This window comes from Kocuria sp. JC486 (genome assembly GCF_011602805.1).
Taxonomy (GTDB): Bacteria; Actinomycetota; Actinomycetes; order Actinomycetales; family Micrococcaceae; genus Kocuria; species Kocuria soli.
In genome coordinates this window covers 1-56,781 of the sequence record NZ_JAAOZS010000020.1, presented here as the reverse complement: position 1 = coordinate 56,781, position 56,781 = coordinate 1, and the positions used below count along the sequence as shown (strand labels likewise).

The 56,781-nt window shown below is 67.1% G+C and carries 52 protein-coding genes, 1 pseudogene and 1 riboswitch; of the genes and pseudogenes, 26 read left to right on the top strand and 27 right to left on the bottom strand.

The features are described 5' to 3' along the window. The first annotated feature begins 56 nt into the window (after positions 1–56). Complete coding sequence (locus tag GWK18_RS10415) at positions 57–323, top strand: DUF1540 domain-containing protein (RefSeq protein WP_123824491.1); 267 nt, start codon at positions 57–59, stop codon at positions 321–323. Between the two features lie 115 nt (positions 324–438). Here GWK18_RS10415 and GWK18_RS10410 read toward each other — a convergent pair whose 3' ends face one another. Beyond that, a complete protein-coding gene (locus GWK18_RS10410) occupies positions 439–1,317 on the bottom strand; it encodes a hypothetical protein (protein WP_166835105.1) in 879 nt (292 codons plus the stop codon). 207 nt (positions 1,318–1,524) lie between these two features. Here GWK18_RS10410 and GWK18_RS10405 point away from each other — a divergent pair, with 207 nt between their 5' ends. Beyond that, positions 1,525–2,082 carry a methylated-DNA--[protein]-cysteine S-methyltransferase gene (locus GWK18_RS10405; protein WP_166835103.1) on the top strand — a complete coding sequence of 186 codons (558 nt, stop codon included), beginning with the start codon at positions 1,525–1,527 and terminating at the stop codon, positions 2,080–2,082. A 6-nt stretch (positions 2,083–2,088) separates the two neighbouring features. Here GWK18_RS10405 and GWK18_RS10400 read toward each other — a convergent pair whose 3' ends face one another. Together GWK18_RS10400 and GWK18_RS10395 are read right to left on the bottom strand one after the other, a co-directional pair. Continuing rightward, positions 2,089–2,970 (bottom strand): PhzF family phenazine biosynthesis protein, encoded by an 882-nt coding sequence (locus GWK18_RS10400; protein WP_166835101.1) that lies wholly within the window; start codon positions 2,968–2,970, stop codon positions 2,089–2,091. Between the two features lie 73 nt (positions 2,971–3,043). Beyond that, positions 3,044–4,081, bottom strand: coding sequence for a Gfo/Idh/MocA family oxidoreductase (locus tag GWK18_RS10395; RefSeq protein WP_166835099.1), 1,038 nt, complete (start codon positions 4,079–4,081; stop codon positions 3,044–3,046). 129 nt (positions 4,082–4,210) lie between these two features. Between GWK18_RS10395 and GWK18_RS13195 the strand changes: the two genes are divergently transcribed. Continuing rightward, positions 4,211–4,828 carry a TetR/AcrR family transcriptional regulator gene (locus GWK18_RS13195; RefSeq protein ID WP_233568603.1) on the top strand — a complete coding sequence of 206 codons (618 nt, stop codon included), beginning with the start codon at positions 4,211–4,213 and terminating at the stop codon, positions 4,826–4,828. After that, positions 4,825–6,534, top strand: a complete 1,710-nt coding sequence (locus GWK18_RS10385) for an MDR family MFS transporter (RefSeq protein ID WP_123823672.1) — start codon at positions 4,825–4,827, stop codon at positions 6,532–6,534. The genes GWK18_RS13195 and GWK18_RS10385 overlap by 4 nt, the downstream gene beginning before the upstream one ends. Positions 6,535–6,648: 114 nt before the next feature. On the opposite strand, the gene GWK18_RS10380 is transcribed toward GWK18_RS10385, so the two are convergent. Both GWK18_RS10380 and GWK18_RS10375 read right to left on the bottom strand, forming a co-directional pair. Further along, the gene (locus GWK18_RS10380) at positions 6,649–7,569 is read right to left on the bottom strand and encodes a PhzF family phenazine biosynthesis protein (RefSeq protein WP_158609458.1); all 921 of its coding nucleotides are present in this window, start codon (positions 7,567–7,569) and stop codon (positions 6,649–6,651) included. 58 nt (positions 7,570–7,627) lie between these two features. After that, on the bottom strand, positions 7,628–8,677 hold the full coding sequence (locus tag GWK18_RS10375) for a TOPRIM nucleotidyl transferase/hydrolase domain-containing protein (protein ID WP_123823670.1): 1,050 nt from the start codon (positions 8,675–8,677) through the stop codon (positions 7,628–7,630). Positions 8,678–8,876: 199 nt separating this feature from the next. Between GWK18_RS10375 and GWK18_RS10370 the strand changes: the two genes are divergently transcribed. The 6 genes from GWK18_RS10370 to GWK18_RS10345 all read left to right on the top strand — a co-directional run bounded on the left by GWK18_RS10370 (position 8,877) and on the right by GWK18_RS10345 (position 14,616). After that, positions 8,877–9,716, top strand: a complete 840-nt coding sequence (locus GWK18_RS10370) for an ABC transporter ATP-binding protein (RefSeq protein ID WP_233568591.1) — start codon at positions 8,877–8,879, stop codon at positions 9,714–9,716. Continuing rightward, positions 9,713–10,996 carry an ABC transporter permease gene (locus GWK18_RS10365; protein ID WP_123823669.1) on the top strand — a complete coding sequence of 428 codons (1,284 nt, stop codon included), beginning with the start codon at positions 9,713–9,715 and terminating at the stop codon, positions 10,994–10,996. The genes GWK18_RS10370 and GWK18_RS10365 overlap by 4 nt, the downstream gene beginning before the upstream one ends. A 99-nt stretch (positions 10,997–11,095) precedes the next feature. Continuing rightward, the gene (locus tag GWK18_RS10360; RefSeq protein ID WP_123823668.1) at positions 11,096–11,662 is read left to right on the top strand and encodes a hypothetical protein; all 567 of its coding nucleotides are present in this window, start codon (positions 11,096–11,098) and stop codon (positions 11,660–11,662) included. A gap of 117 nt (positions 11,663–11,779) precedes the next feature. Beyond that, the gene (locus GWK18_RS10355; protein ID WP_123823667.1) at positions 11,780–12,250 is read left to right on the top strand and encodes a hypothetical protein; all 471 of its coding nucleotides are present in this window, start codon (positions 11,780–11,782) and stop codon (positions 12,248–12,250) included. 86 nt (positions 12,251–12,336) lie between these two features. After that, positions 12,337–13,359 carry a hypothetical protein gene (locus GWK18_RS13340; protein ID WP_166835097.1) on the top strand — a complete coding sequence of 341 codons (1,023 nt, stop codon included), beginning with the start codon at positions 12,337–12,339 and terminating at the stop codon, positions 13,357–13,359. A 3-nt stretch (positions 13,360–13,362) separates the two neighbouring features. Continuing rightward, positions 13,363–14,616: a phosphatidylserine/phosphatidylglycerophosphate/cardiolipin synthase family protein gene (locus GWK18_RS10345; RefSeq protein ID WP_166835095.1), complete on the top strand. Its 1,254-nt coding sequence runs from the start codon at positions 13,363–13,365 to the stop codon at positions 14,614–14,616. Between the two features lie 94 nt (positions 14,617–14,710). Here GWK18_RS10345 and GWK18_RS10340 read toward each other — a convergent pair whose 3' ends face one another. Both GWK18_RS10340 and GWK18_RS10335 read right to left on the bottom strand, forming a co-directional pair. Further along, positions 14,711–15,064 carry a hypothetical protein gene (locus tag GWK18_RS10340; RefSeq protein WP_123823665.1) on the bottom strand — a complete coding sequence of 118 codons (354 nt, stop codon included), beginning with the start codon at positions 15,062–15,064 and terminating at the stop codon, positions 14,711–14,713. Between the two features lie 191 nt (positions 15,065–15,255). Continuing rightward, entirely contained in the window at positions 15,256–15,462 is a 207-nt protein-coding gene (locus GWK18_RS10335; protein ID WP_047691429.1) for a cold-shock protein, read from the bottom strand. A gap of 822 nt (positions 15,463–16,284) precedes the next feature. Between GWK18_RS10335 and GWK18_RS10330 the strand changes: the two genes are divergently transcribed. After that, entirely contained in the window at positions 16,285–16,887 is a 603-nt protein-coding gene (locus tag GWK18_RS10330; RefSeq protein ID WP_123823664.1) for a hypothetical protein, read from the top strand. Between the two features lie 14 nt (positions 16,888–16,901). On the opposite strand, the gene GWK18_RS10325 is transcribed toward GWK18_RS10330, so the two are convergent. Together GWK18_RS10325 and GWK18_RS10320 are read right to left on the bottom strand one after the other, a co-directional pair. Beyond that, on the bottom strand, positions 16,902–18,509 hold the full coding sequence (locus GWK18_RS10325; RefSeq protein WP_123823663.1) for a helicase HerA-like domain-containing protein: 1,608 nt from the start codon (positions 18,507–18,509) through the stop codon (positions 16,902–16,904). Positions 18,510–18,538: 29 nt separating this feature from the next. After that, positions 18,539–19,006, bottom strand: coding sequence for a hypothetical protein (locus GWK18_RS10320; protein ID WP_123823662.1), 468 nt, complete (start codon positions 19,004–19,006; stop codon positions 18,539–18,541). A 214-nt stretch (positions 19,007–19,220) separates the two neighbouring features. Between GWK18_RS10320 and GWK18_RS10315 the strand changes: the two genes are divergently transcribed. From GWK18_RS10315 to GWK18_RS10270, 10 genes are all read left to right on the top strand, one after another. After that, positions 19,221–19,880 carry an SDR family oxidoreductase gene (locus GWK18_RS10315; protein ID WP_123823661.1) on the top strand — a complete coding sequence of 220 codons (660 nt, stop codon included), beginning with the start codon at positions 19,221–19,223 and terminating at the stop codon, positions 19,878–19,880. 300 nt (positions 19,881–20,180) lie between these two features. Beyond that, positions 20,181–21,137: a sugar phosphate isomerase/epimerase gene (locus GWK18_RS10310; protein WP_123823660.1), complete on the top strand. Its 957-nt coding sequence runs from the start codon at positions 20,181–20,183 to the stop codon at positions 21,135–21,137. Between the two features lie 51 nt (positions 21,138–21,188). Beyond that, a complete protein-coding gene (gene iolC, locus GWK18_RS10305; protein ID WP_123823659.1) occupies positions 21,189–22,187 on the top strand; it encodes a 5-dehydro-2-deoxygluconokinase in 999 nt (332 codons plus the stop codon). Positions 22,188–22,195: 8 nt separating this feature from the next. Further along, a complete protein-coding gene (locus GWK18_RS10300; RefSeq protein WP_123823658.1) occupies positions 22,196–23,155 on the top strand; it encodes a deoxyribose-phosphate aldolase in 960 nt (319 codons plus the stop codon). Then, positions 23,152–25,134 carry a 3D-(3,5/4)-trihydroxycyclohexane-1,2-dione acylhydrolase (decyclizing) gene (locus tag GWK18_RS10295; protein WP_245193191.1) on the top strand — a complete coding sequence of 661 codons (1,983 nt, stop codon included), beginning with the start codon at positions 23,152–23,154 and terminating at the stop codon, positions 25,132–25,134. The genes GWK18_RS10300 and GWK18_RS10295 overlap by 4 nt, the downstream gene beginning before the upstream one ends. A 174-nt stretch (positions 25,135–25,308) precedes the next feature. Further along, positions 25,309–26,814, top strand: a complete 1,506-nt coding sequence (locus GWK18_RS10290) for a CoA-acylating methylmalonate-semialdehyde dehydrogenase (protein WP_123823657.1) — start codon at positions 25,309–25,311, stop codon at positions 26,812–26,814. A gap of 188 nt (positions 26,815–27,002) precedes the next feature. Continuing rightward, the gene (locus tag GWK18_RS10285; protein WP_123823656.1) at positions 27,003–28,025 is read left to right on the top strand and encodes a Gfo/Idh/MocA family oxidoreductase; all 1,023 of its coding nucleotides are present in this window, start codon (positions 27,003–27,005) and stop codon (positions 28,023–28,025) included. Between the two features lie 51 nt (positions 28,026–28,076). After that, positions 28,077–28,952, top strand: a complete 876-nt coding sequence (locus GWK18_RS10280; protein WP_166835093.1) for a sugar phosphate isomerase/epimerase family protein — start codon at positions 28,077–28,079, stop codon at positions 28,950–28,952. 160 nt (positions 28,953–29,112) lie between these two features. Beyond that, positions 29,113–30,570, top strand: coding sequence for a sugar porter family MFS transporter (locus GWK18_RS10275; RefSeq protein WP_166835091.1), 1,458 nt, complete (start codon positions 29,113–29,115; stop codon positions 30,568–30,570). A gap of 60 nt (positions 30,571–30,630) precedes the next feature. Then, positions 30,631–31,665 (top strand): Gfo/Idh/MocA family oxidoreductase, encoded by a 1,035-nt coding sequence (locus GWK18_RS10270; protein ID WP_166835089.1) that lies wholly within the window; start codon positions 30,631–30,633, stop codon positions 31,663–31,665. Here GWK18_RS10270 and GWK18_RS10265 read toward each other — a convergent pair. The 11 genes from GWK18_RS10265 to GWK18_RS10215 form a co-directional block, all read right to left on the bottom strand. After that, positions 31,652–32,554 (bottom strand): ATP-binding protein, encoded by a 903-nt coding sequence (locus GWK18_RS10265; protein WP_166835087.1) that lies wholly within the window; start codon positions 32,552–32,554, stop codon positions 31,652–31,654. The genes GWK18_RS10270 and GWK18_RS10265 overlap by 14 nt on opposite strands. Next, entirely contained in the window at positions 32,541–33,992 is a 1,452-nt protein-coding gene (locus GWK18_RS10260; protein ID WP_166835085.1) for a Mu transposase C-terminal domain-containing protein, read from the bottom strand. Before GWK18_RS10260 ends, GWK18_RS10265 begins: the two co-directional genes overlap by 14 nt. An 11-nt stretch (positions 33,993–34,003) precedes the next feature. Beyond that, positions 34,004–34,570: a recombinase family protein gene (locus GWK18_RS10255; protein ID WP_056131862.1), complete on the bottom strand. Its 567-nt coding sequence runs from the start codon at positions 34,568–34,570 to the stop codon at positions 34,004–34,006. Positions 34,571–34,797: 227 nt separating this feature from the next. After that, the gene (locus GWK18_RS10250) at positions 34,798–35,322 is read right to left on the bottom strand and encodes a signal peptidase II (RefSeq protein ID WP_047692497.1); all 525 of its coding nucleotides are present in this window, start codon (positions 35,320–35,322) and stop codon (positions 34,798–34,800) included. Then, positions 35,319–35,879, bottom strand: a complete 561-nt coding sequence (locus tag GWK18_RS10245; RefSeq protein ID WP_260849468.1) for a cadmium resistance transporter — start codon at positions 35,877–35,879, stop codon at positions 35,319–35,321. Before GWK18_RS10245 ends, GWK18_RS10250 begins: the two co-directional genes overlap by 4 nt. A gap of 58 nt (positions 35,880–35,937) precedes the next feature. Continuing rightward, positions 35,938–37,325, bottom strand: a protein-coding gene (locus tag GWK18_RS10240; protein ID WP_094067111.1) for an IS3 family transposase whose coding sequence is annotated in 2 segments (ribosomal slippage) — positions 35,938–36,983 and positions 36,983–37,325 — 1,389 coding nt in all. Because the reading frame shifts where the segments join, the coding sequence is not laid out codon by codon here. Positions 37,326–37,422: 97 nt separating this feature from the next. Further along, positions 37,423–37,662, bottom strand: a complete 240-nt coding sequence (locus tag GWK18_RS10235; protein WP_143467411.1) for a hypothetical protein — start codon at positions 37,660–37,662, stop codon at positions 37,423–37,425. 957 nt (positions 37,663–38,619) lie between these two features. Continuing rightward, complete coding sequence (locus tag GWK18_RS10230; RefSeq protein WP_018023089.1) at positions 38,620–39,159, bottom strand: chlorite dismutase family protein; 540 nt, start codon at positions 39,157–39,159, stop codon at positions 38,620–38,622. A 58-nt stretch (positions 39,160–39,217) separates the two neighbouring features. Beyond that, a protein-coding gene (locus tag GWK18_RS10225) for an IS3 family transposase (RefSeq protein ID WP_094067111.1) occupies positions 39,218–40,605 on the bottom strand; the annotation gives its coding sequence in 2 pieces (ribosomal slippage) (positions 39,218–40,263 and positions 40,263–40,605; 1,389 coding nt in all). 146 nt (positions 40,606–40,751) lie between these two features. Continuing rightward, positions 40,752–42,668 carry a cation-translocating P-type ATPase gene (locus GWK18_RS10220; RefSeq protein WP_094067112.1) on the bottom strand — a complete coding sequence of 639 codons (1,917 nt, stop codon included), beginning with the start codon at positions 42,666–42,668 and terminating at the stop codon, positions 40,752–40,754. Further along, positions 42,665–43,024: a metalloregulator ArsR/SmtB family transcription factor gene (locus GWK18_RS10215; RefSeq protein WP_047692694.1), complete on the bottom strand. Its 360-nt coding sequence runs from the start codon at positions 43,022–43,024 to the stop codon at positions 42,665–42,667. The genes GWK18_RS10220 and GWK18_RS10215 overlap by 4 nt, the downstream gene beginning before the upstream one ends. 173 nt (positions 43,025–43,197) lie before the next feature. Here GWK18_RS10215 and GWK18_RS13480 point away from each other — a divergent pair. The 4 genes and pseudogenes from GWK18_RS13480 to GWK18_RS10195 all read left to right on the top strand — a co-directional run. Next, a pseudogene (locus GWK18_RS13480) lies at positions 43,198–43,632 on the top strand (hypothetical protein); the annotation flags it as partial. Positions 43,633–43,735: 103 nt separating this feature from the next. Further along, positions 43,736–43,984 (top strand): hypothetical protein, encoded by a 249-nt coding sequence (locus GWK18_RS10205; protein WP_206051969.1) that lies wholly within the window; start codon positions 43,736–43,738, stop codon positions 43,982–43,984. A gap of 202 nt (positions 43,985–44,186) precedes the next feature. Continuing rightward, on the top strand, positions 44,187–44,393 hold the full coding sequence (locus GWK18_RS10200) for a hypothetical protein (RefSeq protein ID WP_166835083.1): 207 nt from the start codon (positions 44,187–44,189) through the stop codon (positions 44,391–44,393). Further along, positions 44,390–45,628 (top strand): MFS transporter, encoded by a 1,239-nt coding sequence (locus tag GWK18_RS10195; RefSeq protein ID WP_166835081.1) that lies wholly within the window; start codon positions 44,390–44,392, stop codon positions 45,626–45,628. Before GWK18_RS10200 ends, GWK18_RS10195 begins: the two co-directional genes overlap by 4 nt. 58 nt (positions 45,629–45,686) lie before the next feature. Here GWK18_RS10195 and GWK18_RS10190 read toward each other — a convergent pair whose 3' ends face one another. From GWK18_RS10190 to GWK18_RS10165, 6 genes are all read right to left on the bottom strand, one after another. Further along, positions 45,687–46,685: a sugar phosphate isomerase/epimerase gene (locus GWK18_RS10190; RefSeq protein WP_166835079.1), complete on the bottom strand. Its 999-nt coding sequence runs from the start codon at positions 46,683–46,685 to the stop codon at positions 45,687–45,689. Positions 46,686–46,699: 14 nt separating this feature from the next. Continuing rightward, positions 46,700–47,725, bottom strand: coding sequence for a Gfo/Idh/MocA family oxidoreductase (locus tag GWK18_RS10185; protein WP_166835077.1), 1,026 nt, complete (start codon positions 47,723–47,725; stop codon positions 46,700–46,702). A gap of 54 nt (positions 47,726–47,779) precedes the next feature. After that, positions 47,780–48,724 carry a 5-deoxy-glucuronate isomerase gene (gene iolB, locus GWK18_RS10180; protein ID WP_166835075.1) on the bottom strand — a complete coding sequence of 315 codons (945 nt, stop codon included), beginning with the start codon at positions 48,722–48,724 and terminating at the stop codon, positions 47,780–47,782. 25 nt (positions 48,725–48,749) lie between these two features. After that, positions 48,750–49,487 carry a GntR family transcriptional regulator gene (locus tag GWK18_RS10175; RefSeq protein WP_166835073.1) on the bottom strand — a complete coding sequence of 246 codons (738 nt, stop codon included), beginning with the start codon at positions 49,485–49,487 and terminating at the stop codon, positions 48,750–48,752. 146 nt (positions 49,488–49,633) lie between these two features. Next, a complete protein-coding gene (locus tag GWK18_RS10170; RefSeq protein ID WP_166835071.1) occupies positions 49,634–51,028 on the bottom strand; it encodes a galactokinase family protein in 1,395 nt (464 codons plus the stop codon). A gap of 56 nt (positions 51,029–51,084) precedes the next feature. Then, positions 51,085–52,332 carry an FUSC family protein gene (locus GWK18_RS10165; RefSeq protein WP_166835070.1) on the bottom strand — a complete coding sequence of 416 codons (1,248 nt, stop codon included), beginning with the start codon at positions 52,330–52,332 and terminating at the stop codon, positions 51,085–51,087. 233 nt (positions 52,333–52,565) lie between these two features. On the opposite strand from GWK18_RS10165, the gene GWK18_RS10160 reads away from it, so the two are divergent. After that, the gene (locus GWK18_RS10160) at positions 52,566–52,985 is read left to right on the top strand and encodes a DUF3151 domain-containing protein (protein ID WP_166835068.1); all 420 of its coding nucleotides are present in this window, start codon (positions 52,566–52,568) and stop codon (positions 52,983–52,985) included. On the opposite strand, the gene metE is transcribed toward GWK18_RS10160, so the two are convergent. Beyond that, entirely contained in the window at positions 52,959–56,420 is a 3,462-nt protein-coding gene (gene metE, locus GWK18_RS10155; protein WP_348535924.1) for a 5-methyltetrahydropteroyltriglutamate--homocysteine S-methyltransferase, read from the bottom strand. The genes GWK18_RS10160 and metE overlap by 27 nt on opposite strands. Positions 56,421–56,526: 106 nt before the next feature. Beyond that, a riboswitch (SAM riboswitch) is annotated at positions 56,527–56,619 on the bottom strand. Positions 56,620–56,781: the final 162 nt, after the last annotated feature.

Here is a 56,781-nt window from a genome sequence, read left to right as displayed (position 1 = left end):
CCATGCTGTACGGGGCCTCGTGAACCGCTCCGCGGCAACCGATCAAGGAGACCGCAATGGCTACCGTCACCGACGTCAAGACCTGCACCGTCACCGCGTGCGCCTACAACAACGAAGGCTGTACCGCAGAAGCTGTGACCATCACGGATTCCGGTTGCGCCACCTTCATCTCCCTGGACGCTCACGGCGGCCTGCCCACCGCGGAAGCACACGTGGGTGCCTGCCAGCGCGCGAACTGCAAGTTCAACCAGGATCTGCTGTGCACCGCATCCGCGATCACCGTCGGTGATTCGGAGGCCTGCATGACCTTCGAGGCTCGCTGAGCCCGACCCGCGATCGTTCGCGGTCGGTGACCTGATCGCCGACCGTGACGCGAGCCCCCGTACGCACATGTCGGTGCGTACGGGGGCTCACGTCATGGTGACGGACAAGGAGCGCTCAGATGGCCCTTGAAGCGCTCGCGACCACCTCGTGCAGACCCTCGACCAGGTCCTCGACCGAGCGAGCAGGGCGCTCGAGGGGCACGACGACCGTTTCGCGCCCGGTGCCGTCTGTCACCAGGAACGAAAGGTCGCGGTCCGTCACCGCCACCGGGTAGGCGCGCCCCGTGGCGCAGTGCGCGTCACCCGGCGCGTCTGGGAACGCGGCGGTCAGTGATGACGCCGCGCGAAGTGCAGGCACGATCTCCGTGAGGTGAGTTCCCCATCGGCACCGCAGGGCTTCAATGGCCTCGAGCTCCTCGGCCGGGCTCGGCCAGGCCGCACGGGGTCGGAGTGCCTCGTGGTCCAGCGAGTGGGATCCGTGGACGTGATGCACGGTCATCTTGAGCGGCTCCACGTGCCACAGCTGGGCATCCGGCCAGCAGGCCAGTGCTCGCGCGATCTCCGTGGGGAGCGGCCCTTCGGCCAGAACGGCGAGTTCCTCGTCCTCCGAGCATCGGGTGAGCATGACGTGGCCGGACAGCTGGGAGGTGTTCATCCGAACCTCGGGCAACGGTGCATCGGCCTTGATGGTCATCGCCACCCGCTGCGGCCTGCCCACGGGCATTTCCGGCCAGGCATCCTCCGTGGGGGCCGCCACCAGATAGCGACTGCCGTCCGCCGCCGCTCCGTGCAGTGCGGTGTCCAAGGTGTAGCCGCGTTCGCCGTCGTGGCAGACCACGACGGCGCTGCCGGCGCCGTTGAGGAGTCGGGCCGCGGCTGCAGTCGCGGCCATGTCCAAGTGACAGGGCGCGGACGTGGGGCGAGCTGTCGTGCGCTCGCGATTCGAATGCGCGCTGCTGATCCGAGTGCTCGCGCCTTCGCTCGAGGTGGTCATCCGGTCTCCAGGTGGTTCTCGTGGGCACGTCCCGGCAGTCTCTTGAGCCCGGGCGATGCGTGCCGACGGTGTGTCCTGCTGCACGCAGTGAGGTGAACCTAACCTGCGGGTCCGGGTGGTCGTCAAGGCTTCCGCACCTATTACGCAACACGTCCGTGTGCTAATTACGTCGCCTGTTCAGGTTCCCGACGTGCCACGATGGACACCATGCTTCTGCCCACGTATCCGGCCTGGACCTGGATCGACACCCCCATGGGGTGGATGCTCGTCGTCACCACCCGGCGGGGAGTCGTGCGCACGGAGTTCTCCGCGCCCGACGGCAGCCAACTGCCACGCGAGGGTGACGTCCTGCCGGCGGTCACCGCCGCGTTGGAGGTGGAGCCGGAGCGGGATGCCGGGGGGTTGTCCGATCTGACCTCACGAATGGAGGCATGGTTCGCCGGGGACCGGACGGATTTCGGCGTGGACGTGGACCTGAGCCTGTGTCACGGGTTCATGCGGCGGGTGTGTGAGGCCATCCAGGAGATCCCGTTCGGGGAGACCGTGAGCTACGGGGAGGTCGCTGCGATGGTCGGTTCACCGTTGGCCGCCCGCGCGGTTGGAACCGCCTGCAAGAACGTGCCGGTGGCCCTGTTCCTGCCGGTGCACAGGGTGGTTCGCGCTGACGGGACTACGGGGGAATCCCCGGATTCCCCATGCCACCGGCGCAATCTTCTGATGCACGAACGGGCCGTTCTCGGTCGCGGCAGGTCGCCCTGGAACTGAGTTCCCTCAGAACTCCACGGTGCCGTGAATCGTGACCCGTGCCGGCCCTCCGACCCAGATGTCCTCGCCATCGCTGCGCACCTGCACCCGTCCCTCGCGGCCCAGGACGGTTCCCTGAGCGGCAACGTACCCCTCGGGTGCGCGTCCGGCCGGGATGAGCCAGGTGGCAAAGCCGGCGTTGAGACTGCCGGTCACCGGATCCTCGCGCACGGTGCCTCCCATGCTGATCAGGGCCCGCACTTCGACGTCGGCCCGCGCGGCGCCGCCGGCTGCTTCCTGACCCGGTCGTGCGTCGGACGTGTGCGCTCCCAGTAGTCCGATCCGGAGATCCTCACGGGTGAACAAGGCGCTGTCCGGGGTCACGTCCAGCACGGTCTGTGCGTCCTGGAGGACCAGGCCCAGCCATCCCGGTCCGTTGTCCACCCACTGGGCGGCCTGGATCTGACCAGGAGCCAGTCCGAGGGCGGCCCGTGCCGTGGCCAGGGTGGCCGAGTCAACCTCACCCGAGCGGATCAGTGCCGGTGCCGCGAAGGCCAGGTCGCCGTCGTCGTCGATCAGGAGGGTGACCAGGCCGATCTCGCATTCCTGGACCAGCTCGCCTGCGGTGCGGGGCTGTCCGCCCGCGTCGAGCCACGCGCGGGCGGAGCCCAGCGTGGGGTGTCCGGCGAAGGGGAGTTCCTCGTCCGGGGTGAAGATCTGCAGCTTGTAATCCGCGGCCGGGTCCGTCGGCGCCTGCAGGAACGTGGTCTCTGAGAGATTGGTCCAGTTGGCGAACCGGGACTTCTGCTCCTGGGTCAGGCTGTCTGCGTCATGGACGACCGCCACAGGGTTGCCGCGGTGCGGCGTGGCCGAGAAGACGTCCACCTGGGAAAACTTGAAAGTGGTCACTCGGAGAGTATGCCCCGGTCGTGCCCATGGTTGTCATCTGACTTGGTATCCGACCCGCCGGCCCATGCGGTGCTCAAGCCTGGTCGGAGGGGAACCGAACACCGATCTGCGCCCGGACCGCGTCCAGGACGGCAAGGGTTCCCAGGGACGCTGCCTGGTGCCGCGCCAGCGCCTCGTCGTCCCGCTGGCCTCGGGGTGCGTCGGCCAGGCGGAGGAACTCGAGGAGTTCGTAGCGCATGTTCTCGGGTGCCCCGGACCCACCGCCGTCGCCGTCGACGGTGACGACGTCCGTCGACCCGTCCGTCCCGTGAAGGACCAAGTTGCGTGGGGTGGTGACCGAGTCGATCTCGAGCGTGGCCCGCTCACCTTCGATGGTGCTGGACAGGGGAGACGTCGTGATCTTGGAGTAGTGGAGGCTCACGGAGAATCCGGCGGGGGAGTCGAAACCACACAGCACGGTGCCGGCGCCGTCGGCACCGGATCGCAAGATGGTCGCCGCCGCGTGAATGCGCTCCGGCACTCCCCACAGCGCGACCATGGGGTGGGTGCAGTACGTTCCGATGTCCATGAGCGCCCCTGCGCCCAGCGAGGGATCGAAGATGGCGGGAGTCTCACCGGCCAGGAACTTCCCGTACCTGCTCGAATACTGGCACAGGCGTAGCTCGGCGCGACGCAACGGGCCGAGCTGCGGCAGGAGCTCCCGGATTCGGGCGAACCCCGGATCGTGGACCGAGCGCATGGCCTCCAGGACGACCACCCCCGTGGACTCGGCGGTGTCCACCAGTTCTTGGAACTGCCGCCGGTCACATGCTGCGGACTTCTCCAGCAGGACGTGCTTGCCCGCTCGGAGAAGGGTGTTGGCCTGCGGGAAGTGCAAGGCGTTCGGGCTGGCGATGTACACCGCGTCGACGTCGCTCGCGTTGGCCAGCTCTTCGAGCGAGGTGACCACCCGCGCCCGGTCTCCCGTCAAACGGTTCGTCTCAGCCGCAAACGCTTCCCCGCGGGAGCGGTCTCGTGACATGACCGCCACGTGTTCCACACCGTCCACCGCCCCGATGGCCCGGGCGAACGTGGAGCCGATGGAGCTGGTCCCGATGGTCGCGATGCGCATGGCACCAGATTAGGCCCGGTGCCCGGTCGCAGGTGTCCGCAGCTGCGCCTGTGCGGGATGTGTCACGAATCATCCTAATTGCAGTTGTGCAAAAAATCTGGCCCTGCAAAAATTGCACGAGTGCAAGAAATGACATTGCGGGAGCGCAAGAAGGCCCAGACCTGGGAGGCGATCCACCACGCCGCCGCCCGTGCCGTGCTGGCACGTGGCCTGGGCGCGGTCACCGTGGAGCAGATTGCCGCAGCGGTCGGTATCTCGCCGCGGACGTTCTTCAACTACTTCCCCACCAAGGATCATGCCGTCCTGGGGCTGCGTGAACCGGTGATCGACGAGGGTGCGCTGGCGGAACTGACTGCGGGCCCGGACCTGTTGGCCCAGGTGGTCGACGTCCTGAACCGGACGCTGCGGTCATCGGTGCCGGCCAAGGACCGCAGCCTGCGTCTGAGCGTCCTGCGGGAACACCGTGAACTGGTCGGTCTGCACAAACACAACCTCGCTGTAGCCGAGGACAAGGTTCGCGTCGCTTTGCTGGACCGTGTGGCGGACCGGGCCAGAGGCGGGACCTTGGTCGAGGACGCGGAACACCCGATCGCTGAACGTGTCCGACTGCTGGTCATGATCGCCAGCGCCATCTTGCGTTACGTCTGGACGGATCCTCACCGGGAACCGGGCACAGAACCTACGGAAGACGACGTCGAACGCGCCGTCGCCCTTTACAAACACTTGAACAGAACGGACTTTGCGTGAACTCTTCAACCTCTCCGGTCCGAGAGCCTCAGCCGGAGACCGGTGCCCACACCCTGGTGGGTTCGGCGACTTCGGCCTCCGGGGCATCACCCTGGACCCACGAAACGGAGATCGTCACTCCCTCGGCTGCCCGTCCGCGGGACTCCGAGAAGCCTCAGCAGCGACTGCTGCCGATCTTTGCGGGTCTGATGCTGGCCATGCTGTTGGCCGCGCTGAACCAGACGGTGCTGTCCACGGCTCTGCCCACCATCGTGGGTGAACTCGATGGTGTGCACCAGATGCAGTGGGTCATCACGGGTTACATCCTGGCCTCGACCGTCATGATGCCCGTTTACGGCAAGCTCGGAGACCTCTTGGGCCGAAAGAACCTGCTCCTGGGCGCGATCGTCGTGTTCGTGGCCGGTTCCGTGGTGGGTGCTCTGGCACCTGACATCACCTGGCTCATCGTGGCCCGCGTGATTCAAGGCATCGGCGGTGGTGGCCTGATGATCCTGTCGCAGACGGTGATCGCCGACGTGGTGCCCCCGCGTCAGCGTGGCCGGTACATGGGCATCATGGGTGGCGTCTTCGCGCTGGCCTCCGTCGCGGGGCCCTTGCTCGGTGGATGGATCACGGAAGGACCGGGATGGCGCTGGGCTTTCTGGATGAGCCTTCCGCTCGGTTTGCTCGCCTTCGCCGGTGTTGCTGGCTTCCTGAAACTCCCGCGCCATCGGGGGCCCGTCAAGATCGACGTGCTCGGCATGATGCTGTTGGCCGCGGCCACGGTGGCCGTGATTCTGGTCGCCACCTGGGGTGGTCACCAGTACGCCTGGGATTCACCTCGGATCCTGGGCCTGATCGGCGCCGCCGTCGTACTGGTCGCCATCTTCGTGGTGGTCGAGCGCAAGGTGGAGGAACCCGTTCTCCCGCCGGCCTTGTTCGCCAACCGGACCTTCGTCCTGAGCACCGTCGCCGGGTTGTTCGTCGGCGTCGCCATGTTCGGTGCCCTGGGCTACATGCCCACCTACCTCCAGATGGTGCACGGCGCCAGTGCAACGGCCTCCGGCTTGCTCATGATCCCCATGATGGGTGCCATGCTGATCACCTCGACAGTTTCTGGTCAGGCCGTGACCAAGTCCGGGAAGTACAAGAAGTACCCCATCGTGGGCATGACGCTGATCGCCGTGGCCATGGTCATGCTCTCCCTGCTCAAGGTCTCAACGCCACTCTGGTTCGTGTGCACCTCCTTGGGCGTCCTCGGGGTGGGCCTCGGCCTGAGCATGCAGATCCTGGTGCTGGCCGTCCAGAACGTGTTCCCCACGTCCATGGTGGGAACGGCCACGGCCGGCAACAACTTCTTCCGCCAGGTCGGTGCCACGTTGGGCTCGGCCGTGGTCGGTGGAGTGTTCGCCACCCGGTTGGTGGACCTGCTGACGGAGCGCATGCCACCGCAGGCGATGGCCGGAGCCGGAAACTCGGACATGTCCGCGAGCCTCACGCCCGCCGTCGTGGGTGATCTGCCGGAGCAGATCCGAACGGTGGTCCTGGGGGCCTACAACGACGCCCTGGTTCCGATCTACCTGTGGTTGGTGCCGTTGGTGGTCATCGGTGCGATCCTGATGTTCTTCGTGCCGGAGACCCCGCTGCGCACCTCCAACATCCCCAAGGTGGAGGCCAAACCGCAGGCGAAGTCCGAGGCCGCGTCCCGGACCGCGTCGAAGTCCTGACGGCCACGGTTCTGACGCCTCTTCTGACACGCAGAACGCCGCGCTCCTGGATGGAGCGCGGCGTTCGCATTTGTCTTGCTGTGCAGCCAGGGCCAAAGTCCGGGCCCGGTTCGCTCAGGCGCTGAGCGTGAGTTCCCCGCGAACCCTGGTGGTCACCGGGCCGCCCACCCAGACCTCGTCCCCATGCATCTGGACGTGGACCTTGGCCGACCGGCCGAGCACCGTTCCCTGGGAGACGGTGTAGGAGGCGGGTGCGATGTCGTTGGGTACCAGCCACGTGGCAAAGCTTGCGCTGAGGGCAGCTGCGGCGGGGTATTCCGCGACGCCCATGGAAGGAGCGAAGGAGCGCATCTCGAAGTCGGCAGGACCACCCTCCGGGTAGGCACCCATGACCCCCACACACAGCTGGCCGAGCTCGGGGATGTTCGGGTCCATGGCGATGACGGTGTCGGCATCGGAGACCAGGAGGCCCAGAAAGCCGGGCCCGTTGTCCAGCCATGTGGTGGCCTTGATCTGATCGGCGTCCAGCCCGAGGACCTCGCGGGCGATTTCCACGGTCAGGTGGTCAGGGCCGCCGCGGTCGTAGATGGGCGGAGCGGTGAACTGCAGGTGGTCCTCCGCGGCCACGGAGATCTGTACGGTTCCGGCCCCACACTCCTGCAAAACCTGGGTGGGGACTTTCGGTTGGTGGCCATGGTCCAGCCAGGCCCGGCACGCGGCCAAGGTGGACAGCCCGGCGAAGCGGACTTCCGTGGACGGGCTGAACACGCGGATTCGGTAGTCGGACTCCGGATCCTGGGGGGAGAGCACGAAGGCGACTTCGGTGAAGTCTGACCACGCGGCGATCGCCGTCATCTCCTCGGTCTCGAGGGAGTCGGCATCCAGCACGACGGCGATGGGGCTTCCCCTGAACGGCCCGTCGGCAAAGACGTCGACGACGACGTGGGGGAGGACGTTCGGGAGATCGGCAGCGTGGCCGACGGCGAGATCGGGCGCACGGTCCGGCGCGAGATCGACGTGGGGGAGATCAGTCATGACCATGAGGTTAGGGCCTATGGTCTGCGAGAACGGCCTTGGATCCCGGCTCGAGCAGTCATGACCCTTCAAAAGCGGACGACTCGATGCGTAGACGTGGAATCACTGTGCCCGGGGGGAAGTCCACCAGACGGTGCAGCAGACGACGGAAGGAGTTCGGAAGGTCCTCCAGATCAGCACGGCGCGTGGCGTCGCGCAGGAATGCTCCGTTCTTGGGGAGTGGGTCCTCGGGCAGAGGTCCCGTGCCAGGAGATTCCGCCACACGGCGCCACGCAGCAGAGATGAAGCCGCCCCAGGCGGAGAGCTCCGCCTCCAGCGTCGTTCCCCACGCGCACCAGTACGGTCCGACGACCGTGGGGTCCCCGAACTTCCAGTCGACGGCGGGAGTGAAGACGGCGAGGGTACGGAGTAGGGCCTCGGTCTGCTGTTGTCGGGAACGTTGCATCCGATGGGCCTTCGAGGTGGCGGTGGGCGGGGTGCCGCCGTCGCCGTCGAAGACCACGTACGTGGGGATCCCCAACTGCCGGGCCAGTGCGGCCATGCCTGCCAAACGGACCTTGCTGCCCGCGGGGACGACGGTGAGGTCGCCGATGCCCCATCGGCCGACGAGAACTTCCAGTACCGCGCGGTCGGTGACACCTTCCACCAGTAGGACCCGCGTCGAGCGAAGGAGTTCGGCAAGAGCGGCAGGGTTGGTGGAGCTGAGCTCACGGAAGACTCCGTTGCGGGACCGACCGAGCGTGGTGGCGAGCTCCACGAGGTCAACCTGGAAGCGGCCCTGAGGCGTGACGCGAGCCAGATGTGGCAGCCACTGCCCGGGGACGGGGTCCCGCGGCCCCGGAACATAAAGGACGTGGTCGACAAGACCGTCGGCACCCGCGCGCCGGGCACTGTCCAACTCCGCCCTGAGTTCTCTGGCGGTTGCACCGCGGCCAGGGTCATCGTCCGTTGCCGTGCGATCAACTGTCCTGCGATCAACGACGACGGTCCCGTGGTCGCCGATCGCTCGCACCGTGCGGTCCTGGGCCGCGCGGGCGGCCGCCTCGGAGGGCCAGCCCGCATACACCGCCACCGTGAAGGGAGGCGGCGCTGCTGGGTGCTGTGACACGTGATCAGCCTAGGAGCCCTGCCTTCCCGAGCGGTGACGGTGCGCCCATCGGGTGTCGGCATCGTCCATAAGTCTGAGCAAGGTCCGGGGCGAAACCGAGGAAACATCCGGTGAAGTTCGGCGATTCATTCTCTCGGTGGATGTCCTGCCCACCGTGATCGGACAACATGGGGACAGAGGCTCAGAAAGGGCCTGACCCATGACGCAGGAGGAAAAGACGATGGAACCGGCGGTCCTCGAGACCGAAAATCTGGTCAAAGTCTACGGACGCGGAGCCAACAGATTCGATGCATTGAAGGGGCTGACCCTTGACATCAAACGCGGCGAGTCCGTTGCGGTGATCGGGAAGTCGGGTTCTGGCAAGTCCACGCTCATGCACCTCATGGCGCTGCTGGATCGCCCCAGCCAGGGAGTGGTCGCCCTCAACGGGCGCCCGGTCTCCGAGCTCAAGAACAAGGAAATACACAAGCTGCGCAACGAAAGTTTCGGTTTCGTTTTCCAGCAGTTCTTCCTGAACCCGAACCAGACAGTGTTGGAAAACGTGGTGCTCCCGCTCAAGATCGCCGGTCTCTCCAAGCGTGAGCGCAATCGTCGTGGATTGGAGGCCCTGGAACTGTTGGAAATGGCCGACAAGGCCAAGAACAAGGCGACTGATCTTTCCGGTGGTCAGAAACAGCGCGCGTGTATTGCCCGCGCCCTGGTGACCAACCCGTCGGTGATCTTCGCGGACGAACCGACGGGCAACCTGGACTCCAAGACCTCCGAGGTCGTCGAGAACATCCTCTTCGGCCTGCAGCGCGATCGTGGCATCACGTTGGTCATCGTGACCCACGACGACGACCTGGCGGCCAAGTGCGACCGACAGATCTACCTCAAGGACGGTCTGATCGTGGCCCCCGAGCAGAGCAACACCGCCCGGTCGGAGGCTGCCTCGTCGGGTGAGCCCGCACCTTCCGGGCAGGAAGCCACTGAACCCTGGGCGGGTGGCGGAAGCACCGCGTCCCGCGCATCCGAGCTCGGAAAGGAAGGCAACCGATGAAGGCCGTCGACGTCGTCACCACCGCCCTCGGGAACACGATGCGCTCCAAGGCGCGTACCTTCCTGACCGTCATCGCCATCTTCATCGGCGCCTTCACCCTGACCCTGACCTCGGGTCTCGGGGTGGGGATCAACAGCTACATCGACCGCCTGGTGCAAGGCTTCGGTGACCAGCAACAGCTCTACGTCCAGAAGACAAGCTCGCAGCAATCGGGCAACGCGAACGAACCGCAGGCCTACGACCCGGAGAAGGGCGCTGACAAGCAAGGCCAGTTCGGCATGTCCCTCTTGAGCGAGAAAGACATCGAGCAGATCGGCAACATCGACGGCGTCGAATCCGTCGAACCCGTGGTTGCGGTCTCCCCGTCCTATCTGGAGGGCGAGAACGGTGACCAGTTCCAGGTCCAGTTGGGCTACCCCTCTGACGTGAACAGCTATGAATACGCCGCCGGTGAAGCCCCCGGCCACGACAAGGACGAGATCACCATTCCCACCACGTGGGCCGACTCCCTGGGTTACGACAAGCCGGAAGACGCCGTGGGTGGAAAGGTCAAGATCGCGGTGTCCAATGTCACCGGTGAGGAGAAGACGTTCGAGGCCACGATCAGCGGCGTCACCGAAATCATGCTCTCCAACCAGGGCGCACAACCCACACCGTCCTCGGCGTTCAACGACCGGTTGTACGACTACCAGCAGGAGGGCCTGCCCGAGGGCGCCCAGACCGATGGCTACGCCATGGCCGTGGCCGACGTACCGGACCTGGGCAAGCAGAGTGAGGTCAAGAAGTCCTTGACCGAGGACGGCATGCTGGGCATGACGGTCGAAGACCAGATCGGCACGATCCGCGGCATCATCAACGCCGTCACCTGGATCCTCAATGGGTTCGCGTTGATCGCTCTGTTGGCTGCGGCCTTCGGCATCGTCAACACGCTGTTGATGTCCGTGCAGGAACGAACCCGTGAGATTGGCCTGATGAAGGCCTTGGGCATGTCCCCTGGCAAGATTTTCGGCCTGTTCTCGAGTGAGGCCGTTCTGATCGGTCTGTTGGGATCCGTGATCGGCGTGGGCGTCGGCGTCGTCGTCGGCACGGTGGCCAATGCCTTGCTGACAGGGGAAGGCGGCGCCCTGAGCAACGTCGCGGGCCTGAGCCTCTACGGGATCGCGCCCTTGCAGCTGGTGGGCATCGTCCTGCTGATCATGCTCATCGCCTTCATCGCCGGAACCCTTCCCGCGGCGCGTGCAGCCAGAAAGGATCCGATCGAAGCGTTGCGATACGAATAGCGCGCAGGTGGCCTACTCGGGGGACACTGGAGATGCCCCCTGTAGTCCCATCACAGTCCTGAGACCACACTCGTCATTCATCCACAGGAGGAGATCACCGTGACGAACGCACCGCAGAATCCTCAGTACCCGGAGCCCGGCAACAAGTACGGCACCAGCGGGTACGACCCCAACCAGAACTTCGAGATGTCCAAGCCCCCGCAGGTTGATCGGCTGCGTCAGATGACGCTCGCGTCCATGGCCATCTACCTGCTCTCCGGGGTGCTGGGGATCATCTACATCTTCTCGGGCTCCGGTCGGGAAGACATGCAGCAGCAACTCGAGGGCCAGGACCTGGGTGGCCTGAGCGTTGACGACGCCCTCATGGCCGGCGCCATCAGCGCCACGGTGGTTTCCGTCCTCCTCATGGCAGTGGCCCTTGTGCTCTACATCCTGGTGCTGGTCGGCATCAAGAAGCGCTGGGGATGGGCCCGGATCCTCGGGATCGTCCTGGCGATCCTGGGCGTCCTGTTCGTGGGCATCGCATTGTTCTCCGGTACGCCGATGGCGGGCGGACTCGGCATCCTCGTGTTGGTGTTGGACGTCTTGTTCGTGCTGGTCAACGTCTACTGGCTCGTCCTTGCCTTCAACGGCAAGGTCGGCGCATGGTTTGCCCGCCGTAATTGAGGACGGACTCGATTGATCGATCCTCACCAGCAACCGCCCGAATCGCGTGAGCAGCGCGATTCGGGCGATGCTGTTCCCAGCTCCAAGCGCGAACCGGGTGAGCGGCCACGGTCGGTGATGTTCTTGACACAGCTGACGGTGCTGTCCCTCTTGCTCCACGTGTCGGGGTCGGTCGTCAGCATTGCCGCCCTGCTGAGCACCCCCATGCTGGAATCGGTCAGGGATCGGTTGGCCAGCCAGGGAGTCCCCGCCGAGTTGATGGACAACGATTCCCTGCGGAAGTCACTGGTCACGGCGACGCTCGGCAACGTGGTCCTGGGGTTGCTGATCACGAGCGCCTTCGTGATCGTGCTGCTCGGCATACTGAACCGCGCGGACTGGGCCCGGTGGGGTGGGCTGGGGCTGGCCGCGGCCTTCGCCCTCTGGAACGTCTGGGTTCTGGTACCGGGGGGAGATCCCTCTCCCACGGGGACCATCTACCAACCCATGTCCGTAACGATCGCCGCATTGTTCCTGGTGGTGAATCTGGCCTGGCTTCTGGTCGGGTTCAATCCGGCGGTGACGGCGTGGTTCCGGCGTCGAGTGTGATGCACTAGTCGTACCGTCGACAGCACCGGCCGCCACGCCCGTGAAGAGCCCGCGACGTGCCGCCTCCGCACCCGAAAGGACCCTCCGTGTCGCAAGGCCCCCAGAACCCGTACGGCCAGGAGCCACAGAACCAGGCGCCGCAGAACCCGGAGAGCCGGAATGACGGGTCCACCGAGCCAGGCTGGCCTGGCCAGCAGCCGGGCGGTCCGAACGGGTCGAGTGCGTCATCAGCGCCGCGGTACGTCCCCGGTCCACAGGGCCCGAACTCCTCGAACGGTCCCGGCCGTCAACCCTATGCCGGTGGCCAGTACTCCCAGCCGCAGGGGCAGCCCGTACAGAATCAGAACCCGTACCAGCCGGGTCCGTACTCGCCGCAGGCACCGAATCAGGCACCGAGTCAGAGCCAGAATCCGTACGGGCCTGGTCAGTACTCACAGAACCAGTACCCGCAGGGTCAGTACCCACAAAACCAGTACGGGCAGGGTCAGTACAGCCAGAACCAATACAGCCAGAACCAATACGGACAGAACCAGTACGGACAGAACCAGTACGCGCCCAACCAGTACCCACCGAATCAGCAGGGTCCGAACCAGTACGCGCAGTGGTACGACCCCAACGGCGGTCCGTCCCGTCCCCGGAATTTCAGCAAGAAGGATCTCTTCACCAAGCCGCTCTACCTGTTGGTGATCCTGTCCGCGGTGCTGTTCCTCGGTACCCGCTTCCTGGGCATCATCGGTCAGCTGGTACCGGCCTACCGGGACCGGTACTACACGAGTTGGGAAATGCTGTCGGGAGCAGCCGAGACCTCCGGTTTTTACCTCGGGATCCTCATCGTCACGGCAATCGTCCTGGCGCTGTACGCCCTCGTCCTCTTCCCGCTCACGCTCGGGAAGAATTGGGCTCGGATCCTCGGGTTCGTCTTCGCCGGGATCGGGTCCTTGATGATGCTGGCCGACTTCTTCACGGTCGGGCGCTACGGTGCCTTTGGCATTGTGCTGGTCCTGGGGATTCTGGGGTTCGTGGGCGTCAACATCGCGTGGGTCGTCGTCGCGATCCGAACGTGGGAGAAACCTCGCCGGTCCGGCCCCTACCCGGTCCCGTACGCTTGAGACATGCTTGCCGAGGAATTGTCTCCGGTTCGGTCCTTCGTTCGTAAAGCGGTGGTACGCGCCGCCGTCGGTGTGGTTGGGGTTCAGGCGGCCACGATTGGTGGCCTGGTCGGTTACGACGCCTTCACCAAGAAGCACCGCAAGGTGCGTTCCGGATTTCCCAAGCCCGGCCACTACGGCACGGACGTGGCCAATTCCGACGTCGACGTGTTCACCTTCGGCGCCGATCTGTACGACGACATGCTCGAACAGATCGACAACGCGGAGCACAGCGTGTTCCTGGAGACTTTCATCTGGAAGGGCGACGCGTACGGTCAGAGGTTCATGGATGCCGTCAACCGTGCCGCTCAACGCGGCGTGGACGTCCGCGTGGTCTACGACGGCTTCGGGAACTTGGTAGTGCCCAATGATTTCTACCGGTTCGACGAACGCGTCAAGTACTTCCGCTTCCCGGTATTCCGGCCGAGGCTGCTCATCACACCGCTGCGGGCCTCGGGATTCACTCACCGCAAGCTGCTGATCGTCGACGACCGGGTGGGTTACATCGGCGGCTACAACCTGGGGTCGACCTATGCCACGGAGTGGCGGGATACCCACCTGAAGGTCAACGGGCCGGACTCCTGGGTCCTACGGCAGTCCTTCGTGACCGTGTGGAACACCGTGGCCGGGCGTGCCGATGAGATCCCACGTCTGGATCCTCCCGAGTGGGACTCGCGAGTCCGGTGCTGGTCGAACCTCCCCGTGACCCGGGTCTACCCCATCCGCGGCATGTATCTGCAGGCGATCGACCGGGCCACCGACCACATCTACATCTCCACGCCCTACTTCATCCCGGACCAGCAGATTCTGGACGCGCTGATCCGAGCGCAGGCACGCGGGGTCGACGTTCGGATCATGGTGCCCATGGACTCCAACCACGTGTTGGCCGACTGGGGCTCCCGAGGCTTCTACGTGACGCTGCTCAAAGCAGGCGTCACGCTGTTGCTCTACAAGGACGCCATGATCCACGCCAAGACCGCCACGATCGACGGCATGTGGTCAACGGTCGGGACGGCCAACATCGACCGCCTCTCCCTGTCCTTCAACTACGAGGTCAATCTGGAGATCATCGACAACGATCTGGCCGCGGTCATGGAACGTGTTTTCGAGGTCGACAGCTCGAACTGCCATCGCCTCACTCTCGAGGAGTGGCAAGCGCGCCACCCCCTGGCGTGGGTGGCCGAGGCCGCCTTGGCCCCGCTGAGACCCCTGCTGTAAGGGCTTTGTCAGGGCGCGAGGCGGCCTCGGGGCCAGGAAAGCCGACCGGTGTCGTGTGACCCAGCAGATCGCACCACACCGGCCTCCGTCCCGGTCAGTCGTTCCGGTGGACCACGCGTGCCACGACCAGAACGCCCACGATGACCAGCGCGGCCGCCACCAGGCCGATCCGGTCGTCCGCGTACCACGGGTTGTTCTTCTGGCTGTGTTCGGATTCCGTCTTGGGCTTACGAGCCCAGGTGTTTCCGCGCACGGGAACCCCACCCGTGGTGTCGCCCGCCGAGGCATGGCCCTGGCCGGCTGCACGCCGGGCAGCCGTGTGCCGGTCCTTGCCCGCGTTGTCGATCTTGTTCTCGTTCCCCAGGGCCTGAGCCTGCCCTGCCGTGGAGTCCGCAGTGTCGACGTCGGTCTCGTGCTGGTCATGGCCGGGAATTGCGTTGTGCGGCATGGCTGTCTCCTGAGCTGAGTGAGTCCTGCATGGTGTTCTCGGTACCGCGCGGGAACCGTTGGTCCAAACATACGGCCATGACGTGACACACGTCAGCGGCCGGGAGCGTTCGCGCGCGCTCGGCAATACGCCCGGACATGCAATCGTGCCCGACACCAGGGGTGCCGGGCACGATTGGAAGTCTGGAATGATCAGTCGATCACGGTGATGTTCGCGGCCTGGAGACCCTTGGGGCCTTCCTGAACCTCGAACTCGACGCGCTGGTTCTCTTCCAGGGAACGGTAGCCGTTGCCGTTGATCGCGGAGAAGTGCGCGAACACGTCCTGCTGAGAATCATCGGGGCTGATGAAGCCGAAGCCCTTGTCGGCGTTGAACCACTTGACAGTGCCGGTCTGCATTATTGCTGGTCGATCCTTCCGGAACGGTAACGGGCGCCGACCTTCGGCGACCGATAGCCGTCGTCGTGCACCACACGACTTGGTCCCGGTTTGGTTCCGGTGGACAGTCGGCCGCGAACGGCGGGGGGTCCCGCCAGTGCGGGATTGCATACGACAACTGCCCACGACGGTACACGAGGGATGGGCCCCAGGTCGCTTCCGTGCCAAATATTGGTCGAGGTTTTGGCTCGGTAGGGCGATGTGCCGGGCGGAATCCGCGAAATTTGATGCGGTTACACGGAAATCCGCGTCCAGGAAACGTGGAGGTCTTCTCGGGGCAAATGCCAAGCCTGTTCCAGCCGCGTGCCAGGCAGGCACGGTTAAGTAGTCACTACCTCGAACAGAGGGCGGCAGCTCCGACTGGAGGGTTCGGATCTGCTGAGCTTCCTGTGGCAACGATGACGGTGGTGGTGCGTCGTCATCAAGAGCCTTGCTGCAGGAGGGGGACAGAAGAGAGCCGCTTGCCACTTGACCCCTGAGTGGCGGGCGGCTCTCTCTTAATTTTTGTGTCGTCAACCATTTTCTGCTCGCCGTCCCAGGTCGATTGCATGCGTTTGCAGGTAGCCTGCTGCCTACTGCGTTTGCAGGTAGCCTGCTGCCTACTCAGTACTTGTCCGGCCCGTATCAATCACGGGTGATCTGTGGAGATGGGACAGGGTGGGCGACGTGGTACCAGTCGGTGGCGAGGCCGACGCAGAGACACAGGTCGGCGGGCTTCCAGACGTCGGGAGCACGAGCGCTTGGCGAGCGCGCATCCATGCACGCGGTCCTGGTGGGAGTCCGGTGGAGGTTCCGAGCGAGTACCTCCAGCGATCCTTCGCGGGCGTTCGAGAGGTGTTCCGGCATTGCCTGGTGGCCTCACTCGGAGCCCTCGAATCCGGTCAGGAGGTCGGTGGCAACGACCTTGCTGTCGGGTACTCCGCTCTGGAGCACGGCAACTATGCGCTGTGGTTCGACATCCGGGATCGGAGGCACCGATTCACCCGGTGGCTCACCCCCAAAGAAACCTGGAATGCCGCCGTCGAATCCTTGTTGGGCGAAGCGTCGGCCGAACTTATCGCACTCCTGCGCGCCACGGCGATGGCCGCGGATGGTCACGGGGAGGGCCTGATGATCAGGCCGGATCCGGGCCCGGAGGGCATGCGGTCGAGAATGGAAGTGTCCCTGCCCGGGTACCCTGCCGCACGCTTGTCGGCGGATCTCTGGGACTGGTCACAAGGCGCGGAGGGTATTGCAGCAGTGCGGGACATGTTCGCCGTCGTGCTGGCACCCGAGGTCCAGCACATCGACGTCGTCTTGTACGCGGGGGACCCCCAGGAGGAACGGGTGCGGCTGGAGCCGACCGGGGACTTCGTCGCGTTCCTCGAAGGGGCCCCGCGAAGGTAACCGGGGCGGTCCGGTCAGCGACGACGACGAGCGGTGCCGAACAGTGATCGCGTGATCTCGCGTCCCAATGCCGAACCGGCAGAGCGCATCATCGACTTGACGGCCGGGTTGTCGAAGAACCCGCCGGACTCCTTCTTGGCCCGCTCCTTCTTGGCCGCCGGTTCCTTCTCGGCAGCCTCCGGGGATCCCGAACCTTCCGAGGGGGCCTGTTCGCCCTGCTGCTCGGCGCCCTTCTCCAGACGTTCCTTGAGGACCTCGTAGGCAGATTCGCGGTCCACCGGCTCGCTGTACTTGGCGGTCAGCGGTGATGCAGCGATCACGGCGTCGAAGACCGCATCCGGGGCGATGTCCATCAAGGTTTCAGGGGCTCGCATCCGGGTCCAGGCGACGGGCGTCGGGGCGCCGGATTCGGAGAGGACCGTCACCACGGCCTCACCCGTGCCGAGCTGCGTCAGGAGCTGCTCCAGGTCGTACTCGGAGGACGGGTAGGTCCGGGCTGTTGCCTTGAGTGCCTTGGCGTCGTCCGGGGTGAAGGCGCGCAGGGCGTGCTGCACACGGTTGCCCAACTGCCCCAGGACCTCAGCCGGCACGTCCTTGGGCGTCTGGGTGATGAAGAAGACGCCGACGCCCTTGGAACGAATCAGTCGAACGGTCTGTTCGATCGAGGACAGGAACTCCTTGGATGCGTCCTTGAACAGCAAATGGGCTTCGTCGAAGAAGAACACCAGCTTGGGCTTGTCGACGTCCCCGACTTCCGGGAGGTCGTGGAACAAGTCCGCGAGCAGCCACATGAGGAAGGTTGAGAAGAGTTCGGGGCGGGAGGCCACACCGGGCAGTTGAAGGTTGGAGATGACTCCGCGACCGTCGTCGCCGACGCGCAGGAGGTCGGCGGTGTCGAACTCCGGTTCCCCGAAGAACACCTCCGCGCCGTTGTTGGCGAAGGTCGTGAGTTCGCGGAGGATGACTCCTGCGGTCTGTGGTGACACCCCGCCGATGTTCTTGAGTTCGCCCTTGCCCTCGTCGGAGGTCAGGAACATGATGACCTCGCGCAAGTCCTTGAGGTCCAAAAGCGCCAAACCAGCCTGGTCGGCGTAGTGGAAGATCAGGCTCAGCGCGGATTCCTGAGTCTCGTTCAGGCCCAGGACCTTTGCCAGCAGCATCGGACCGAAGTCCGTCACGGTGGTGCGGATGGGGGCGCCCTTGCCCTGGCCGCCCAACGTCAGGAAGTCCACCGGTGCGGCCTTGGGCTGCCAGTCCTGACCGATCGTCTGGGTGCGTTCGGTCAACTTCTCGTTGGGCTGCCCTTCCGTGGCCAGACCCGAGAGGTCGCCCTTCATGTCCGCCAGGAACACGGGCACACCCGCGGCGGAGAGCTGTTCGGCCATCATCTGAAGGGTCTTGGTCTTGCCCGTACCCGTGGCTCCCGCGATCAATCCGTGCCGGTTCATCGTCGCCAGAGGCAGGCCGACCTGGACATCGGCGACGGCGGTGCCATCTGACACGGCTGCTCCCAGATTCAAGGTCGCGCCCTCGAAGGCGTAGCCCGTGCGGATGGCGTCCAACTGTGCGTCGTTCTGCGTGTTTTCGCTCACGGCGCCGAGTGTACCGCCGGGTCCACCCATAGGGGCATGGCACATCCGGCCGCCCGAGGTCATCGACCCGTGGTGCGTTCCATGGTCTCTAGAAGGCGTGTCCCGGTGGCCACCAGGTAACGCTGTGTGACCACGGTGAGCAGTCCAGGAAACCTGCTCCAGCGGCGGGCCGGTCGTCCGTCCACGTTGAGGGTGATCCTGGACGATTCGTGACCGGCCGGGCCGGGGGCCCAGGCCACCGTGGTCCGGGCGTCCACGGGGCCGTTGGTTGAACGGAGCACGATCTGTTCCAGCGGGTTGAAGTGGGAAACCACCGCGATCCACGACGGAGTGAACGGCCCCAGGGAGAGCGGGTACTCCAACACCGTTCCGGGCGCCATCAATCGGGTGGACGACGAAGTGCGGCCGCCGGGGGAAGCCCAGAAGGCGAGAAACTTTTCAGCGTCCTCCATGAACGCCCCGACTTCGGTCGGCGCGGCGGGTACGTCCACGGAATGTGAACAGGAGTACGGCTTAGGGGGACGCATGTTGCTCCACGGGACTGATCAAATTCAATGCCAAAGAATAGACTGACCGGGGCTGACCTGCGACTTCAAGTCCCTTGGTGACGCCCGGCGTCTTGATTCCAGCTGTGCGTGAACACTACTGGCCGCAAGGGTCTCAGGGTGAAAGCGTTACTCGTGAACCGCCCCGGGGCTGTCCACCCCAGGGAGCCACAGAATCGGACCAAGGAGGAACGCCATGACGAATGTTGCACTGATTGGTGGGCACGGAAAGGTTGCGCTGCTTGCCGCGCCCTTGTTGATTGAGGCCGGGGACGAAGTGAGCTCATGGATCCGCAACCCGGAGCATGCCGCAGATGTGGAGGCCACGGGCGCCCGCGCCGTCGTTCTAGACGTCCAGCATGCCTCGACGGAAGAGCTGACCACCGCCTTCGAGGGGATCGACGTCGTCGTCTGGTCGGCAGGCGCCGGCGGCGGTGACCCGGAGCGCACCTGGGCGGTCGACCGCGATGCGGCGATCCGGACCATGGACGCGGCCGAGAAGGCCGGAGTCGGGCGCTACGTCATGGTCTCCTACATCGGAGCGGGACCCGATCACGGGATACCGGAGGACAACTCCTTCTTCGCCTACGCGCAGTCCAAGGCCGAAGCGGACGCGCACCTGCGGGAGTCCTCCTTGCGCTGGACGATTCTGGGCCCGGGGACCCTCACGCTCGAGGAACCCACCGGCAAGATCGCAGTGTACGAGCCCGGGGAGGAGCCCGAGCGCGCCGAGACCTCCCGCGGGAACGTCGCCCGCACCATCGTGGCCGCGGTTCACTCGGACAACTCGGTGGGGCGCACGATCAACTACACCGACGGTGACCAGCCCGTCGAAGACGTCTTCGGGCAGAGCTGAGCGACCGCCGAATGCTGAACACGGAGCGCTGAACACCGAGAATCGGGACGAAGGCACCCTGTAGTGACGGGGGCGCAGCCACTGGGCTGCGCCCCCGTCGTCGTACCAGGACCGGTGGTGACGCGAGGTGCAGCGGATACTGGCCAACTTTGTCTTGACATTAGGACACAAATACTGGGACCGTGGGGGGCATCACATCGAAGAGGATGAGATCGCGGAGGCCCGGAGCGGGTTGCGGTCACCAGCCTCACCGCAGCACGCGGACATCGCAGCACGTTGACACGAGGAGTTGCCGAAGTCATGACGGCCACCACGCCAGGGTCCGAGCAGAACACCGCAGCGACCACGGAGAACACGTTCATCATCGGCACCGCCCCCGATTCCTGGGGCGTCTGGTTCCCGGACGACCCCAAACAGACCCCCTGGGAACGTTTCCTGGACGAGGTGGTGGCCGCCGGTTACAAGTGGATCGAACTCGGGCCGTACGGGTACCTCCCGCCGGATCCGTCGCGGTTGGCCGATGAACTCAACGCCCGCGCTCTCAAGGTCAGCGCCGGCACGGTCTTCACCGCCTTTCACCGCGGCAAGGACGAGTCCAAAGCCGCTTGGGAGCCCGCGCGTCGCGTGGCGGAACTGACCGCAGCCATGGGCGGTGAGCACATCGTGGTCATCCCCGCGATGTGGCGCGACGACGTCACGGGCGAGCCGGTCGAGAACGGCACCCTGGACAAGGATCAACTCAACGAGCTGTTCGCGGGCCACAACGAACTCGGCAAGGTCCTGCGCGACGAATACGGACTCAAGCAGCAGTTCCACTCCCACGCGGACTCGCACGTGTGCAGCATGCAAGAGATCGAGACCTTCCTGGAAGGAACCGATCCGGAGCTGGTCACGCTGTGCCTGGACACCGGCCACGCCGAATACGGAGGAGCATCCTCGGCGGAACTCATCCGGCGGTACCCGGAACGCATCGGCTACCTGCACCTCAAGCAGATCAGCCCGGAGATCATGAAGACGGTCCGGGAGGAGAACCTCACCTGGGCCGCAGCCAACCTGGCCGGTGTGATGGTCGAGCCGCCCGCCGGCGCCCCGGATCTGGCCGAGGTCATCGAACTGGTCGAAGGCCTCAACCGCCCGATCTTCGGCATCGTGGAACAGGACATGTACCCCGTGTCCTCGTTCGACGTGCCGCTGCCCATCGCCACCCGGACCCGCCGCTACCTGTGCGGCTGCGGTTCGCGCACGCGCGTCGCCTGAGCCGGCCGAGCTGTCCCCAACTGCCGGATCCCGAAGGAGAGGCGCAAGACCATGACCCACGATCTCGTCACCATGGGCCGCATCAGTGTGGACGTGTACCCGCAGGACATCGGCGTCGGACTCGAGGACGTCCAGACGTTCGGAAAGTACCTGGGCGGTTCACCCACCAACGTTGCCGTTGCCGCGGCCCGGCACGGCCGGAACACCGCAGTGATCACCCGGACCGGGCCGGACCCCTTCGGGGACTACCTGCGATCCGAACTCGAGCGTTACGGCGTGGACCCCCGGTGGGCCACCGCCGTCGAAGGCCTGCAGACGCCCGTGACCTTCTGCGCCATCCGTCCGCCCGAGGACTTCCCGCTGTACTTCTACGGCCGCACCCCCACCGCGCCCGACTGGGCCATCGAGCCCGGGGAGCTGGACCTGGCGGGAATCCGTGACGCCACGCTGTTCTGGTCCACGGTCACGGGGCTGGCGCAGGAGCCCAGCCGATCGGCGCAGATCGCAGCCCACGAGGCCCGGCCGCGTGAATCCCTGGCGCCCGGCCAGCACACGATCCTGGACCTGGACCACCGCCCGATGTTCTGGGACTCGGAGGAACACGCACGGGAAGAGGTCGCCAGGATCCTGCCGTACGTCACGGTCGCCATCGGGAACGAGACCGAATGCGCAGTGGCCGTGGGGCACGGCAGCCCTGACGCGCAAGCCGACCGGCTGCTGGAGGCGGGCGTGCAGATCGCCGTGGTCAAGCTCGGTTCGCAGGGCGTCATGGCGGCCACGCCCGAGGAGCGCGTGGTGTCGGCACCACTGCCCGTGGAGACCGTCAACGGGCTGGGTGCGGGCGACTCCTTCGGCGGAGCCTTCTGCCACGGACTCCTGGCCGGCTGGCCGCTGGAACAGACCCTGGACTTCGCCAACGCCTGTGGCGCGATCGTCGCTTCCCGGTTGGCCTGTTCCGAGGACATGCCCACCACGCAGGAAGCCCTTGAGTTGCTGCGTGAACGAGGCCGCGACGTCCCCGGCCAGACCGCCCGGACCCGTAACGCCTAGGAGCAGCCATGCCGTATCAACCGCTGAACACGGATCCCCGGCGCTACGAATCCCTCACCAGGATGCGTCTGGAGGATCCCGACGCCGTCGCACGGGCGGCCGCCAATCGTCGTCGTCACCCCGGGCCGACCTACGGTCGACAGAACTTCGTGATCGCCGCCGACCATCCGGCCCGAGGTTCCCTGGGGGTGGGGGACCAGCCCCAGGCCATGGCCGATCGACTGGACCTGCTGGACCGCCTGCAGATCGCCCTGGCGGACCCCCGCGTGGACGGTGTGCTGGGCTCCCCTGACATCCTGGACGACCTGCTCCTGCTGGGGGCCCTGGACGGGAAACTGGTGTTCGGTTCCATGAACCGCGCCGGGTTGCCCGGACTGGTCAACGAGATCGACGACCGGTTCACCGGTCACACCGCGGCAGTCCTGGACGCGCTCGGTGCCGACGGCGGAAAGATGCTCACCCGCATCTGCTTCGAGGACCCCAACACCACCTCGGTGCTGGAGAACACCGCGCACGCGGTGGACGACCTGCACGCGCACGGGTTGATCGCCATGGTCGAACCGTTCATCTCCCGCGTCCACACCGACCCTCACGGCCCTCGGGTCTCCAACGACCTGTCCGCGGATGCCGTCATCCGCTCCGTGGCGATCGCCCAAGGCCTCGGGGCCAGCTCCGCGCGCACCTGGATGAAGCTGCCCGTGGTTCCCGACATGCAGCGGGTCATGGCCTCGACCACCCTGCCCACCGTGCTGCTCGGTGGAGACCCCTCGGGCAGCCCCGACGAAGTCTTCGAGACCTGGCGGGAGGCGCTGGCGCTGCCCGGCGTCCAAGGCCTCACCGTCGGCAGGACCCTGCTCTACCCGCAGGACAACGACGTCGCAGCGGCAGTGGCCGCCGCAGCCTCCCTGCTCAACGGGCACGGGGAGAACCAGACACCCGCAACGGATGGAAGTGAGATCGCACGATGAGCACCCGCGAGATGTCTGTGGCCCAGGCGGTCGTAGAGTTCCTGGGCAACCAATGGACCGTGGACACCATCGACGGCGTCCGCACGGAGGTGCGCACCGTCCCCGGGACTTTCGGGATCTTCGGCCACGGGAACGTGGCCGGTGTGGGACAGGCGCTCAAACAGGCCCAGGTCCACGCCCCCGGACTCATGCCCTACTACCAGGGGCGCAATGAGCAGGGCATGGTCCACCAGGCAGTCGGCTACGCGCGCCACTCCCGGCGACGCCAGACCTACGCCGTGACCGCTTCCATCGGCCCGGGCTCCTCCAACATGGTGACCGGCGCGGCACTGGCCACGACCAACCGTCTGCCGGCGCTGTTGCTGCCCTCCGACGTGTTCGCCACGCGGGTCCCGGACCCCGTGCTCCAGCAACTCGAACGCCCGGATGCGTACGACGTCACGGTCAACGACGTCTTCCGGCCCGTGAGCCGCTACTTCGACCGCGTCTGGCGCCCCGAACAGACCTTCTCCGCGCTGCTCAACGCCATGCGCGTGTTGACGGACCCCGTGGAGACCGGCGCCGTCACGATCGCCCTGCCGCAGGACGTGCAGGCCGAGCGGATCGAGGTTCCCGAGGAGTTCCTGGCACCCCGGCAGTGGCGCATCCGTCGCCCGGAGCCGGAGGCCGAGGAGCTGCGCGAGGCCGTCCAGGCGATTCGCGGTGCCCAGCGGCCCGTGATCATCGCGGGAGGTGGCGTGCACTATGCGTTCGCGCACGACAAGCTGCGGACGTTCGCCGAAGCGACGGGCATCCCGGTGGCCTACACCCAGGCCGGCGTGGGTGTCCTGGGCTGGGATCACGAACTGTGCCTGGGCGCCGTCGGGTCCACGGGGTCCACGGCCTCCAATGCCTACGTGGCCGAAGCGGACCTGATCATCGGCATCGGAACCCGCTACGAGGACTTCACCACCGCCTCCCGGACCGCTTTCCAGCACCCCGGCGTCACGTTCGTCAACATCAACGTCGCATCGTTCGACGCCTTCAAGATGAGCGCCTCCGTGCCCCTGGTAGCCGACGCGGGCAAGGCCCTGGTGGCACTGACGCAGGCCCTGGAAGGGTGGCGGGTGCCGGAGGGCATCGCCGAGATCGTGGCCCGGGAGAAGGCCCGCTGGGACGGAATCGTGGACCAGGCCTTCACCACCCGGCTGCAGCCGCTGCCGGCGCAGAACGAGATCATCGGCGCCGTCAACGCGGCCATGGACGACCAGGACGTCCTGATCTGCGCTGCCGGATCCTTGCCCGGTGACCTTCACAAGATGTGGCGCGTCAAGGACCCCTGGGGCTACCACGTGGAGTACGCCTACTCCTGCATGGGCTACGAGATCGCCGGTGGCCTTGGCGTCAAGCGTGCGGCGCTCGCCGAAGCGGGTATCGGGCCGGACGCAGCGGCCGCGAACGCCACGGGTGCAGGGGTGAGCCGTCCGCGCGACGTCGTCGTGATGGTCGGTGACGGCTCCTACCTGATGATGCACACGGAGTTGGTCACGGCGGTGGCCGAGGGTCTCAAGCTCATCACCGTGCTGATCCAGAACCACGGCTACGCCTCGATCGGGGCCCTCTCCGAATCCCTGGGGTCGCAGCGTTTCGGCACCAAGTACCGCTACCTGGACCAGGAGGCGCACACCTTCGACGACGCCGAAACCCTCCCGATCGATCTGGCCACCAACGCCGAGTCCCTGGGGGCCCATGTCATCCGGGTGGAGCAGGGCCCCGACGTGATCGACCGGCTGGGGCAGGCCGTGGCCGAGGCCAAGGCACGACCCGAGGGATCGGGCCCGGTGGTCGTGTACGTCGAATCGGACCTCTACGCGGACGCGCCCAGCTCCGAATCCTGGTGGGACGTGCCCGTGACCCCTGTGTCCGAGCTCGAATCCACGCAGGAGGCCTACCGGACCTACGCGGAGCACAAGGCCAGGCAACGCCCCCACGTCGGGTGACTCGCCGCATCCGCCTGAACCCCACTACCCGGGACCGCACTGCCCAGAACTCCACCTGCCAGAACCCCACCTGTCCGAACCCCACCACCCAGAACTCCATCGACTTGGACCGTGACGCCGGTACGGAGCCACCCGCAACCGGAGTCACCGAGTACGCACCGAAAGGATCACGACATGACCGAGAAGCACATCGAACACTGGATCAACGGCTCGCTGACCCGTGGATCGGGAGAGCGCACCCAGGACGTCTACAACCCGGCCACGGGCGAGGTCTCGGCGACGCTGCACCTGGGTTCCGCCCAGGAACTCGAAGCGGCCGTAACAGCGGCACGTGCCGCCGCCGACAGCTGGGGCGAGATGTCCATGGCCAAGCGCATGGCCGTGCTGTTCAAGTTCCGTGAGCTGATCGCTGCCAACGTGAACACGATCGCGGAGGCCATCACGGCCGAACACGGCAAGGTGGTCTCGGACGCCGCAGGAGAGGTGGCCCGTGGCCTGGAAGTCGTGGAATACGCCTGCGGGATGCCGCAGCTGCTCAAGGGCGAGTACTCGGACCAGGTTTCCACGGGGTTCGACGTGTTCTCCTTCCGCCAGCCGTTGGGCGTGATCGCGGGGATCACCCCGTTCAACTTCCCCGCCATGATCCCGCTGTGGATGAGCCCCATGGCGATCGCCACCGGCAACGCGTTCATCCTCAAGCCTTCCGAGCGTGACCCCTCCGCATCGATGCTGATCGCCGACTACTGGAAGCAGGCAGGGCTGCCGGACGGCGTGTTCCAGGTCCTGCACGGTGACAAGGAGATGGTCGACGGCCTGCTGACCCACTCCTTGGTGGACGGAGTCTCCTTCGTGGGCTCCACCCCGATCGCCAAGTACGTCTACGAGACCGGGGTGGCCCACGGCAAGCGCGTCCAGGCGCTCGGCGGGGCCAAGAACCACGCCGTCGTCATGCCCGACGCGGACATGGACCTTGCTGCCGACCACCTCTCCGCCGCGGCCTACGGGTCCGCCGGCGAGCGGTGCATGGCGATCTCCGTGGCCGTGGCGGTCGGTGACGCCGCGGACGCCGTCGTCGAAAAGGTCAAGGAACGTGCCCACGCCATCAAGGTCGGCAACGGTACGCACGAGGACTCGGAGATGGGCCCGGTGATCACCGCCGCGGCCCAGGAGCGGGTCAAGCGCATCGTGGGTGAGGCGGAGCAGGCGGGTGCGGCCGTGGTGGTCGACGGACGCGACCTGGTGGTCGAGGGGCACGAGAACGGCTATTTCGTGGGGCCCACGCTCCTGGATCAGGTCGGCCTGGAGATGAGCGCCTACACGGAGGAGATCTTCGGACCGGTCCTGGCCGTGGTCCGGGTCGGCTCCCTGGACGAAGCCATCGAACTGATCAACTCCAACCCCTACGGCAACGGCACCGCGATCTTCACCGGATCCGGCAACGCTGCCCGCACGTTCCAGCGCAAGGTGACCGTCGGCATGATCGGCATCAACGTTCCGGTTCCCGTTCCCGTGGCCTGGCACTCCTTCGGCGGGTGGAAGGACTCGTTGTTCGGCGAGCACCACATGTACGGCCCCGACGGAGTGCGCTTCTACACCCGCGGCAAGGCGGTGACCCAGCGCTGGCCCGAGGCCAACGACCACTCGGGCGCCTCCATGAACTTCCCGTCCACCAACGACTGAGCGAGCAACCACCAAGTTGAGGCCGCCCGGCTTGGGCAACCCACTCAGCAACATAGTCAGAATGTCTGGACAAAGTGTGATGGGTGTCCCTACTGTGGCACCCATCACACGGATCCGGGCGGATCCACCACGGCTTCCGTGTACGCACAGTAGCGCGACGGAACGCCAAGAGAACTGGAGACAGTGACGTGACTTCCAACCCAACCACCTCGCTTCGTGTGGCCGTCGTCGGCGCCGGACGCATGGGCGCCGATCACATCGAACGTCTGCACACCGTGACTCGACGCGCGGAGGTCACCGCCGTCGTCGACGTCGACGAGGCCCGTGCACAGGCGGCAGTGGCGCACATCGACGGTGCCTCCGCCTACACCACGATCGAGGACGCATTGGCGGCCGGTGTGGACGCGGTCATCCTGGCCACCCCCGGGTTCCTGCACGAAGAGGCCCTGCTGCCCCTGATCGAACGCGGCATCCCCGTCCTGTGCGAAAAGCCGCTGACGCCGGACCCAGAGTCAGCATTGCGCGTGGTGGAGGCAGAGGCTGCGGCGGGGCGCCGCTTGATCCAGGTGGGATTCATGCGCCGCTACGACGCCGGTTACCGGGCCCTCCGCGAGCTGATTGCCGGCGGGGACCAGGGAGAGCTGTTGCTTCTGCACCACCAGCACCGCAACGCAGACGTCCCTCCGGGGTTCACCAACCAGATGATCATCCACGACTCCGTGGTCCACGAATTCGACGCCGTGCGCTTCCTGACCGGTGAGGAGATCGTGTCCGTGCAGGTCCGACGCGGGAAGTCGACCTCGCTGGCGCCGGAGGGGTTGAACGATCCGCAGCGGGTCATGATCGAGACCGCCTCCGGTGTCCTGGCCGACGTCGAGATCTTCGTGTGCGCCCAGCTCGGCTACCAGGTGGACACCCAGGCCTCGTTCGAACGCGGTGTGGCCTCCGTGTCCGGTGCCGCAGCGCTGGAACTCACCGCGGACCGGACCAAGGGACGGCCCATCGACGCCAGCTTCGAGACGCGATTCAAGGACGCCTACGACCTCGAGGTCCAGGAGTGGGTGGACTCCGTGCTCACGGGTGAACCCGCCGGACCGAGCGCCTGGGACGGATACGCGACCGCGGCGTGCTGCGCCGCCGGTGTGGCCTCCCAGGAATCCGGTGCCATCGAACCCGTCCAGTTGGCCGAACGACCCGCGCTCTACCGCTGACGGGCCACTCAGGCCAGCCCAGCAACACGTCCAGGACAGAGAGGACCCGCCGTGAAGATCGCCTTGGATCCTACCCCGTTCCACCACACCCATTCCCTGCTCGAGTTCCCGCGCCTGGCCGCGGAGCTCGGCTTCGAATGGCTGCAGTTGACCCCGCATGCCGACTTCATTCCGTTCTTCAACCACCCCAAGGCCGACGACGACCTGGTGGCACGGTTCCGGAAGGAATGCGAGTCCGCGGGCGTGGGGGTGGCCTCCGTGCTGCCCGTCCTGCGCTGGTCCTCACCGGACCCGGACGCGCGTGAGGCCGCCGTCCGGTACTGGAAGCGGGCCATCCAGATCACCGTCGACCTGGGCGTTCAGCAGATGAACACCGAGTTCTCGGGTCGCCCCGAACTGGCCGAGGAGTCCGAGCGGGCCTTCTACCGTTCCATGGAGGACCTGGTGCCCATCATCGAGTCCGAGGGCATCAACGTCTCGATCGATCCCCACCCGGACGACTTCGTGGAACAGGGACTGGCGGGGTGGCGGGTGGTCCGCGGCGTGAACTCCCCGAACCTGGGGTTCGTGTACGTGGCTCCCCACACGTTCCACCTGGAGGACCCCATGCCGGAGATCCTGGACGCGGTGGGTGACCGTCTGCGGGTGGTGCACGTCGCAGACACCATGGACCACCACCGGTCCAACGGCCTGCGCTACATCACCAACCCTCCCGGCACCCCCGCGAGGGTCCACCAGCACCTCAAGATCGGCGACGGCGACGTCGACTGGGACGCGTTCTTCGGTGAACTCCACCGGAACGGCTTCTACGACCGCGAGGAGTCCGTGATGGTCACGAGCGTCTTCGCGGAGAACGAGAATGCTCATGAGGTCTCGCGCTACCAGCTCGAGCAGATGACGCAGCGCGTGCAGAAGGCGCGGTCCTGACACCCTCCCGGGTGTACCAGGATTGCTTCTGCACTTCGCGGGATTCGCACCGACGACGACGTCGGACCCGCCACCCGCACGAACGCCCGTCGGGGCACCGTGCACCCCATTCACCCTCCCCGCGGAACTGGAGTCCGCATCCCTTGACGAAGGAGTCACCATGAGCGGCACGGCGGAGAAAGCAAGCAAAGTACCGTTGCCACCCCTGACGGACGGGCCCCACAGCAGGCGACTCGGCCTGGTGGCACTGGTCGCCACGCTGGGCGGTCTGCTCTTCGGTTACGACACGGGCGTGATCAACGGGGCACTTGAGCCCATGTCCGAGGAACTCGGGCTGACGATCGACAACGAAGGCCTGGTCACCAGCACCCTGCTGGTCGGCGCAGCGATCGGCGCTGCCACCATCGGGCGCCTCTCGGATGGCTGGGGACGGCGCCGGACCATCATCCTGCTCTCGATCCTCTTCTTCGTGGGCGCCATGCTGTGCGTGATCGCCCCGGGTCTCGGGATTCTCCTGGTCGGGCGAGTCCTGCTCGGTCTGGCCGTGGGCGGTGCCTCGACCGTGGTGCCCGTGTTCCTTGCGGAACTGGCACCGTACGAAATCCGCGGCTCCCTGTCCGGGCGCAACGAACTCATGATCGTGGTCGGCCAGTTGGCAGCCTTCGTGATGAACGCGATCCTGGGCAGCGTCCTGGGGCACGTCGACGGCGTGTGGCGCATCATGCTGGCCATGGCCGCGATTCCCGCCGTCGCGTTGTTCGTCGGCATGCTGCGGATGCCCGAATCGCCCCGTTGGCTCATGTCCAAGGGCCGCTACGACGACGCCCTGGCCGTTCTGAAGACCATCCGGACCGAGGAGCGGGCAGAAGCCGAATTGGCGGAGGTCCGGGCTCTGGTCAACCAGGAGCAGAAGGCGCACGAGACCGGAATCTCGAGCGTTCTGAAGAACAAGTGGCTCCTGCGGATCCTGTTCATCGGCATCGCCCTGGCCGTGTTCCAGCAGCTCACCGGCATCAACTCGATCATGTACTACGGGACGATCGTCCTGGGTGAAGCCGGATTCGGCCGCCAGGGTGCCTTGATCGCCAACATCGCCCCCGGCATCATCGGCGTGGTCGGTGCCTTCATCGCCCTGTGGATGATGGAAAAGATCAACCGCCGCACCACGGTGATCACCGGATACACCCTGACGGCCGTCTGCCACCTGTTGATCGGCATCTCCTCCCTGGCCATCCCGGAAGGGGCGGCAATTCGCCCCTACGTCCTGCTGATCCTGATCGTGGCGTTCGTGGGTTCCATGCAGACCTTCCTGAACGTGGCCACCTGGGTGCTGCTCAGCGAGATCTTCCCGTTGCACATGCGGGCCGTGGGAATGGGCATCTCGGTGTTCTGCATGTGGATCACCAATGCCGCGCTGTCCCGCTTCTTCTTGAACATCGTGGACGCCTTCAGCCTGACGGGAACGTTCTTCGGCTTTGCCGCGGTCAACGCCATCGCCGTCCTGGTCATGTTCAAGTTCCTGCCCGAGACCCGCGGCCGGACCCTGGAGAAGGTCGAGGAGGACGTCACCACGGGCGCGATCTTCCAGGTGCGCAAGAAGACGGAATCCACTCACTGAGCCGGCGCCTCCAACGCGACTTACGCGAAATGACGCCACCGACGTAAGGGAGCACAGAGCATGAGCACCACCACCTACGGACCCGACCGGCCCATCGGCATCGCGGTCATCGGCGCCGGCATGGCGGGCGCGGCCCACGCCGCAGCCTGGCGGGCGGCGACCACCACCCGATCGCCCTTCCCGGTACCGGTCAAGCTCGTGGCGATCGCCGACATCGCCGAACCCTTGGCGCAACAGGCCGCCGGCCGGTACGGCTACGAGCGGGTCGAGACCGACTGGCGGGCGTTGAAGGACGCCGAGGACGTGGACGTGGTCTCCGTCGTCGTCGCCAATCACCTCCACCGCCAGATCGTGGAGGAGCTGGCAGCGGCCGGGAAGCACGTGCTGTGTGAGAAGCCCCTGAGTGACACCCTCGAGGACGCTCAGGCGATGGCGGAGGTGGCACGCGCCGCCGATTCGGTCATCAGGATCGGCTTCACCTTCCGGCGGGCTCCCGGGCTGGCGGCGCTGCGGGACCTGGTGCAGGACGGAACCCTCGGGCCCGTGGTGCACCTCTACGGCCGCTACCTCGCGGACTATGCCTGCTCACCCACGGTCCCCATGACATGGCGGTTCCGCGGCGAGCCCGGTTCCGGAGCGCTGGCCGACGTCGGCAGCCACCTCCTGTACGCCGCCGAGTTCCTGGCCGGCCCCACGCAGGCGGTGTCGGGGGCGCGCTTCCGTACGGTGGTCAAGGAACGGCCCCTGCCGTTGGGCTCGACCGTCGGCCACGGTCGCGTGGAGGTCTCCGATGAGACGGAGCCGGTGACCAACGACGACTGGGCGGGCTGGACCGCCCGGTTCGGCGAGGCCGACGGGATCTTCGAGGCCTCCAGGGTCTCGGCGGGTCACCCGAACGGCCTTCGACTGGAGGTCACCTGCGAACGCGGGGCAGCGGTCTGGGATCAGGAACGCCCCGCCGAGATCCAGCTCATGGTCCGTGAACCCGACGGGGAATCGGAGCACCGCAACGGGTTCCGCACCGTGATCCTGGGCCCAGGCCTGTGGATCGCATCGGTTGGTGGCGTGCTTCTGAGAGCGCTCAGTGGCCGATGAGGAGGGCTTCTCTGGCGGCGTCGACGAGCTCTGGGGAGAGGGTGTAGAGGTCGTTGATGGTCTGAACGCGTTCGATCTGGGTGATCAGGCGATCGAGGAGTCGGAAGTTGCCGGCGGTGATGCGGGCGATGGTGGCCAGGGCGGCGGCGTGGGCGATCGGGTCGTGGTCGGTGTTGTGCTGTGCAGGGAGGCGCGCGGAGAGGACAGCGGTGAGCTCGTCGGGTCCGAGGGGCCGGTACTCGTGGGCGAAGCCGATGCGGCTGTAGAGCTGGGGGTAGCGGGCGAGGCGTTTCTCGATGCCGGGCATGCCAATGAGGATGACGCCCATGTGGTGGCGGTCGTAGTAGTCGCGGACTTGCTCGAGGCCCGCGCTCTTGAGCCTGTCGGCTTCGTCGATGATCAGGAGCTCGGTGCGCCCGGAGGAGCGTGAGGCGTCGTAGAGGTAGGGGTCGACGAGGCCGAGCTCGGCGTAGTCGATCGCGTAGGAGATCGCCTGGCAGGCTCGGGGCAGTCCTTGGTCGATCTGCTTGACGGTGGCGGCCACCGTGGGGGTGTAGAACGCGGTGCGTGCTTCTAGGACGCGCGGCGGTACGGGCCCGACCGCGTCGGCGACCACGGACTGCCACTGTTCCCAGTCGTCGACGCCGGCGTAGTGGCGGGCTGAGAGTGTCTTGCCTATCCCGGGTGGGCCCCAGCACAGTCCGATGTAGCGGTGGGTGCGCACGGTGTCGGCGAACTCGGTGAACCGCCGGTGCTCGCGGGTGCTGTGGAAGGCCGGTGCGGGGTGAGGGTGCGGGGCGGGGGAGTTGACCTCGTCGAAGGTGCCGGTGAGGAACCGCCGGCCGTCGTCGTCTTTGCCGAGCACGGAGAGCTTGTTAGTCGGTGGCATACAGACGCAGTCCATGTCGTGGTCGGGGCTCAGGAGCCGGTGGCGGTGCTGTGTCGTCGGTGCTGCCTGCTGGTGGGGTGTAGCGGGTGTCGCCGGGGAGGGCGCTGGCGAGGGTGCGGTGTTGGCGGAGCTGGTGCTTGAGGTCGCGGCGGCGTTGGCGGCGGGCGGCTTGGAGCTGGTCGAGGGAGATTGACTCGGCGGATAGCTCGGGGGCGATCGCCCGGCACAAGAACTCGTCGTTGAAGTACACGCGGATCTCCCCGACGTCGCGCGGGTTGAAGCGGACGGTGACCTGCTCCCCGACGTAGGCGGCCAGGACTGTGGACAGGTAGCGGGTCGAGGCGAACTGGATGCCGTCGCGCTGGACCTTGCGGGTGGTGGCCGCGGTGAGCAGGAGCAGGTCGAGATCTTCGGGGTGGGCGGGGCTGCGCGGGATGAAGCCGCTCGCGCTCCACCGGTCGTTGGGCCCCTGGTGGGTCTGGGAGTGAGGGCGGGTGTTGTACTCGGCGACGACGTACTGCTCGACGATGACGTCGAGGTCTTCGAGCGTCAGCGCCGGGGTCGTGACCGGGGCACCGTTCGTGCCGTGCGGGATGTACCCGGGCAGGTGCGGCAGGAGCTCGGTGGTGACGGTCCGGTAGAACCGTTCGATCTTCCCTCGACCCTGGGGGACCCCGACTCGGGAGTGGATCAGCCGGATGTGGGTGTCCAGGCAGACCTGCTCGAGGCGAGCGGAGGTGAAGTCCGAGCCGTGGTCGCTGTAGAGGACCTCGGGCAGCCCGCAGACCGGCCAGCCCGGGTTCGTCTTGGCGTTGACGGCCTGGTGCAGGGCGAGCGCCGTCTGCTCGGCCGAAGGTGCGCCGAGGAAGAGGGTGTAGCCGGCCACGGCGCGGGAGTAGTCGTCCAGGACCACAGTCAGCCACGGGCGCACCTGGGTTCCCTTGGCGCCGAGGATCGCCACGTCTAGGAGAGTGTGGTCGACCTGCCACTGCTCGTTGGGTCGCTCGGCCGAGCGCCGCAGCACCAGCTCGAACCTGTCCCGGTACCCCGCGTCCCCGTGCTCGGCCAGAGCGCGCAGCCCGGGATCGATCCCGGTGACCAGGCTCCGGACGCTGGAGTAGCTGGGGGCAGACAGGCCGCGGTCATGTGCGATCCCAGCAACGCGGCGGTGGACGAACGCCACTGTCGGAGCCGGCTTTGCCAGGGCGAGCGCTTCGACTATCTCGATCAGCTCTGTCGGGATGCGGCGCCGGCCATGATCGCTGCGTTGGCGCCGAGCGAGGCCGTGCGAGGTGGAGTCAGCCCGGTAGGCGCGCGCCCAGCGCGAGAGGGTGCGCAACGAGACACCCGACTCGGCTGCCAGCCGCGTCCATGGGACACCGTTGTCGTGCTGGCGCAGGAGAGCGATCTTGTCTGAGACCTCCCACCGCGCAGGCACGTCCCCTCACCTCACATCGGCCGTGCGTCTTGGGCGAGGTGACGGTAGATCGTGCCGCGCGAGACACCGAACGTCTCAGCGATCTGCTGGACCGTGTAGGACTTCTCGTCGTACATCGCCCGGGCCTGGCGCGCCTTGGTCGCCGTCATCTTGAACCGGCCGCCGCCCTTGCGACCTCTCGCTCGGGCGGCGGCAAGACCGTCCTGGGTGCGCTCGACGATCAGGTCATGCTCGAACTCAGCGATCGCGGCGAGCATGTGGAAGAACAGGCGGCCACCCGGTGTCGTGGTGTCGATGCCCTGAGACAGCGCCTTGAGACCGATGCCTCGCTGCTGGAGGCTCTCGACGACTTCCTTGAGGTTGCGCACCGACCGCCCGAGCCGGTCGAGCTTGGTCACCACGAGGGTGTCACCTGAGCGCAAGTAGTCCAGAGCGTCGTCGAGCGCGGGTCGCTTGGCCAGCACTCCCGAGGCGTGCTCGACGAACACCTTCTCGCACCCCGCGGCGGCGAGCAGGTCTGTCTGCCCGTCCGGGTTCTGCTCCCGGGTCGAGACGCGCGCGTATCCGATCGAAGCCATGACCCGAATGTACCGCCAACGTCCCTCGCGGTACATAGGTCTCGGACACGGGCCATGAGACACGACGCGCCGATCTGGACGCTCGCCTGCCGTGGTGTCTCATGGACGGTCGTCCGCGGGACCAGTTGGACCCGGTAGCTGCCGTAACTTTTGACCTCGAGGGAGATCTCGCCGCCTGGGGAAGTAGTGAACTCTCCGATGCTGCCGCTGTGTTCGCTAAAGCGGCGTCACTCGCCGGGCCGCTCGCGGAGCATGAGGAGCACTCCGGTGATCGCGACCGCGACGATCACGATGTCCGCAACGTTGCCGATGAACCAGGTGCCGTATGCCAGGAAGTCCACGACATGACCTTGGGCAAACCCTGGCTCGCGGAAGAGCCGGTCGCCGGTGTGCGAGGCGGCGGCTCCACCGAGCGCACCGATCACGATCGCCCACCTAGGTCGCCGGACACGCAAGGCGAAGACGACCGCGGTGACCGTAGCAACGACGGCCGCCAGAGCGAACACCGGGGTGGAGCCTTCGCCGAAGGAGAAGGCCGCGCCGGGATTGTAGGCAAGTTGCAAACCCAACAGGTTGCCGATCAAAGGGACGCGTTCGCCCTCGGTAAGTGTGGCTTCGGCCCAAGTTTTGGTCCCCTGGTCGACGAGGACTACCAACGCGCCGAGCGTGAACGCTCCCACGGTGAGTTGCCAGCGCCGCGGCGGGGGAACTTCTCGTGCTTCGGGCTCGTGGCCGGTCTCGCGCGACGTCATGCGAAGACCTCCGAGAGCCGGAGGACGACGCCGGACTCGATCAGGATGAACAGCCCCAGTCCGATGAACACTGCGGGGACAAGCCAATGCTCGACCCGTTCCAACGCATCGGTGACGGCCTCGTGCGTTCCGATCAGCCGTCCCGCGCCGCACCAGACGGCCACGAGGAGGAGGAACACTCCAATCATGACCACGACGTCAGCGGGTGCGCTGGTGCGAAAGATCGGCGTGTAGAGGGAGATGTTGTCGGCACCATTGGCGATCGTGATCCCGGCGACGCCCCACAACCCGACTGCAGTGATCTTTGCTTCACCATCGTCATCAGCCTGGTTGCGGCGTAGCCCCCGCGCGAGCGTCCAGATGCCGATGGTTAGAGGGATCAGCCCAAGGAGCCCGACCCAGGAGTCTGGGATGATCGTCAAGCCCAAAGCGGCCACCACGCTGACCACGACGAGGGTGATGAACCCGAGGTACTGCCCCGCGACGATCTGCCATGGTCTTGGCTTTCCCCGACGAGAGGCGAGGAACAGCACCACGAGCACGACGATGTCGTCAATGTTGGTGGCGGCGAACAGGCCGATCGGAATTTGTCAAGGTAGTTGAGGCCGGTGGGTGTTAGGCGGCTAGCTCGATGCCGGTGTTGTCGGCGGGTTGGTTGATCCAGGCCGTCGGTGGGATGGCCAGGATCTTCGGATCGCGGTTGGTGGCGAATCGTTCGGGGTTGCGGGCGCGGGCGGCGGCCAGGACGAGAGCCCGCTCGCCAGCCTTCGCCGCGGCGAGGCCGTAGTGGACGTCAGCGGGGGTGTTCAGTCCGATGCCGGTGTGGTGGTGGTGATGGTTGTAGCCGGCGACGAAGTCGGCCATGAACGACCGGGCGTCAGTCAGGGAGCCGAAGCGTTCGGGGAACACGGGCGCGAACTTCAACGTCTTGAACCACGCTTCGGAGTAGGGGTTGTCGTTGCTCACCCGGGGCCGGCTGTGTGACTTGGTGACCTCCAGGTCCGCCAGGAGCGCCGCGACGGTCTTGGACGTCATGGACGTGCCCCGGTCGGCGTGCACGACCTGCGGGATGCCGTGGACCCCGAAGATCTCCTTCATCATCTCGGCCGCCAGGACGGCGGACTCGGCCGCGTGCACGTGCGCGCCGACGATGTAGCGGGAGTAGATGTCGATCATCACGTAGGCGTCGAAGTAGGTGCCCTTGATGGGCCCGGCGAGCTTGGTGATGTCCCACGAGTAGACCTGCCCGGGGGCGGTGGCGACGAGCTCGGGGATGGTCCGGGCCGGGTGGCGGGCCAACCGGCGGCGCTCCTTGATCTGCGCGTTCGCGGTCAACACCCGGTAGATCGTGGAGATCGACCCCAGATACACGCCCTCGTCGAGCAGGTGGGCGTAGATCTGGATCGGGGGCAGGTCCACGAACCTGGGGCTGTTCACGACCGCCAGGACCTCGGCCCGTTCCGCGTCGGTGAGCTTGTTCACCGGCACCCGGGCCCTGGTCACCACCGGGGTGCGGGGGCGGCGGGTCGCGGTCGCCCGCGACACCCCGACCAGGATCGCCGCGGCCCGGGTCGGGACCCCCGCACCGGTCAGCTCACGGTAGGTAGCCATCAACGCGTGGTGTGCTCGGAGTCGTCCCGCGATCTCTTGGTAAGCACGTCCAAGAGATCGTGTGCTTTTCCCATGATCACCAGCGCCGCCTCGGTCGTCACCAACCTCCGCTCGGCCTTGTCGAGCTGACGGCGCAACCGGGCGATCTCCGCCTGCTCAGCCGACAGCCGCCCGATCTTCTCCCCAGGTTGTTTCCCCGCGAGGACCCCTGCGTCACGCATCCGGCGCCACTCGCTGACCAGCGAGGAGTACAACCCGTGCTCGCGCAGGTACGCACCGCCCAGGCCGCTGGCGACGGCCACCTCGTAGGCGGCCAGGTGGTCAAGCTTCTGCGCCGAGGAGAACGACCTCCGCGAGGTCGGACCCCCCGAACGAGGTCCGGGACTGGGCATACGACCATCGTCGCGCACCGCGATCAAAGACGAACTCATGATGATTGGACTCCTGGTTCACGCCCCACGCTGGCGGACTTGCTATGAACCACCGGCCTCAACTCATCCTGACCCGTAGGGCACCGCCGCGCCCACCCCACACCAGGATCCAGGTCAGATGCCCGTAGCGACTCAGAGCGTCGTAGGAGGCGCCCACCAGGCCCGCGATCAACCACACGGCGATCACCGTTCGCAACGCGCCGTGGGTCCACCGCACCGACAGCCGTGTCAGCTCAGGATCGACCGGCGGGGGAACGGAGGGGTCGCGGGCATGGCTCCCCGGTCGCGTCGCGCTCACGTGTGCCCCCTCCGCACTCCCCGACTCACGCACTGCCATCGGCACGCGAAGCGTGTCCCGTAAGGGCCCGCCGCCGATGTATTGCGAGCGCCCTTGACGGTGTGCTCCATGTTCTCGACCCGGGCCTCGTGAGGGCGCTGACTGTTGCCTTGGCCGCCGCCCTCTCACGTCATGCGACGCGGACCGTTCTTGTCCACTCCGGGCCGAGCGTGAACGGGCTAGTTTGGGCGCGTGCGAACGCCTGAAGAACGCCCCTCGGGGGCCCGTTCGCCCGTCTGGGCGGGCTGAGGGACGCCGATGAGTTCTGCCCTGGAAAGACCGGCGGAGTCCCGACGGATACGCACCGCTTATGCCAGCTCCTTCGTCTTGTGTCTCATCATTGGTCTGGTTGGCCTTGTCGCGTTGGTCCTGGGTGGGGCACCGAGTGATCCGGGCCCGGGCCAGGGTGCCGATCTCGGTCGCTTCCGGCTCATCGCGACGCTGGTTGCCGTCGCGTGCATGTCACTCTCGATTGCCGGGGCACTGCTGCTCCGGCGGAGGTGGCGGCGCCGTCGAGCCCGCCTCATCTTCGCCGTCCCGCCAAGCTGGCCAACGCCGCCGGAGCGGTGGTCACCTCCAGTCGGTTGGAGCCCCAGCTCAGAATTCCCAGAACCGCCGTCGGGCTGGCAGTTCTGGCGTGAACATTGAGCCAGGCGTCAACGCCCCGTCGATTACGGCCCAGTTTTCAGCCGTCGTCGACACGTGGCGAACCGTTCGGGGTCACGCCCGCATCTGCCGCGTTGAGGGCGGGGACGCTCGCCCGCATCTGCCGCTGTAGGGGCGGGGACGCTCGCCCGGTCATGCCGCGATGGGCGTGCGTTCTTGCCCGGTGAGCCATCGTCTACTGAGATAGCCCGTGTGCTCGTGGACCCGCCATGAGCACACTTGTCCTGTCGGCAGAGCCGGGAGCAGGGCGGGTCACCGCGCGAGGCGGATGTCGACATCTCGTTCTACGTAGCCCCACTCGGGGGTCGTGCGGAGTCGGTCTACGAGCTCCTCGAACGCGGGGGCGTCTTGGGGGGCGTACTCGAACCAGGCGAGGAAGTCGAAGGGCTCGCCCAGGTCATGGCCGTGGTAGAGCTGGCGCGCGACTGCCGGCAGGTACTCCAACCCGACCGCGATGTGGTGGGAACTCTCCTCGAGGAGGTCACGGCGTTCGTCCTGAGCGAGCTGCCACCAAGCATCGGACTTGGTGATGGGGATGAGAGCCGCCCGGGTTGCTTCGGGCCGGCCGAGCTGTGGCTGCTTGGCGTCCAGTGCCTCCTGCTCCTCGCGTCGGGTGTAGCGCTTGTAGCTCGTCGTCCCGCGCAGCACCCAGGCCGCCTCGACGTCGCCTGCACGTGACCCGTCGAGCACGGCCAACCGTGAGACCACCGGCAAGGACGGACCAGTCACCGGCTCGATGCGTTCAACCTGCCAGGCGCCCACCCGGCCTCCGGCAAAGACGTTGAGCGGCATGGAAACGACGTTACCGCACCCCTGCGGAATTTGTCAAGGTAGTTGAGGCCGGTGGGTGTTAGGCGGCTAGCTCGATGCCGGTGTTGTCGGCGGGTTGGTTGATCCAGGCCGTCGGTGGGATGGCCAGGATCTTCGGATCGCGGTTGGTGGCGAATCGTTCGGGGTTGCGGGCGCGGGCGGCGGCCAGGACGAGAGCCCGCTCGCCAGCCTTCGCCGCGGCGAGGCCGTAGTGGACGTCAGCGGGGGTGTTCAGTCCGATGCCGGTGTGGTGGTGGTGATGGTTGTAGCCGGCGACGAAGTCGGCCATGAACGACCGGGCGTCAGTCAGGGAGCCGAAGCGTTCGGGGAACACGGGCGCGAACTTCAACGTCTTGAACCACGCTTCGGAGTAGGGGTTGTCGTTGCTCACCCGGGGCCGGCTGTGTGACTTGGTGACCTCCAGGTCCGCCAGGAGCGCCGCGACGGTCTTGGACGTCATGGACGTGCCCCGGTCGGCGTGCACGACCTGCGGGATGCCGTGGACCCCGAAGATCTCCTTCATCATCTCGGCCGCCAGGACGGCGGACTCGGCCGCGTGCACGTGCGCGCCGACGATGTAGCGGGAGTAGATGTCGATCATCACGTAGGCGTCGAAGTAGGTGCCCTTGATGGGCCCGGCGAGCTTGGTGATGTCCCACGAGTAGACCTGCCCGGGGGCGGTGGCGACGAGCTCGGGGATGGTCCGGGCCGGGTGGCGGGCCAACCGGCGGCGCTCCTTGATCTGCGCGTTCGCGGTCAACACCCGGTAGATCGTGGAGATCGACCCCAGATACACGCCCTCGTCGAGCAGGTGGGCGTAGATCTGGATCGGGGGCAGGTCCACGAACCTGGGGCTGTTCACGACCGCCAGGACCTCGGCCCGTTCCGCGTCGGTGAGCTTGTTCACCGGCACCCGGGCCCTGGTCACCACCGGGGTGCGGGGGCGGCGGGTCGCGGTCGCCCGCGACACCCCGACCAGGATCGCCGCGGCCCGGGTCGGGACCCCCGCACCGGTCAGCTCACGGTAGGTAGCCATCAACGCGTGGTGTGCTCGGAGTCGTCCCGCGATCTCTTGGTAAGCACGTCCAAGAGATCGTGTGCTTTTCCCATGATCACCAGCGCCGCCTCGGTCGTCACCAACCTCCGCTCGGCCTTGTCGAGCTGACGGCGCAACCGGGCGATCTCCGCCTGCTCAGCCGACAGCCGCCCGATCTTCTCCCCAGGTTGTTTCCCCGCGAGGACCCCTGCGTCACGCATCCGGCGCCACTCGCTGACCAGCGAGGAGTACAACCCGTGCTCGCGCAGGTACGCACCGCCCAGGCCGCTGGCGACGGCCACCTCGTAGGCGGCCAGGTGGTCAAGCTTCTGCGCCGAGGAGAACGACCTCCGCGAGGTCGGACCCCCCGAACGAGGTCCGGGACTGGGCATACGACCATCGTCGCGCACCGCGATCAAAGACGAACTCATGATGATTGGACTCCTGGTTCACGCCCCACGCTGGCGGACTTGCTATGAACCACCGGCCTCAACTCATCCTGACCCGTAGGGGATCGCCGACCCGATGGTCGCAAGCATCAGCTGCCGATCTGCGGCGTATGGGTTCGGGCGGCGCGCAGGCCGTTGAGGATCACGATGACCTCGGCGACTTCGTGAACCAGGACCACGGCAGCGAGCCCCAGGACACCGAAGAGGGCGAGTGGGAGCAGCGCGGTGATGATCAACAGAGACAGGATGATGTTCTGGTTGATGATGCGGCGACCCCGACGGGCGTGGTCAAACGCTCTGGGGATGAGACGCAGGTCGTGGCCGGTGAACGCGATGTCGGCGGACTCGATCGCGGCGTCCGATCCGGTCGCGCCCATCGCGATGCCGATGTCGGCTGCCGCGAGAGCGGGCGCGTCGTTGATGCCATCGCCGATCATCGCGACCGGTCCTGCCTCGGAGAACGCTCCGATCGCGGCGGCCTTGTCTTCAGGGCGCAGTTCTGCGCGGACGTCGACGATCCCCGCCTGGGCGGCAAGGGCCTGCGCTGTGCGGGTGTTGTCGCCGGTGAGCATCGTCATTCCGACCCCCTGGCTTGCGAGGGTACGGACGACCTCGGGGACCTCGGGGCGTAGTTCATCTCGGACGCCGATCGCGCCGACTGGCGCTCCGTCTCGGTGCACGATCACGACGGTCATGCCTTGCTCTTCCAGTCCCTCGACCCGGTCGCCGAGCTCACCGGCGTCGAGCCAGCGCGGGCTGCCGACGGTGATCGTCGAACCATCGGCGGTGCCTTCGATGCCGTGCCCCGCCTGCTCAGTCACATCCGCCGCTGCCGTGACGCCCGGGGCGGCGGCGGTGATCGCCGCGGCGAGAGGATGAGTGCTGTGGTGCTCCAGCGCAGCGGCCCATGCGAGCACCTGTGCCTCGGTCAGGCCGTCGACGGTGAGGACCGCGGTGACGGCAGGCTCGTTGCGGGTGAGAGTGCCGGTCTTGTCAACGGCCACGTGCCGGACGGTGCCGAAACGCTCGAAGACCGCTCCAGATTTGATGATCACTCCGAACTTGCTCGCCGCGCCGATGCCGGCGACGACTGTCAGCGGGACGGAGATCGCTAGTGCGCAGGGCGAGGCTGCCACCAGCACCACGAGGGCGCGCGTTGTCCACAGCTCTGGATCGCCCAGCAGCGAGCCGATGATTGCGACCAACGCAGCAAGAATCAGGACACCAGGGACGAGCGGTCGGGCGATCTTGTCGGCTAGGCGGGCACGTTCGCCCTTCTCGGTCTGCGCCTTCTCGACCAGCTCCACGATCGTGGTGAGCGAGTTGTCGGTGCCCGCCGCGGTCGCCTCGACTTCCAGTGCGCCGGTGCTGTTGATTGCGCCAGCCGAGACTGCGTCACCGGGCTCGACCTCGACCGGGATCGATTCGCCCGTGATCGCCGAGGTGTCCAGGCTGGAGCGTCCCGCCCGGACGACGCCATCGGTCGCGATCCGCTCTCCCGGGCGGATCACCATGAGCTGGCCGACGGTCAGGTCTTTCGCCGCGACCTCGACGGAGGCTCCGTCGCGCAGCACGGTCGCGGTGTCCGGCACGAGCTTCAGCAGCGCCCGCAGACCACCGCGGGCGCGATCCATCGCCTTGTCTTCTAGCGCCTCGGCGATGGAGTACAGGAACGCGAGTGCGGCCGCTTCCTCGACGTAGCCGAGGATGACCGCGCCGATCGCACTGATCGTCATCAGCAACCCGATGCCGATCCTGCCCTTGAAGAGCCTGCGGACCGCGCCAGGTGTGAAGGTCGACGCGCCCAGCAGCAGGCCGATCCAGAACAAGACCAGAGCCACGGTCTCAGCCCCGGACCGCTCAGAGATCAGACCACTGAGAAAGGCGACACCGGAGAAGATCGGAACCAAGACACCGCGGTCCTTCCACCATGGCCGCTCCGCGCCCTCAACCTCCTCGCCCGTCGGCGTCGCACTCTCGTGCTCGCACCCACACGCCGCGCTCATGCACCCGCTCCAGTCCCGCAGCAGCCCGGCACCGTGCACGTCGAGTCCACGCAGGGAGCCTGCTCGTCCACGGCGAGTGTCACGTCCACCAGAGCGACGAGGGCCGCAGCGAGATGTGGGTCGGCGATCTCGTAACGAGTCTGCCGTCCTTCGGGCTCTGCGACGACGATCCCGCAGTCTCGCAAGCACGTCAGATGGTTCGACACGTTCGAGCGAGTCAGCTCCAGCTCGTGCGACAGCACAGCCGGGTAGCTCGGGCTATCAAGGAGGGTCATCAGGATCCGGGAGCGCGTCGGGTCCGCCATGGCCCGGCCGAGCCGGTTCATGACGTCGAGGCGCGAAGCAATAGTCAGCATGTGCTGAACTATACAGTGCTCGCTGACCTTTTGTCAGTCTGGCTATCCGCCACGGAACACGCGAGAGGTCGCAACTTCAGCTGCGCTCAGGCGACCGACGACTCCGCCCTGGCAAGGTCGACGCAGCACACCGAGGGCGTGTCGAGCCTGTCTGGGTTGTCCAGGCCTCGCAGATGGCGACGGGTCTGCCCGTGCTCACCGCGCACGTGGTGGTCGATGCCGCGTGCTTCTACGACTGGCACGTCACTTCCGAATCCCTCGGTATAGTTCAGCGAACGTTGACCTATGGGCCTGGCAGAACGCCGGGAACCAGACCTGGAGGCCACTCTGACTCGCAGTCGGCAGATCTCTCTTGCACTCATCGCGGCGGCCTGATCGCTCTCGTCGTCGCTGTACTGCTCACCCGACCGGACTCTTCGTCGCCCGGCGCGGACGCTCCCCAGGGTTCACTCGAGAATCTGGTCCGTCCCGACAGCCCACGCATGACCGATGGTGATCAGGTTCAGCTGGTGGAGTTCCTCGACTTCGAGTGCGAGGCGTGCATCGCCCTGTACCCCCATGTGGAGGACATCAAGGACCGGTACGGCGACCGTGTCGAGTTCGTCGTGAGGTACATGCCTCTTCACGTGAGCTCGGTCAATGCTGCCTTGGCCGCTGAGGCTGCAGGCCGGGGTTACTCTCGCCGCCATCTTCGTCCACTGGCTCATCTGGGTGAGCCTGTATCGGATCGGCGCGTTGTGCCCGTACTGCATGGCCGTGTGGGCGGTCGCCATCCCACTGTTCGTGATCGTCACCCAACGAAACCTGCGCCTGCTGCCAGGCCAGACCGGCTCACGACGGGCCTGTACGGGCACGTGGGTCCACGCCTACCAGACTCCAGCCCTGGTCGGTTGGTTCCTCCTGGTCGCCGCGTTGAGCGCGGTGCGCTTCTGGGACTACTGGATCACACTCCTCGCCTGATCGAGGTCCTTCCTCACGTCCGACATGTCGATGTCCACGTACGTCGAGGTCAACGCGTGCTGCGGGCCGCCGACCTCACTCCAGAGCTCGTCGACGCTGCCACAGAAGCCCTCCTCATGAGCCACCGAAAGTTCTCAGAAACACGCCTCGAAGCGATGCGATTCACAGCCCCGGCCATCCGTACGTGGGGGAGGGGTTCCCCATGGCCGCACCGGGAATCGGCTTCGGGCAGAACGACGGCTTCGTGTTCCAGACCCGAGCCTTCCTGGAGGAGGTTGCGGGCCTCGCCGAAGACGAGTCCTGGCCGCGCAACGCGACCTTCGACGACGGCGTCCACAACATGCAGCTCATCGCGGCCATCTCCCGGTCCGCCACCGAACAGGGGCGTGAGGTTACGATCGCCCAATGAGATTTTCCCGTGGCCCCGCGATGTCCCTTGTCGCCATCGCGATCCTGGCCGCGGCTGTGACCCTGAGGCCCGGTGCGACCTCGGTGGGCCCCGTGCTCGCCGAGATCAGCACCGGGCTCGGTCTTTCCAGCGGCACGGCGGGCCTGGTCACCGCGTTGCCCGGCTTCATGTTCGCCCTGGGAGGTGTGGCAGCCGTCCCGCTGTCCCGGCGACTCGGGGTGGGGGCGACCATCGGGATCGGTCTGTTGTTGACCGCGGCCTGTCTGCTGGCGCGTCCGTACGTCGGTTCCGCCGGGATGTTCGTGCTCCTCAGTGCCTTGGCCCTGGCCGGAATGGCGGTCGGAAACGTGCTGGTCCCGGCGGTCATCCGCATCTTCGGCCGGGACAAGCCCGCGTTCCTGGCCGGTGTGTACTCGACCGGCCTGGCCGTGGGCGGTGCCGCGCCGCTGTTGGTGGCAGGACTCCTGCTCGCCGCGACGGGCGGGTGGCAGCCCGCGCTGGCTGCCTGGGGCCTGATGTCCCTGATGGCCGCGGCGGTGTGGGGAGTGCTCATGACCCGCTCGGGCGGGCGCCTGGGGCGCGTCGCTTCGGCCCGACCCGCAGCGGCTGCCGGTGCCAATGCCGGTGCGTCGCACGATCCCGCCCCCGGGCGGCCCGTGTGGCGGTCCAGGACGGCGGTGGCGTTGGCCCTGTTCTTCGGGCTGCAGTCCACGAACGCCTACATCCAGTTCGGCTGGATGTCCCAGATCTACCGTGACGCCGGCCTGAGCTTGGGCACTGCATCCGTCCTGGTGGGAATGATCGCTTTCCTGGGAGTCCCCGGGGGTTTCGCCACGTCCTGGATGGTGGCCACCTCACGCCACTTGGCCGGTTGGATCACGGCCATGGGCGTGTGCATGGTGCTCGGGTACGGGGGCCTGCTCCTGGCACCCTCCACGGTGCCCCTGGTGTGGGCGTTGCTGCTGGGTCTGGGTTCCTTGGCCTTCCCCACCGCACTCGCCTTGATCACCGCCCGCACCCGCGAACCCGCGGTCACGGCGCGGGTCTCCGGGTTCATCCAGCCCGCGGGTTACCTCATGGCCGGTGCCGGACCGCTGCTGATCGGCCTGATCCACGGCTGGACGGGCAGCTGGACGGTTCCGCTGCTGTTGTTGCTCGCGTCGTCGTTCCCGTTGGTGGTCTTCGGCCGCCGGGTGGCCAAGGGCGGTTACGTCGACGACGAACTGCTCCACTGAGACCGAAACGGTCGGTCAGGACCGTCCCGCGTTCCCGACCGACCGTCTCCGGGTCACCTCAGCGGATGCCCGCGATCCGGGCCGCCTCCAACAGGACACCCGAGGCTTCGGCCACGCCCTCCACGGGCCCCAAGGAGGTGTCCTCGTGTTCGATGTGCAGCGCGATGTCCGGGTCGACCTCGTTGAGCGCGGTGATGAATTCGGCCCAATAGGCGGCGTCGTGCCCGCGTCCCAGGGCCACGAAGTCCCAGGCGGAGTCCTGAGGCCATTCGTTGACGTACTCCTCACCGCCCAGGTTGACGCGGTTCTCCTCCGGGGCCAGCCTGCGGAAGGAATTGTCCAGGACGCCGCACCACGCGGCCTCCGGGTTGATCCGCACGTCCTTGGCCGCGGCGTGCACCACGTGCTTGCCCAGGCGCCGGACCACCTGCACGGGATCCATTTGCTGCCAGAACAGGTGGCTGGCATCCAGCTCCACGCCCAGGTTGGTGGCGCCCGTGCGCTCGATCAGTTCCAGGAACGACGGCGGGTTGAAGACCACGTTCTGCGGATGCAACTCCAGGGCCACCTTGACCCCGTGTTCACCGGCGAGTTCGTCGATCTCCTTCCAGAAGGGCACCGCAGCGTCCCACTGACGCTCGATGACGTCCAGATGGCCGGAGGACCAGGCGTTGACCACCCACGGGGCGATCGTCCCACCGTCCTCACCCGCCGGGAGGCCTGACATGGTCACCACGCGCGTCTGACCGAGCGCTCCCGCCACGCGAATGGTGCGGCGCAGGTCCTCGGCGTGCACCGGGCCGAATTTCGGGTCCGGGTGCAGCGGATTGCCGTTGCAGTTCAACCCCTGCAAACTCACTCCGGTGCCCTCGAAGGACTCCAGGTACTTGGCAGCGGCGGAGGGGTCGGCGTCGATCTCCGCAACCGGAACGTGGACCGGGGGCAGGAACCCGCCGGTGTTCAGTTCGACGGCGTCAAGGCCGAGTCCGCCCACGACCTCCAATGCTTCCGGCAGGGGGCGGTCGTGCAGCGGTGCCGTGTAGAGCCCGAGATGCATGGTGTGCTCCTTCCTCAGCCCAGGTCCACGCGGACCGGGGCTCCGGTGGTCAGGGATTCTTGGGCGGCATCGGCCACCCTGGAGGCGGCCACGGAGTCCGCCGGTGTGCACGGTGAGGTGCGCTCGCCGTGCACCATCTCCACGAACGCCCGCATCTCGGCCACGTAGGCCTCCGCGAATCGTTCGTGGAAGGTCAACCAGGGGGTGCCGTCCGGGAAGTTGACCCCGGGTTCGGCCGAGCGGCCCGCGTAGTGCTCGTCCAGGCCGACCTGGACGGTCCCCGCCGAGCCCTGCAGCTCCAGACGGACATCGTGCCCGGCGCCGTTGTACCGGGTGGCGGACACGGTGCCCACCAGCCCGTCGTCGAAGGTGACCAGGGCGACCGCGGTGTCCACGTCACCGACCTTCCCGATTTCGGGGTCGCCGTTGTTGGACCCGCGGGCGTCCACCTCCACGATCTCCCGACCGGTGATCCACCGCAGGGTGTCGAAGTCGTGGACCGAGCAGTCCCGGAACAATCCACCGGAAGTGGCAAGGAATGCCACCGGCGGCGGTGCCTGGTCGGCGGTGATGGCTCGAACCGTGTGCAGCCAGCCCAGTTCACCGGCACGGAAGGCCCGGCGGGCCTCCAGGTGCCCGGGATCCAGACGACGTTGGTGGCCGATGTGCACGGGGACACCCGTGCGTTCGGCAGCCTCCAGCACCGGCAGGGCCTCCGCCACGGTCGAGGCCACGGGCTTCTCGCAGAACACCGGGATCCCCGCCTCCAGCGCACGCAGGATCAGCGGCGCGTGTTGTGCGGTCCCGACGGCGATGAGCACGCCGTCCGGTCGTTCGTCGAACACCTGGTCCACGGAGCCCGCCGCGCGGACACCGAGGGCGTCGGCCAGGGCCTGTGCCCGGTCCACGGCCACATCGGCCAGCACGATGTCGAGGTCAACCGGGGGATGGGCGTCGTCCCCGTTGCGCACTGCGACCAGGTTGGCGGCGTGCATGGCGCCGATGCGCCCCACGCCGATGAGTCCGAGCACTGTGGACATGGATCCACCTTTCCGGCAGGCATCATTGGCTGCCGACAACAGAGGTGCGGGGTGTCAGCCGGCGAACGGCAGACGGGGGTCGATGTCGGCGTCGTTCCAGGTCTGGCGGATCCAGCCGTGGTGGGGGTCGTCGCTGATGAGCCACTGCCGGACGGGGCCCGGGCCCGCCATGACGTTCAGGTAGTACATGTCATGGCCGGGAGGAGTCATGGCCGGGCCGTGCCAGCCGTAGGGAACCAGGACGACGTCGCCCGTGCGGACCTCAGCCGTCACGTCGATTTCGCGGCCGTCGGAGGCGTAGACGCGCTGGTACCCCATGGCGTCCGGGCCGCCCTCGTCGGCGGTCGGCACCGGCATGCCCCGGGCGGTCTGCATCTCGAAGTAATAGATCTCCTCGAGCGCGGTTTCGCCTTCCTTCTCCTCGTCGTGCTTGTGCGGCGGGTAGGACGACCAGTTGCCGGCCGGGGTGAGGACCTCGCACACGATGAAGCGATCGGCTTCCAGGATTGCCGGATTCCCGAAGTTGTGGACCTGCCGGGAGCACTGGCCCGCACCGCGCAGTTCCACCGGCACGTCCGCGGGGACCACGTGCCGGGTGGGGTAGTCGTTGTGCGCCGGAGCGGACGCAACGGCCACCCGACCGCCGTCGGTCGAAGAAATCGTGCACGCCCGGTTGATGCCGGTGTAGAGCACGTCCGTGGGGCCCGTGAACACGGAGGGGCGTCCGGTCAGTTCGTACCGGGTTTCGTCGTCGCCACCGTCGTCGCCCGTCGAGCCGACCGTGACCGTGAACGAACCCGCCAACGGGACCAGGATGCGTTCCTCGGCCTGTGCGGGCAGCTCCACGGACGCGCCCGGGGCGAGTTCGGCCACCCGCAGTCCGGTGTGCGCCCAGCCCGGGGCCTGGACGTGCGAGTCCGGGGTGCCCAGGTCCAGCCACCAGTCGTCATGGGCGGTGGAGCCCGCCGGGTGGAACCAGTTGGAAGCTGCGGTGGTCATGGTGCTCCTTTGCACGGGGAGGAGGTCATTTCACGAGCGTCATCTCGAAGGAGTACAGGTCGGCGCGATACAGGTGGTGACCACCGTCGACGGCGCGTCCGCTGGAATCGCGCGCGACGCGCTCCATCTGGACCAACGGGGCACCCGGCTCGACATCCAGGAGGGCCGCCTGCTGTTTGTCCGCAACGGTGGCGCCCATGCGCTGATGAGCCAGGCGGAAGTCGATGCCGGCACCGCGCATGAGGTCGTAGAGGCCGTGGTCGCGCAGTTGCCCCTGGTCCAGTTCCAGGACATCGGTCGGCACCCAGTTCTCCATGATCGCCAGGGGAGTCCCGTCGATGGAACGGACGCGGCGCAGGTACTGCAGCGGGGTGCCCTCCTTGATGCCCAGCAGCTCCGCCCGGTCCTGGTCCGCGCTGACGTGGGCCAGTTCGAGGATCTCTGTGCTCGGCTTGGAGCCCTGCTCGATCAGGTCGTCGTAGAGGGAGGACAACTGAAGCGGTCGGCGGACAGGCGGTTCGACGACCTGGGTCCCGATCCCGCGACGACGAACCACGAGCCCCGCCTGGACGAGTTGGTCGAGGGCTTGGCGCATGGTGGGTCGGGACAGGCTGAAACGCTTGGCCAGTTCGATCTCGTTGTCCAGGCGCGTCCCCGGGGGCAGCGATCCGTCCCGGATGGCCGTTTCGAACGCGGTCGCCACCTGGTGGTACAGCGGGACCGGGGACGATCGGTCCAGTGCTACCTGCACGTCAGTGGCCATGAGAACTCCTTCGAGTGATCTATGTCATTTTGTCATGACAAATAGCGGATGGGAAGGGCTGTGCCACGTCCTCGTGCGTCCGGTCCCGGCCACCGGGCCAGTCAGAGGGCCAGCCGGTGGGGCCGCCTCCGGGGCCCGGCGCGGCGTCAGTCGCAGTCGCGGCAGAGCTGGGCGCCGGGGGCGCTCGCCTCGATGCACAGGAACCGCGGCCGGGGCAGACCGGCCGCCAGGACCGCGCGGTCCACGGCCTCCACCACGGAGTCGACCTTGTTCATCGGGAGCAGCGCCAGGACCGAACCGCCGAATCCGCCGCCGATCAAGCGGGCGCCGGCTGCCGAGTGGGCCAGGGCCGTTTCGACGATCAGGTCGGCAGTGGCGAAGGAGGCCTCGGCGTCGTCGCGCATCGAGGCGTGCCCCTCCGTGAGGATCCGTCCGAGTTCCCCGGGTGCCCCACCCGGGAGTGCATCCGGAGCCCCGTCGCGCAGCAGGGCGTCAATCCGTTCGGAACGCAGCATCTCCGTGAGGGCGTGCCGCAGACGACGGCGGCACCCGGCCACATCTCGCCCGTCAAGGTCCGCTGGGCCGGGGTCGGCGGCGTCCCACCGCGCGAGCACCGCGTCCACGTCGGCCGCCTCCGGGGATTCGGGCAGGAGGTCGCGCAGTCTTTCGGCGCCGAGGAACCGGGCGGCTGCCTCGGCGTCCTTACGGCGGGAACTGAAGTCGTCACCACCCAGCCAGTGCGGGGTGCTGGTGTCCACGCCGACCAATCGGTGGCCCTCGACCAGGGGCGCGATCGGGTGGTGCGTGATCGAGAAGTCACGGCAGTCCAGGGAGAGGACGTGGCCGGGCAGCGAGCGCAGGCTGGCGGTCTGGTCCAGGCCACCCGTGGCCGCTCCGACCACCTGGACCTCGGCCATCATGCAGGCGTGCGCCAGGACTGCCCGTGTCTGGTCGTCCAGGTCCCGGTGCCCCGTGGACATGCCCACAAAGGCCAGGATCGCGGCACACTCGAGTGCCGCAGAGGAGGACAGTCCGCCGCCAACGGGCAGGGTCGAGCGGATCAGCAGGTCCGCACCGAAGTTCTCGGGAACCGCGAGCTCGGGATGGCTTTCGGCGGCAATGCGCAGGGCCCACAGGGCCCCGGCCACGTACCCGGTCCACCCTTCCGGTGTGCCGGGCCCGATCGAGTCGACCGGGACCTCGACGATGCCGGAGTCCAGGGTCGGCTCCAGAGTGCGCATCCGCAGGAGCCCGTCCGTTCTCGGGGCCGCGGCGACCAGGGTCCCGTATGGCAGTGCCATGGGCAGGCAACGGCCCCCCAGGAAGTCGATGTGTTCACCGTTGAGGTTGGCCCGCCCCGGGGCCATCCAGATCCCCTCGGGGTCCCTGGCGAATTCGCTGCGGAAGCGTCGGAATCCTCTGCGGCCCATCGCTTCCAGATCCGGGTGCTCGATCCAGATGGGCTTGAGTCCCTCCGGCGCCCCGTCCGCGCCGGACGCGGATGCGTCGATGCCAGGGGAGGGGGAACGGTACGTGGTCAAGAGGGGCCTCCTGGAAGCGGGCAGTGCAATGAAGCCTAGCCCGAGTGCCGGAGGGGTCAGCGCCGGATGGGGCGGGGCAGCGCCAGGACCTTCGCGCGCTTGGGAGCGGGCGGCGGGTTGGAGGCACCGTGGGCGGTGACGGTCTGGAGGATTCGCTCCAGGTCAGTGCTCACGGCAACCAGCCACCAATGGTCCCAGGTGTTGCGGATCTCCAGGTTCTCCAGCTGGTCGGAGAGATCAGCGATCCGCGAACGGGCGCGCTTGGCCAGAATCGCCACTTCGTCCTTCTCCTCGTCGTCCAGGTTGAGGGGGACGATCGTGAGCGCCGTCGTCAACGCGGTCAGTGATGCGGTGTCGACGCGCCAGGCGACCCGCATGACTTCGGCGACGGCGCGCAGGGCGCGTTCGAGCTCCTTGGAGACCTCCGCGGGCACCACCATGTGGGAGCCGTCCGTGGCGAAGAGCCGACGCAGGACGTCCGTGAGGTTGCGCATGTAGAAGGCCACGTGCTCCACGCGCAGGAGGCGGGCCAGTCCGGGGTCCTGGTTCTTGTTGTTGGGCAGGAGCATGCGCGGATTGCCCTTCATGGCCGTGGCCTGCTCCTGGACGATGCCACGGACCTCCATGGTCATCTGCGCCAGCTGCTGGTTGATCTCCAACCAGTCGCGGCGGGTGGTCGAACCCGGAGTGCGTACCTCCGTGGCCACGTCCCGCAGGTAGTGCATGAGCAGCTTCTCCGCCCGGCCCAGTTCCAAAGACGCGGAGCGGATGTCCACGGGCGGGGCCACCAACAGGTGCACCGCCAACCCGATCAGCGCACCGGTGGTCATCTGCACCAGGTAACCCATCGAATAGTCGTCCGCGTTCGGGCCACCGATCACCAGCACGAACAGAGCCGTCATGGGGATGTAGTCGGCCCCCACCCCCAGCTTGCGTACCCCGGCCAGGATGGTGCCCAGGGCGATCACGATGAACAGGGTGATGATCGTGTTCAGGTCCGTGATCAGGACGATCAGTGCCAGGGCCATGCCCAACGCCAGTCCGATGATCGTCTGGAACCCCGTGCGCATCGAACCCAACAAAGTGGGATACATGACGGAGAGGGCACCGAGCGGGGCGTAGAACGGGTACTCGGCCACGACCCCCGGCATGTAAGGCGCCACGACCCACGCGATGGTGCAGGCGGTCGCGGCCTTGAGAGCCAGCAAGAGACGCGGCGGGGTGATCGCTCCCTGGTGCCAGGGCCGGATCAGCGAATCGTCGTCGGTGACTGCAGGGGCCGACGGACGGCTGGGAATGCGCACGGAACTCCTTCGTCATGCGGTGTGCGTGCGCCAGCGTATTAGCTACGGGCGGGCGGAGTCGATGGGTTGAGAGGGGCCGATTTCTCGGCCGAATCATGATTTCTCTCACGCGGTCGGCGCCCCCTGTGCGTTGTCCGTCGGCTGATTCCCGACGACGCCGTCGTTAGGCTGGCGGGAAGCAAACACAGCAGGACAACGCGCCGTCCCGGACGGCACCCGTCGGAAGGACGAACATGAGCCAGCTCGGAAAGAACCTCCTGGGAGAACCCGACCCCACGTTGCTCGAGGAGAACCCGGAACTGGTCGCCCGGTTCGACGCCGGGGACGAGGCCGAGGACCTGGCCCGTGCCTTCCCCAAGGAGCAGCTGCCCTGGGCGATCCTGGCCGAGGAGGCACTGACCGACGGGCGCACCCTGGAGGGCTACGCCTACGCGCGGGTCGGTTACCACCGCGGGCTCGACGCCCTGCGTCGCAACGGCTGGAAGGGGCACGGACCCGTGCCGTTCTTGCACGAGCCGAACCGTGGGTTCCTTCGGGCCCTGGCCGCGCTCGGCCAGGCCGCAGCCGCCATCGGCGAGCTGGACGAGGCCGAGCGCATCCAGAAGTTCCTCAACGACTCCGATCCCTCAGCGGCCGAGCAGCTCCAGTCCTGAATTCAGCCGTGCACCCCTGAGGCGCTCGCGCACCCTTGCCGTGGCCGCCACCAGGTTGCGCAGGCTCTCCTCGGTCTCGCGGTAGCCGCGGGTCTTGAGGCCGCAGTCCGGGTTGGCCCACAGCAGGTCCGCGTCCACGTACTCGAGGGCGCTGATCAACAGGGACTCGATCTCGTCCACGGATGGGACCCGCGGGGAATGGATGTCCCACACGCCGGGGCCCAGTCCGCGGGAGAAGCCGACCGAGCGCACGTCGGCCAGGACTTCCATGCGTGAGCGGGCGGCTTCGATCGAGGTCACGTCCGCGTCCAGGGCGTCCACGCCTTCGATCACGTCACCGAACTCCGAGTAGCACAGGTGGGTGTGGATCTGGGTGTCGTCAGCGGCACCGGCGGTGGCTCGCCGGAAGGCGTCCACGGCCCAGTCCAGGTAGGCGGTGCGGTCGACCCGACGCAGCGGCAGGAGTTCGCGCAGGGCCGGTTCGTCGACCTGGATGATGCCGATGCCGGCGGCCTCCAGGTCGGCGATCTCGTCCCGCAGGGCCAACGCCACCTGGTCCGCGGTGTGCCCCAGGGGCTGGTCCTCCCGCACGAACGACCACGCCAGGATGGTCACGGGGCCCGTGAGCATGCCCTTGACCGGGTGCTGGGTCAGGGATTGGGCGAACTCGATCCACGGCACCGTGAAGGCACCGCCCTCCAGGCCTTCGCCGGCCCGTGAGACGTCGCCCCACAGGATCGACGGGCGTGTGGCGCGGGATCCGTAGGACTGGACCCAGCCGTTTCCCGTGACCGCGAAACCGTCGAAGTTCTCGGCGAAGTACTGCACCATGTCGTTGCGTTCGGGCTCGCCGTGGACCAGGACGTCCAGGCCCAGGTCCTCCTGCAGCTCGATCACCCGCGTGATCTCGGCGCGCAGGAACTGTTCGTACTGTTCCCGGTCGATCCGCCCCAGTCGGAAGTCCGCCCTGGCCTTCCGGACCTCCCCGGTCTGCGGGAAGGAACCGATGGTCGTGGTCGGCAGCGGTGGCAGCTGGGCGGAGCCGAACCGTCGCCGGGACTGGGCCTCCCGCCGGACGTGTGCCGCCGTTCGCCGGGTGTCGGCGGGAGTCTGTCGGGCCGCACGTTCGCGCACACCCGGATCGACCACCCCCGGCGCTGTCACGCGTGAGGTGAGGGCAGCTGCCGATTCCTCCAACGCGGTTGCGATCGCTTCCCGCCCTTCGGCCAGCCCGCGGGCCAGGGTCACGACCTCGGTGATCTTCTCGTCGGCGAAGGCCAGCCAGCTGCGCACCGTGGGATCGAGATCGTCCTCGCCCTCGAGCGTGTGCGGGACGTGGATCAACGACGTCGAGGTGGCCACGCTGACCGTCGCCCCGGCGGATCGCAGCGACTCGAGCCTGGTCAGGACCGCGTCCAGGTCCGTGCGCCAGATGTTGCGACCGTTCACGACGCCCGCGACCAGGGTCGGCGCGCCTTCACCCGTGAACAGGGCGACCTGCTCGGCCGAAAGCCCCCCGCGGACCAGGTCCACGTGCACGGCCTCCACGCCGGAGGCGACCAGCGGTGTCAGGAGATCCCCGGCGTCGCCGTACGGGGTGGTCACCAGGATCTTCGGCCGGTCGTCCAGCTCCGCCAGGTAACCAGCGGCGCGTTCGACGGCGTCACGCAATTCGTTGCCGGTGACGTGCGCGAAGTCGGCGACCAGGGCGGGTTCCTCGATCTGGACCCACTGCGCCCCCGCGGTGCGGAGAGCGGCCAGGATGTCGGCGTAGACGGGGAGCAGGTCCTCCAGCCGGTCGAGCGGACGGGCCGGGGTGGGCGAGGTGCCGTCGTCCTTGGCCAGGGCCAGGAAGGTCACCGGACCCACGATGCTCGGGCGGAGTGTGCGTCCGTCGGCCGCAGCCCGGGTCACCGCGTCGATCAGTTCGTAGGGGGTGGCGGTGAACGCGGTCGTGGGCCCGATCTCCGGGACCAGGTAGTGGTAGTTGGTGTCGAACCACTTGGTCATCTCCAGCGGCTGGCGGGCGGCGTCCCCGCGGGCCAGGACGAAGGACCCGTCGCGGTCAACGGATCCGGCGGCAGGCCCCTGGCCGACGCGCAGGTCGCTGAATCGTTCGGGCACCGCGCCCACGGCGACCAGGGTGTCCAGGACCTGGTCGTAGAGCGCGTGACCCGCCGGAACCGCACTGTCACCCTCCAGGCCCCGTTCCGTGATGTGGGCGACGGTGGAGTCGCGCAGTTCAGTGGCCGACCGGTCCAGGTCCGCGGCGGTGGAGCGCCCCGCCCAGTAGGACTCGAGTGCGGACTTGAGCTCGCGCCGCGGGCCCAGGCGCGGGTAGCCGAGGATCGTTGCGGCGGGGAACGCGGCCGCGTCCTTCGCCGGGGCGGACTGGTCGGAGGCGTACTGCGCGGTGCTGGGCTGGTTGGGGCTGGTCACGGTGGTCTCCTCGCGGTTCGTGCGGGTCGGTTCAGGGTTCGGTACAGCGGTCGGTTCGGGTGTCAGTGGAAGGGGCTGGGTGATGTCGTCGGTCGTGGGCGGGACGGGCCGGGGCAGATCCAGCTGCTCCAGGACGTCCAAGGCGGCATGGTGTTCGTTGAAGGTGTAGAGGTGCAGGCCCGGGGCGCCCGCGTCCAGGGCTGTGCGAGCCAGGCGGACCGCAGCCTTCACACCGGCCTGGTGCCGTAGGCGGTCCGATCCGGCGGTCTCGAGTTCGTGGGCCAGCCGAGGATCCGGCTCCACGCCGGCCATCCGGCACACGGTGAGGTAACGGCGCAGGCCCGTCACGGGCAGGATTCCGGGGACGATCGGCAGTTCCACACCGGACTTGCGGGCGCGAGCCACGAACTTCTCGTAGTCCTCCGCCTGCGGGTAGACCTGGGTGATCGCGAAGTCGGCACCCGCGCGCTGTTTGGCCAACAGGACCTCCAGGTCCTGACTCACGCTCGTGGACTCGGGGTGCTTGACGGGGTATGCCGCCACCCCCACGGACACCCGCCCGCCGCACAGTCGGTGGGCGCTGTCGCGTTCGACCCTGCGGATCAGGTCCACCAGGTGACGGGCGAAGGGCAACTCGTCCTCGCGGGCCTCCGTGACGCCCGCCGGTCGGTCACCGCGCAACGCCAGGATGCCGCGCACCCCCACGTCCAGGAGGTCACCGATCAGGGCGGTCAGTTCGGCCTCCGTGGGGCCCACGCAGAGCACGTGGGCCAGGGGTCGGAACGGGGTCTCGTGGACCAGGTGGTGCAGCAGCGACAACGACCGTCGTCGTCGTAGGGCATCGGCACCCGTGGTCACGGACACGTGGTCCGGGGCCGTGGGGGCCAGCTCGTCAAGGGTGGCCAGCAGCGACTCCCGGCTGGCCTCGCTCCTCGGCGGGAAGAGTTCGTAGGACAACGCCGGGGTGCGCGGGCGTTCGGTGTGGGGGTCGGTCACGTTCGTGGGTCTCCTTCCGTGTACCCCCGACAGAGGGTGCACGCGAGACCCCACGGCCGTGCGTCGTGACAACGACGACGGTCCGGTGGACCACGGAACACTGTTCGCTCCATCGGTCCTGGCGGGAGCACCGTTCCTGCGAACAGGATGGTTGCTGCGGCGTCGACGAGCCAGGTCTCTCAGCCGCTCTGGATAGATAGCGAGACAGTTATATCCGGGCTTTCCCGGGCCTCGCAACGGCTCACCGTTGAGGTATTCACCCAGGAGCGACGTCTGCCGGGCGCGCTAGATGTACTTCCCCGTGACGTTGTGAACGCGTTGTGAGGGTGTTTGGCCGCCGATGCCGGTGTGGGGTCTGTGG

What these genes read in the sequence shown, in the direction of transcription:
- GWK18_RS10415 (WP_123824491.1), top strand. Translation starts at nt 57, where the DNA reads ATGGCTACCGTCACCGACGTCAAGACCTGCACCGTCACCGCGTGCGCC.
- GWK18_RS10410 (WP_166835105.1), bottom strand. Translation starts at nt 1,317, where the DNA reads ATGACCACCTCGAGCGAAGGCGCGAGCACTCGGATCAGCAGCGCGCAT.
- GWK18_RS10405 (WP_166835103.1), top strand. Translation starts at nt 1,525, where the DNA reads ATGCTTCTGCCCACGTATCCGGCCTGGACCTGGATCGACACCCCCATG.
- GWK18_RS10395 (WP_166835099.1), bottom strand. Translation starts at nt 4,081, where the DNA reads ATGCGCATCGCGACCATCGGGACCAGCTCCATCGGCTCCACGTTCGCC.
- GWK18_RS13195 (WP_233568603.1), top strand. Translation starts at nt 4,211, where the DNA reads ATGACATTGCGGGAGCGCAAGAAGGCCCAGACCTGGGAGGCGATCCAC.
- GWK18_RS10380 (WP_158609458.1), bottom strand. Translation starts at nt 7,569, where the DNA reads ATGACTGATCTCCCCCACGTCGATCTCGCGCCGGACCGTGCGCCCGAT.
- GWK18_RS10370 (WP_233568591.1), top strand. Translation starts at nt 8,877, where the DNA reads ATGACGCAGGAGGAAAAGACGATGGAACCGGCGGTCCTCGAGACCGAA.
- GWK18_RS10365 (WP_123823669.1), top strand. Translation starts at nt 9,713, where the DNA reads ATGAAGGCCGTCGACGTCGTCACCACCGCCCTCGGGAACACGATGCGC.
- GWK18_RS10355 (WP_123823667.1), top strand. Translation starts at nt 11,780, where the DNA reads ATGTTCTTGACACAGCTGACGGTGCTGTCCCTCTTGCTCCACGTGTCG.
- GWK18_RS10345 (WP_166835095.1), top strand. Translation starts at nt 13,363, where the DNA reads ATGCTTGCCGAGGAATTGTCTCCGGTTCGGTCCTTCGTTCGTAAAGCG.
- GWK18_RS10340 (WP_123823665.1), bottom strand. Translation starts at nt 15,064, where the DNA reads ATGCCGCACAACGCAATTCCCGGCCATGACCAGCACGAGACCGACGTC.
- GWK18_RS10335 (WP_047691429.1), bottom strand. Translation starts at nt 15,462, where the DNA reads ATGCAGACCGGCACTGTCAAGTGGTTCAACGCCGACAAGGGCTTCGGC.
- GWK18_RS10325 (WP_123823663.1), bottom strand. Translation starts at nt 18,509, where the DNA reads ATGGGTGGACCCGGCGGTACACTCGGCGCCGTGAGCGAAAACACGCAG.
- GWK18_RS10320 (WP_123823662.1), bottom strand. Translation starts at nt 19,006, where the DNA reads ATGCGTCCCCCTAAGCCGTACTCCTGTTCACATTCCGTGGACGTACCC.
- GWK18_RS10315 (WP_123823661.1), top strand. Translation starts at nt 19,221, where the DNA reads ATGACGAATGTTGCACTGATTGGTGGGCACGGAAAGGTTGCGCTGCTT.
- GWK18_RS10310 (WP_123823660.1), top strand. Translation starts at nt 20,181, where the DNA reads ATGACGGCCACCACGCCAGGGTCCGAGCAGAACACCGCAGCGACCACG.
- iolC (WP_123823659.1), top strand. Translation starts at nt 21,189, where the DNA reads ATGACCCACGATCTCGTCACCATGGGCCGCATCAGTGTGGACGTGTAC.
- GWK18_RS10300 (WP_123823658.1), top strand. Translation starts at nt 22,196, where the DNA reads ATGCCGTATCAACCGCTGAACACGGATCCCCGGCGCTACGAATCCCTC.
- GWK18_RS10295 (WP_245193191.1), top strand. Translation starts at nt 23,152, where the DNA reads ATGAGCACCCGCGAGATGTCTGTGGCCCAGGCGGTCGTAGAGTTCCTG.
- GWK18_RS10290 (WP_123823657.1), top strand. Translation starts at nt 25,309, where the DNA reads ATGACCGAGAAGCACATCGAACACTGGATCAACGGCTCGCTGACCCGT.
- GWK18_RS10275 (WP_166835091.1), top strand. Translation starts at nt 29,113, where the DNA reads ATGAGCGGCACGGCGGAGAAAGCAAGCAAAGTACCGTTGCCACCCCTG.
- GWK18_RS10270 (WP_166835089.1), top strand. Translation starts at nt 30,631, where the DNA reads ATGAGCACCACCACCTACGGACCCGACCGGCCCATCGGCATCGCGGTC.
- GWK18_RS10265 (WP_166835087.1), bottom strand. Translation starts at nt 32,554, where the DNA reads ATGCCACCGACTAACAAGCTCTCCGTGCTCGGCAAAGACGACGACGGC.
- GWK18_RS10255 (WP_056131862.1), bottom strand. Translation starts at nt 34,570, where the DNA reads ATGGCTTCGATCGGATACGCGCGCGTCTCGACCCGGGAGCAGAACCCG.
- GWK18_RS10250 (WP_047692497.1), bottom strand. Translation starts at nt 35,322, where the DNA reads ATGACGTCGCGCGAGACCGGCCACGAGCCCGAAGCACGAGAAGTTCCC.
- GWK18_RS10230 (WP_018023089.1), bottom strand. Translation starts at nt 39,159, where the DNA reads ATGCCGCTCAACGTCTTTGCCGGAGGCCGGGTGGGCGCCTGGCAGGTT.
- GWK18_RS10220 (WP_094067112.1), bottom strand. Translation starts at nt 42,668, where the DNA reads ATGAGCGCGGCGTGTGGGTGCGAGCACGAGAGTGCGACGCCGACGGGC.
- GWK18_RS10215 (WP_047692694.1), bottom strand. Translation starts at nt 43,024, where the DNA reads ATGCTGACTATTGCTTCGCGCCTCGACGTCATGAACCGGCTCGGCCGG.
- GWK18_RS10200 (WP_166835083.1), top strand. Translation starts at nt 44,187, where the DNA reads ATGGCCGCACCGGGAATCGGCTTCGGGCAGAACGACGGCTTCGTGTTC.
- GWK18_RS10195 (WP_166835081.1), top strand. Translation starts at nt 44,390, where the DNA reads ATGAGATTTTCCCGTGGCCCCGCGATGTCCCTTGTCGCCATCGCGATC.
- GWK18_RS10190 (WP_166835079.1), bottom strand. Translation starts at nt 46,685, where the DNA reads ATGCATCTCGGGCTCTACACGGCACCGCTGCACGACCGCCCCCTGCCG.
- GWK18_RS10185 (WP_166835077.1), bottom strand. Translation starts at nt 47,725, where the DNA reads ATGTCCACAGTGCTCGGACTCATCGGCGTGGGGCGCATCGGCGCCATG.
- iolB (WP_166835075.1), bottom strand. Translation starts at nt 48,724, where the DNA reads ATGACCACCGCAGCTTCCAACTGGTTCCACCCGGCGGGCTCCACCGCC.
- GWK18_RS10175 (WP_166835073.1), bottom strand. Translation starts at nt 49,487, where the DNA reads ATGGCCACTGACGTGCAGGTAGCACTGGACCGATCGTCCCCGGTCCCG.
- GWK18_RS10160 (WP_166835068.1), top strand. Translation starts at nt 52,566, where the DNA reads ATGAGCCAGCTCGGAAAGAACCTCCTGGGAGAACCCGACCCCACGTTG.